This is a genomic window from Marinobacter aromaticivorans, assembly GCF_002806975.1.
Taxonomy (GTDB): Bacteria; Pseudomonadota; Gammaproteobacteria; order Pseudomonadales; family Oleiphilaceae; genus Marinobacter; species Marinobacter aromaticivorans.
On the sequence record NZ_NIHD01000019.1, the window covers coordinates 1 to 41,291 of the forward strand.

The 41,291-nt window shown below is 54.1% G+C and carries 37 protein-coding genes and 1 tRNA gene; 28 read left to right on the top strand and 10 right to left on the bottom strand.

Annotated features, from left to right (window positions below; genetic code table 11):
* The 5 genes from CDH48_RS17650 to CDH48_RS17670 all read left to right on the top strand — a co-directional run.
* Nucleotides 1-714, top strand: a 714-nt coding sequence (locus CDH48_RS17650) for a bacteriophage T4 gp5 trimerisation domain-containing protein (RefSeq protein WP_406564999.1), incomplete at its 5' end; no start/stop codon positions are given.
* On the top strand, nt 711-4,085 hold the full coding sequence (locus tag CDH48_RS17655; RefSeq protein WP_100690038.1) for a toxin VasX: 3,375 nt from the start codon (nt 711-713) through the stop codon (nt 4,083-4,085). The genes CDH48_RS17650 and CDH48_RS17655, both read left to right, overlap by 4 nt.
* Nucleotides 4,082-5,167: a hypothetical protein gene (locus CDH48_RS17660; RefSeq protein ID WP_100690039.1), complete on the top strand. Its 1,086-nt coding sequence runs from the start codon at nt 4,082-4,084 to the stop codon at nt 5,165-5,167. Before CDH48_RS17655 ends, CDH48_RS17660 begins: the two co-directional genes overlap by 4 nt.
* Nucleotides 5,168-5,435: 268 nt before the next feature.
* Nucleotides 5,436-5,849, top strand: a complete 414-nt coding sequence (locus tag CDH48_RS17665) for a TA system antitoxin ParD family protein (protein ID WP_100690040.1) — start codon at nt 5,436-5,438, stop codon at nt 5,847-5,849.
* A complete protein-coding gene (locus tag CDH48_RS17670) occupies nt 5,839-6,411 on the top strand; it encodes an AAA family ATPase (RefSeq protein ID WP_227521161.1) in 573 nt (190 codons plus the stop codon). The genes CDH48_RS17665 and CDH48_RS17670 overlap by 11 nt, the downstream gene beginning before the upstream one ends.
* Before the next feature lie 31 nt (nt 6,412-6,442).
* Here CDH48_RS17670 and CDH48_RS17675 read toward each other — a convergent pair whose 3' ends face one another.
* Nucleotides 6,443-7,339, bottom strand: a complete 897-nt coding sequence (locus CDH48_RS17675) for a DUF1853 family protein (protein WP_100690042.1) — start codon at nt 7,337-7,339, stop codon at nt 6,443-6,445.
* A gap of 111 nt (nt 7,340-7,450) precedes the next feature.
* Between CDH48_RS17675 and CDH48_RS17680 the strand changes: the two genes are divergently transcribed.
* The 3 genes from CDH48_RS17680 (at nt 7,451) to CDH48_RS17690 (ending at nt 9,823) form a co-directional block, all read left to right on the top strand.
* A complete protein-coding gene (locus CDH48_RS17680; protein ID WP_100690043.1) occupies nt 7,451-7,891 on the top strand; it encodes a VOC family protein in 441 nt (146 codons plus the stop codon).
* 179 nt (nt 7,892-8,070) lie between these two features.
* Nucleotides 8,071-9,477, top strand: coding sequence for a hypothetical protein (locus tag CDH48_RS19785; protein ID WP_100690044.1), 1,407 nt, complete (start codon nt 8,071-8,073; stop codon nt 9,475-9,477).
* Nucleotides 9,449-9,823, top strand: a complete 375-nt coding sequence (locus tag CDH48_RS17690) for a hypothetical protein (RefSeq protein WP_100690045.1) — start codon at nt 9,449-9,451, stop codon at nt 9,821-9,823. Before CDH48_RS19785 ends, CDH48_RS17690 begins: the two co-directional genes overlap by 29 nt.
* A gap of 83 nt (nt 9,824-9,906) precedes the next feature.
* On the opposite strand, the gene CDH48_RS19675 is transcribed toward CDH48_RS17690, so the two are convergent.
* A complete protein-coding gene (locus tag CDH48_RS19675; RefSeq protein WP_100690046.1) occupies nt 9,907-10,449 on the bottom strand; it encodes a cold-shock protein in 543 nt (180 codons plus the stop codon).
* Between the two features lie 237 nt (nt 10,450-10,686).
* On the opposite strand from CDH48_RS19675, the gene CDH48_RS17700 reads away from it, so the two are divergent.
* Nucleotides 10,687-10,905 (top strand): SlyX family protein, encoded by a 219-nt coding sequence (locus CDH48_RS17700; protein ID WP_100690070.1) that lies wholly within the window; start codon nt 10,687-10,689, stop codon nt 10,903-10,905.
* Nucleotides 10,906-10,935: 30 nt separating this feature from the next.
* Here CDH48_RS17700 and dapE read toward each other — a convergent pair whose 3' ends face one another.
* The 6 genes from dapE to map are packed head-to-tail and all read right to left on the bottom strand — an operon-like array spanning nt 10,936 to nt 17,005.
* Nucleotides 10,936-12,072: a succinyl-diaminopimelate desuccinylase gene (gene dapE / locus CDH48_RS17705; RefSeq protein WP_100690047.1), complete on the bottom strand. Its 1,137-nt coding sequence runs from the start codon at nt 12,070-12,072 to the stop codon at nt 10,936-10,938.
* Nucleotides 12,059-13,087: a 2,3,4,5-tetrahydropyridine-2,6-dicarboxylate N-succinyltransferase gene (gene dapD / locus CDH48_RS17710; protein WP_100690048.1), complete on the bottom strand. Its 1,029-nt coding sequence runs from the start codon at nt 13,085-13,087 to the stop codon at nt 12,059-12,061. Before dapD ends, dapE begins: the two co-directional genes overlap by 14 nt.
* Nucleotides 13,088-13,104: 17 nt before the next feature.
* On the bottom strand, nt 13,105-13,446 hold the full coding sequence (locus CDH48_RS17715) for an ArsC family reductase (protein WP_100690049.1): 342 nt from the start codon (nt 13,444-13,446) through the stop codon (nt 13,105-13,107).
* A 2-nt stretch (nt 13,447-13,448) separates the two neighbouring features.
* Nucleotides 13,449-13,592 (bottom strand): hypothetical protein, encoded by a 144-nt coding sequence (locus CDH48_RS19140; protein WP_157807861.1) that lies wholly within the window; start codon nt 13,590-13,592, stop codon nt 13,449-13,451.
* Nucleotides 13,589-16,234 (bottom strand): [protein-PII] uridylyltransferase, encoded by a 2,646-nt coding sequence (locus tag CDH48_RS17720; protein WP_100690050.1) that lies wholly within the window; start codon nt 16,232-16,234, stop codon nt 13,589-13,591. The genes CDH48_RS19140 and CDH48_RS17720 overlap by 4 nt, the downstream gene beginning before the upstream one ends.
* Complete coding sequence (map, locus tag CDH48_RS17725) at nt 16,235-17,005, bottom strand: type I methionyl aminopeptidase (RefSeq protein ID WP_100690051.1); 771 nt, start codon at nt 17,003-17,005, stop codon at nt 16,235-16,237.
* Between the two features lie 295 nt (nt 17,006-17,300).
* On the opposite strand from map, the gene rpsB reads away from it, so the two are divergent.
* From rpsB to CDH48_RS17805, 16 genes are all read left to right on the top strand, one after another.
* On the top strand, nt 17,301-18,044 hold the full coding sequence (gene rpsB, locus CDH48_RS17730) for a 30S ribosomal protein S2 (RefSeq protein WP_100690052.1): 744 nt from the start codon (nt 17,301-17,303) through the stop codon (nt 18,042-18,044).
* Nucleotides 18,045-18,135: 91 nt separating this feature from the next.
* Nucleotides 18,136-19,005: a translation elongation factor Ts gene (gene tsf, locus CDH48_RS17735; RefSeq protein ID WP_100690053.1), complete on the top strand. Its 870-nt coding sequence runs from the start codon at nt 18,136-18,138 to the stop codon at nt 19,003-19,005.
* A gap of 188 nt (nt 19,006-19,193) precedes the next feature.
* Complete coding sequence (gene pyrH / locus CDH48_RS17740; protein WP_100690054.1) at nt 19,194-19,922, top strand: UMP kinase; 729 nt, start codon at nt 19,194-19,196, stop codon at nt 19,920-19,922.
* 42 nt (nt 19,923-19,964) lie between these two features.
* Complete coding sequence (gene frr / locus CDH48_RS17745; protein ID WP_100690055.1) at nt 19,965-20,522, top strand: ribosome recycling factor; 558 nt, start codon at nt 19,965-19,967, stop codon at nt 20,520-20,522.
* A 70-nt stretch (nt 20,523-20,592) separates the two neighbouring features.
* Nucleotides 20,593-21,363, top strand: a complete 771-nt coding sequence (gene uppS, locus CDH48_RS17750; protein WP_100690056.1) for a polyprenyl diphosphate synthase — start codon at nt 20,593-20,595, stop codon at nt 21,361-21,363.
* A gap of 21 nt (nt 21,364-21,384) precedes the next feature.
* Entirely contained in the window at nt 21,385-22,224 is an 840-nt protein-coding gene (locus CDH48_RS17755) for a phosphatidate cytidylyltransferase (protein WP_100690057.1), read from the top strand.
* Between the two features lie 2 nt (nt 22,225-22,226).
* On the top strand, nt 22,227-23,411 hold the full coding sequence (ispC, locus tag CDH48_RS17760; RefSeq protein WP_100690058.1) for a 1-deoxy-D-xylulose-5-phosphate reductoisomerase: 1,185 nt from the start codon (nt 22,227-22,229) through the stop codon (nt 23,409-23,411).
* A gap of 47 nt (nt 23,412-23,458) precedes the next feature.
* On the top strand, nt 23,459-24,808 hold the full coding sequence (gene rseP, locus CDH48_RS17765; protein WP_100690059.1) for an RIP metalloprotease RseP: 1,350 nt from the start codon (nt 23,459-23,461) through the stop codon (nt 24,806-24,808).
* Between the two features lie 44 nt (nt 24,809-24,852).
* Complete coding sequence (bamA, locus tag CDH48_RS17770; protein WP_100690060.1) at nt 24,853-27,171, top strand: outer membrane protein assembly factor BamA; 2,319 nt, start codon at nt 24,853-24,855, stop codon at nt 27,169-27,171.
* 47 nt (nt 27,172-27,218) lie between these two features.
* Nucleotides 27,219-27,713, top strand: coding sequence for an OmpH family outer membrane protein (locus CDH48_RS17775; RefSeq protein ID WP_100690061.1), 495 nt, complete (start codon nt 27,219-27,221; stop codon nt 27,711-27,713).
* 47 nt (nt 27,714-27,760) lie between these two features.
* Nucleotides 27,761-28,786 carry a UDP-3-O-(3-hydroxymyristoyl)glucosamine N-acyltransferase gene (lpxD, locus tag CDH48_RS17780; RefSeq protein ID WP_100690062.1) on the top strand — a complete coding sequence of 342 codons (1,026 nt, stop codon included), beginning with the start codon at nt 27,761-27,763 and terminating at the stop codon, nt 28,784-28,786.
* 10 nt (nt 28,787-28,796) lie between these two features.
* Nucleotides 28,797-29,234 carry a 3-hydroxyacyl-ACP dehydratase FabZ gene (fabZ, locus tag CDH48_RS17785; RefSeq protein ID WP_100690071.1) on the top strand — a complete coding sequence of 146 codons (438 nt, stop codon included), beginning with the start codon at nt 28,797-28,799 and terminating at the stop codon, nt 29,232-29,234.
* The gene (lpxA, locus tag CDH48_RS17790) at nt 29,234-30,025 is read left to right on the top strand and encodes an acyl-ACP--UDP-N-acetylglucosamine O-acyltransferase (RefSeq protein ID WP_100690063.1); all 792 of its coding nucleotides are present in this window, start codon (nt 29,234-29,236) and stop codon (nt 30,023-30,025) included. The genes fabZ and lpxA overlap by 1 nt, the downstream gene beginning before the upstream one ends.
* A gap of 20 nt (nt 30,026-30,045) precedes the next feature.
* Nucleotides 30,046-31,227 carry a lipid-A-disaccharide synthase gene (gene lpxB / locus CDH48_RS17795; RefSeq protein ID WP_379923842.1) on the top strand — a complete coding sequence of 394 codons (1,182 nt, stop codon included), beginning with the start codon at nt 30,046-30,048 and terminating at the stop codon, nt 31,225-31,227.
* On the top strand, nt 31,228-31,917 hold the full coding sequence (rnhB, locus tag CDH48_RS17800) for a ribonuclease HII (RefSeq protein ID WP_100690065.1): 690 nt from the start codon (nt 31,228-31,230) through the stop codon (nt 31,915-31,917). It begins immediately after the preceding gene.
* Nucleotides 31,918-31,986: 69 nt separating this feature from the next.
* Nucleotides 31,987-32,063, top strand: a tRNA-Met gene (locus CDH48_RS17805).
* Nucleotides 32,064-32,141: 78 nt separating this feature from the next.
* Here CDH48_RS17805 and CDH48_RS17810 read toward each other — a convergent pair.
* Nucleotides 32,142-34,190: a TonB-dependent receptor family protein gene (locus CDH48_RS17810; protein WP_100690066.1), complete on the bottom strand. Its 2,049-nt coding sequence runs from the start codon at nt 34,188-34,190 to the stop codon at nt 32,142-32,144.
* Between the two features lie 14 nt (nt 34,191-34,204).
* Complete coding sequence (locus CDH48_RS17815) at nt 34,205-36,322, bottom strand: NosR/NirI family protein (protein WP_100690067.1); 2,118 nt, start codon at nt 36,320-36,322, stop codon at nt 34,205-34,207.
* Nucleotides 36,323-36,694: 372 nt separating this feature from the next.
* Here CDH48_RS17815 and CDH48_RS17820 point away from each other — a divergent pair, with 372 nt between their 5' ends.
* The 3 genes from CDH48_RS17820 to CDH48_RS17830 all read left to right on the top strand — a co-directional run bounded on the left by CDH48_RS17820 (nt 36,695) and on the right by CDH48_RS17830 (nt 41,190).
* A complete protein-coding gene (locus CDH48_RS17820) occupies nt 36,695-37,795 on the top strand; it encodes a porin (protein WP_100690068.1) in 1,101 nt (366 codons plus the stop codon).
* Between the two features lie 241 nt (nt 37,796-38,036).
* Nucleotides 38,037-39,200: a nitric oxide-sensing protein NosP gene (gene nosP / locus CDH48_RS17825; RefSeq protein ID WP_100690069.1), complete on the top strand. Its 1,164-nt coding sequence runs from the start codon at nt 38,037-38,039 to the stop codon at nt 39,198-39,200.
* Nucleotides 39,184-41,190 carry a NahK/ErcS family hybrid sensor histidine kinase/response regulator gene (locus CDH48_RS17830; protein ID WP_227521164.1) on the top strand — a complete coding sequence of 669 codons (2,007 nt, stop codon included), beginning with the start codon at nt 39,184-39,186 and terminating at the stop codon, nt 41,188-41,190. Before nosP ends, CDH48_RS17830 begins: the two co-directional genes overlap by 17 nt.
* Nucleotides 41,191-41,291: the final 101 nt, after the last annotated feature.

The following is a 41,291-nucleotide window of genomic DNA, read 5'->3' on the forward strand; positions in this document are numbered from 1 at the left end:
CGCACCACCCTGAAAACCCAGACTCACAAGGGGGAGGGCAGCAACGAATTGCGCTTTGAGGATGAAGCGGACAAAGAACAGATCTACGTCCACGCGCAAAAAGACCTGGATCTGCTCACCGAAAACAACCGCACCGAAGTCATCAAAAACGACAGCCACCTGAGCGTTGGGAACGACCGCTTCACTCACGTAAAAGGCAGCAGGCACCAGACCATCGACGGTGAAAAACGTCAAACCATCGGAGCCGACTGCAACCAGACCATTGCCGGCACCCTGCACCAGAAATCCGGCAGCGCCACCCTCTGTGAAGCCGGCAGCGAAGCTCACCACAAAGCCGGCGCCAAAGTGGTGCTGGATGCCGGTGCCGAAATCACCATCTCCGGCAGCGGCAGCTTTATCAAGCTGGATCCCAGTGGCGTAACGCTGAGTGGCCCGGCGATCAAGATTAATTCGGGTGGGGCGCCGGGGAGTGGGAGTGGCGTTAGTCCCCAAAGCTCGGAGTTGCCACAGAACCTGGATGGCGATACGCCTGTTTCGCCGCCTGCGGTTGCACTTGCGCAGGTGGGTACGCGTCAAAAGGCGTCTGCAGACCCACTTCATACAGAAGAACTTCCTGGTGGCGACCGAAAGCTCATTGTTGAAGTGATTGGAGGGAATAACTGCGGGGGAGCAGTTGACGTTATCAAAGATTCTTCAGAAGGGGGCAAAGCGTGACAGGTTCTGTAACTTTTACTGATGAATCCAGGGAACGTTCAGTTCGCCGCAAAGCGGAATACGATGATAGCAATCCCCATGACCTGGTGCTCACAATCAACAAGCGGGAAGGGGGGCAGATTACTATTCCGCTTCTGAAAAATGCCCGGTCGAATATTGAACGGGAAGACCATCAGGAGAACACCCTGTTAAGGATTAAACCCTTTGCAGAAATCGAAAGCGCACTTCCTGTCTCTACAGGTTATGGAGCCTCAGTCTATCAAGGTAAGGCTGTTGCGATGCTCCGGCCAGGCTACTTATATGTGTTTCGCCGAGGCAGGCTGTGGCGTGAGCTGGAGATCGGGCCAGATTCAAAAGTGAGCGATGTTGATCTCACGACCGCCCGGGATGAAATAGATAACCCGGATAGTAAATTACGGGTTGAGCGACCAGCGGAAGGTGAATGGTTCGACGATGTACTCGTGCCCGTATTCTTGCAGGGGCAAGCGGTTATGCACGACTTCCGCATGGCTTACAGTGAGGTGCAATGGGACTGGAGCTATATCCAGAAACTGGAGGCCGACGATAAGGCCAGGAATGCCCGCACAACAGGCATTGGTCATGCCTGGGCTGTAACTACCGCAGAGGGCATCAGCTTCAAGACCGGGTTTCCGGCTTCCAGGGTTGAGGATCTGCCAGAGATGCGGGCAAGGGATCTCGGCGTTGAGCTAATGCTGGAAAATCCACGAGATTTTACGCCAGCCTTCGAAACTCCATCTGATTCCGAACTCTGTGTAAAACTTGCCGCCCGTTTGCGTGGAGCCCAGGAAGAAGGTGAGCAACCCATAAAGCTTGATATCAGCTGTGATCCCGACAAAGACCGGCTGGCCGACCTGAGAGGGCAGAAAGGGTTAGCTTGTATTGCCTTGCCAGACCCGCTTTTCAAGCTGAGGCATTCGCTTGCTCAGTTGCACCTGGCTTTGCATTATCTTGATGCGATTGACGTGTCTCTTCAGAAAAACCCGATGGTTCATTCTGCAATGCTGATCCGGCAGGCGGTTTTTGATCCGCAAGCAGGTGGTAAAAAACCATCATTGGCAAAGTATGCAGAAGCCATAGACCGGCAGAAGTTAGATGAAGTGTTGCACACGTCTGAAAAGAATCATGCCATTCGCATCATTGAGCAGCACGCCGAAGACCTGATAGCCACGATCAAGATAGGGGAGCTTGATCCAATTTTTGAAGATTACCGGACATGCAGTGATCATGCGATCTGTGAAGCCTATTTGTTGGTGGCGGATAAACTCAATGTCTTGCAGCAGATCCCCGGCGTGCTTAAAGCTCAAGGTGCAAGCAGTGATGTCGAGGTCTTAACCGGATTAAAACAATGGATACTCAAGGGAAGTTTTCTAGCTGATTGGTCACCGCAACCTGATTCTGAGAGTTCAACTGATGAGAAGGGCGAGATGCCGTCTCCTTATGAACGCTTGCGAGCGCTTGCTGATGGGGGCGTCGAGATTGATGAGGCACTGCTAAACCGCCTGAATACGCAGTCATTAGTCTATCTGGAGAAGCAGCTGCAAGAGAAAACAGAAAGCGGTGATAGCGTTATTAAGGATATTTCCAATGCGGGAAAAGTTGGAGGGTTAGTATCCGGTGCTTTGTCAGAGTGGAGCTCCGCGATATTGGCAGTATGTAAGCGTCTGATGGAAGAGGGAAAGATTCAGCAGATCGAATTGCAGAGAGTTATGCAGGCTGTTTCATCGAACCTTGCTTTAACTGATCCCGAGCTGAAAAGTATTAAGGTGATGGACCGGGCTGGAGCTCTTATCAGCGGTTCAATTCTAGGTGTGAAAGGAAATGGGCTCGACCGGGGATTAAATGATTTTGACCACACAGAAGGCGTGCTCACACGAAAAAAAGACTATTTGTATGCAGACCTACTGGACAGTTCTGATGAGGTAATTGCATCGAGCAGCCCCACACGAGCCGCTGATTCTGTAGAAGAAGCTGTTAATAAGGTAGCCGGTGGAACCATGGTGTTCTTTGCGCCGGATGTGCACACTGAGGCTCAGAAGCTTGGGCTGCTGAAGGTGGATTTTGCCAAACGTATTGGGAAAGTTGTGGATGGACCAGCTGTGTCCCGGGGGCTGGTGATTTTGGCAGCGTTTAATATCTTTTTGGAGTCGCAATCTTTATGGAAGACATGGAAACAAAAAGATCAGGGTAGTCTGGCGCTAGCGATCACAAGGACATTCGCAAGTGCAGGTGCTGACCTGCTTGCGGCATCATTAAAATTCAGCGTGGTACTTGGCGAGAATGCAGCTCATAAATCAGGCGTTTATAGAGTAGCAACACGCCCGTTATTTGATATGAAGAACTTGGTACTCGTCGGTAGCCGATTAAAAGCATTGCAGGCTACCACATTGGTGCGCACGGTCGGGCTTGCAAGCTTTGTCGCGGGTGCCATTGGCGTTGGAATAAGCTATTGGGAAATGCGAATTAGCTTGTTAAACAAGGATTTCGATGCTGCAACTGGTCATTTGATTGCCGCCACTGGAGGATTGGTGTTTCTAGCATCCCCTCTCATGGCGACTCTGTTGGCTATACCGGGCTGGGGCTGGGCGGTATTGGGAATGTCGATGGTAGTTGGAGGTGGGCTCTTTGCAGATTCAGTAGCAGACGATTCATTTGAGCAGATGTTAAAGCGTGGTCCTTGGGGCGTCTACCCAGACAGTCTGCTAACTCAGCAAGACGACCGTGCTTATTATAATCAGTTGCTAACCCTGCTTTCACCGATAGAGGTGACGGCTAAAAAGTATGCAGATGTTGAGCCAGACCCAGCACTATCTCCTCGGAATTATTCCCCCCGGCCGGATGATTATGTGATAACTCTGCAACTCCCTCTCGTTAGTCGGTTGAATCTTTTCCATGGAACCGAGTGCAGAGCTGATCTACCTGCTAGGCCGTTAAATATGGTCGTTCAGGAAGTTGCTTATCAATCAATTAATGCAAGTGTTGTTGCTCCGGGATCGGTTGCGCCGGTTAGCAGTACTTTACTCCTCAAAGCTACACCGCTGACGAATGTCGTGGCTAGGCAATCCCTACCGAATCAGTCCGCTGTTCGGTTTCTGGTGAAACGCGAGCTCAGTGACAGTGAATATCGCAGCATACTCTATCAACAGTCGGTGGAGACGCGAGTACGAGTTGGGCTTCAGGTTACTTTGGATACCGAGCTTGGGCCGCTGGTATTTCCTGCGCCCGTTTATGGCGATTACGAACCATATAATATGGCCAGCCACAGTAGCCCACCACCTAAGGATCGGACAGCATTGGATCCTCATTCTCAGCCTAAATCCCCTTATTGGTTTTTCACAGAGGTAACCGCATGAGTAACGAACAAGCTGTGCCTGCGTATACGCACATGGCTTTCAGGGCCTCGGCTATACACCCATTACCGGCAAGTTCAACAAAGCGCACCCGTATTGGCGAAGAGCTACAGCCTGTTGGTACCTACGTGGGTGCCATCCCGTACCACGGAACCATTCAGGATGTTGAGGCACTTCAGGATCATGAAAAGACTGACCCGGAGTTCACAGACAAAGACTGGTGGTGGGATCACCATAAAATTCGGTTTTTGAATGGAAAGCTAGGCCTCAAATTCCTGTTATTAATTATTCCTCTCACTTGGGTGCTTTTTTTATGGTTCAGTGGGGTTGGGGTGATCTGTTGGGGGACAGTAAAAATACTTGATCAACCCGGAATTTCAGACTTTAGTGCCATAGTTGTGATGGTTGTTGGCTTTATTCTGACTTTATCCTGGTTTGCTTTCGCAATTTGGATCACGCCAGTCACCACCAACTGGCTAATGAGCACCGGACTCGGATTTTTTCTCAAACCTTTCGAAAAAAACATCCATAAAAAACTGGACGACACCCTCGAAGATGGTTGCAGTGAATTCAACCGCCTCACAGGCCAGGTTCGCATTGCCCTCGGCCGAAAGCGCTTTTTCGACGCGCCTTTTGTGGAGTTTGATGCCTATGTTGAGCGGGTTGTTCAGCAAGGCGGCATCTTCTATCGACTCATGTTGGTACACCGCTACACCCAGAAAACCTTCAACAAGACCGCCTTCAGCACCATTGAAGCAGAAAAGCACGAAGTTTTGGCCCTGTGGGATATGCTTCAGCGCTACATGGATGTGACCCAGCCCTTGCCGGATACACCGCGCCTGGAACCCTTTCGTCACCTAGATCCGGTTACTGCTGAACATGATAAGCAAACCGGTCGTAACCCCCGGTACTGGCGTGACCTTGATCTGGACTCCTGGAAAGACGGAGAAGGATGGCGGGAATTATATCAGCGGCAAAGCCAGTATCCGTGGGGCAGCCGGGTTTGCAAACTTACACCGCAACTGGGCAGGATTTCGATGGAAGCGTATCGCCAGAAGCGCCCTGATGGCTCTTGGCCAATTTGAGGCAAGGGTGTTTGGCGATTTGACGGCAGATGCCACAACCCTCGAATTATGTTTGTTGAGGGGATACTTTTCGAGCAGTGCTCAGGATAAGGCGGGCGAAACCTTCAGGCGCCAAGTCTGCAATCCCAATCTTGAAAAACATCGATGATCACCTGATCAGCAATGCGGGAACCATAGCCCGAACTTTCTGGCAATCTGCAACATTTGTTGCAAAACGCAACCCGGATGGTAACCTGTATCTATTAATGGTCAGACCACTGGAGGCCCCATGACTACAGCCATTCGTTTGGACGACAACCTGATTCGTCACGCGGCTGCCGAAGGGCAGGTTCATCGGCGTTCTACTCCCAAGCAGATTGAGTACTGGGCGGAGATAGGCCGCGCGGTTTCGGGAGAGGTGAGTGCGGAAGATCTGATTGCGATACTTCAGGGGATCCGGCGCGTTAGTGTGGAGCCTGTGATCGCGGAAACGGTTACCAGTGACGATTTGTGGACAGAAGTGGATCAGGCCCGCGACAGCGGCGAGTTGAGCCGCTCGATTGCCCGGGGGCGCACGGTGTATCAGGCTGCTGCGGATAAACCGGGTTATCTGGAAGCGGTTTATCCCGATGGTACGCGCGAGATCGGACAGTTCCGTAACGGGCGGTTCGAAACCTTGAGCGACCGTGACGATGCAGCCTGAGCTTTGGCTGCTGGTTGGTGGTAATGGTGCTGGCAAATCCACGTTTTACGAGCGCTTTCTTGCCCGGCGCAATATCCCTCTGGTCAATGCCGATAAGATTGCCCGCAGTCTCTGGCCGGATTCACCGGAAAAGCACAGTTATGAAGCGGCCCTGATTGCTGAGAAAGAACGGTTCCGCCTTCTGAAGGATGGCCAGAGCTTCTGTTTTGAAACTGTTTTTTCCCATCCTTCAAAAATAGACTTTGTGGGGGCCGCCAAGGCCGCGGGCTTTCGCATCCGGATGTTCTATTTTCATCTGGAAACTGCAGACCTCAACAAGGCTCGTGTTATGACTCGTGTTCAGGCTGGCGGTCACAATGTGCCTGAAAAAAAGATAGAGAGCCGGATTCCGAGAACTTTCGCGAACCTGCGTGAATGTATCGGGCTGGTGGATGAGCTGCATCTTGTTGATAACTCAAGCCTGGATCAACCCTTTGTTCGTGTCGCTGTTTGGGGAAACGGGGAATGGCAACGCTGCTGCGAGTCGTTACCGGAATGGGCCCGGGGGTTGCTGGATAGCTGAGGCCTTTGCCCGGGCCGCCAGGGCAGGGAGCTTATGGCCAGGTTTCCGGCACCACGAACACCCTGTCTACCTCTTCCCAAATTCCGGTTTGATGATCTTCCTGCAGCACGGCAAAAAGCTGTGGAACGCCCCGCTTTTCGACGCGCTCCAGAGCTTCCAGAGCCCGCTCGGCATCAGGTGGCTCCGCCTGAAACCAGTTGCCAATCCAGTGCGGTTTGTTGAGCAGAACCCAGTGCGACGTGTCTGATGTTTTGGTGTCGCACGCATACATCCAGTGCCCGCGCAGATGCGTGTCAGGAACATAATCGGGAGTCAGTACCTGTGGGGCATCCGGGTAGTAGAGATACCCTGGCATGAAGATCTGTGGCGTTAGCGGGGCTGTAATGCCAGCCTCGGAGAGCATGGAGATTGTTTCCGGCAGCCATGTACGCCGGCTTTGTTGTTCGAGCAGGCTGGTTGTTTTAAGGTCCAGCCGGTCGCGGGCATTAGGGCCATACCATAGGGTAATGCCGGTTTGCTCAGGCACACCAAGATAGAATTTGATGGCAATTTCGTGGTGTTCAATACGGTTGTCTGCGCGATTATGCACCACGAAATCCAGTTCGCCGATGGTGCGCCCATGCGACTGGATCTGCTGATTTTTCAGAAGAATGGGCCAGCCGAGCAAGTCTTCCAGTAAAACCTGATACAGTCTTTCAAAATAGAAGCCGAGCCTGGGTTGTGGCGGCTCACTCAACAGTGCCGGCGCGGTTTTATTGTCCTGATCCCAGGCTTCGAGGATATTGCGGTAGCTTGACGGCAGATGCCGTGCCGGTTCAAAGGTAATCGGTGCGCTCAGGAGCTGCGGTGCCTGGCATAACCAGGCAAGGTGTCGTACCGCTGGCGTACGATAGGTACTGAACAGATGAGGGGCGAAGTTTGCATCCATGCGCTCAGAATACCGTAAACTGTTATTTATTAAAGGTGAGGGCCTGCCATGAAGGGCTTTGGGGCCACAAGCTCTCCCTGAATGAGGCAACAGAAAATCACTGGAGGCTGTATGCAATATCTACATACGATGATCCGCGTAAGCAACCTTGATCAGACTCTGCATTTTTTCTGCGACCTGCTTGGTATGGTCGAAATTGATCGGAAAAGCAGCGACAAGGGGCGCTTTACACTGGTGTTTCTGGCAGCAGCAGAGGACGAATCCCGGGCCCGGGAAGCCAGGGCTCCGATGCTTGAGTTGACCTATAACTGGGACCCCGAAGAGTACACCGGCGGGCGCAACTTCGGTCATCTGGCTTACAGAGTTGATGATATCTATGCCCTGTGCGAGTCGCTGCAGGCAAATGGTGTCATCATTAATCGCCCGCCGCGGGATGGTCACATGGCATTTATCCGCACTCCGGACAACATATCCATCGAACTGTTGCAAAAGGGTGAGCCGTTGGCTCCCAAAGAACCCTGGCTCAGCATGGAGAATACGGGAAACTGGTGATTGATCATCGGGCTCATTAGGCACAGAGCAGCCTGCCTGCATTCCTCCGGGTGAGGACGACATAGTAAGATTTGAAGATGTCTGAAAACGGCCATAGAATCACCACGGTTCTGCAGAATACTTTATTGATATGACTTTAACGGCATCAGGATGATGCGAAAAAACAGGGAGATGTTTTTATGGAAGACTGGCAGGGATGCCTGACCCCACAATGTCAGACTGCGTTGCTTAGTGCCCGCGATCATGTAAATCGTCGTGGTGGTACCGTCATTACGGCTGAAGATTTCCTGCTTGCACTGCTGGACGCCAGCCCCTCAGCAAGCCAGTTTCTGCGCAGCTCTGGTGTGGATATGGACGAGCTGACCCGCACCATCCAGTGTGAGCAGCCCATTGTGACGGAAGTCGGCGGTGAAGGCCTGTTGTCTTCACAGCTCATGTACTGGTTTGCCACGGCCCGGGAGACGTTTGACGAGCCAGCCTGGCTGGATTGGCCCCAACTTCTGGCAGTGCTTGCAAGACACGCCGAGCGACTGCAGGAAAAAGCCTACGTTGCGGTGCTTGAACTGGTTTCGCAGTGGCCGGATTCCGCCGATCTGACTAATGAGACCGTGGGGACTGAAGAGCACGAAGCAGCTCCCATTGTTATTACCGATCCTGAATGGATAGAACTGGCGGAAGAGGTTGCCATAACACTGGCTGCAACGCGTGACGCGCTGGTTTGGGTTCGTGGCGAGCGTGGGGGTGGCAAGTCGGTATGGTTGCGTTCAATGCTGGGTTCGCTGGCGCAACCCTATGTTGAAATGGATCTGCGCCGCGAAACCGAGCTGATGGCCAGCGAGCTTGCCGTTATTCCTGTTGCCAGTGAAAAAAACTGGCCGGTTCTGGTATTGGATAACGTAACGCCAGCCGATTTGCTGGAACTGATGGATGGATCTTCCGGTCTTGCCTCCGAGCTGCTTCAGGGCTGGCAAGGTCCGGTTGTGCTTCTGGGGCCGGATACGCATGATGATCCGGGCAGCCAGCGCAAACTGGAGCATCGCCTTGGGCGAACGCTGGAGATAGCCGATATGCCGCTTTCCAGTGTGGTACAGCGCAAGGCCATTCTGGTTGCACATCAGGCCGGGATCGAGCGGCGCTGGAGTGTTCAGCTGCCGCAATCGGCTATCCAGTTTGCAGCATCCCGGCGCAGCCGGTGCGTTTGTACGCCCGGAGGAATGCTGCAATGGGTAGAGCGGGCCGCCGCCCGGCTGGATCTGTTCGCCCGGCGTGGGCCAGCAAGCTCTGTGGCGCTCTCCGGGCAAGCAGATACACTCCGGCGCCAGAGCCTGGTTGCCATGGCGAGGCAAGAGCCGCTGGATGAAATCGAGCAGTCCCTTGAAGAAATCGATCTGTTGCCCACCGCGGCTGAAGTGGACTGGCGCGAACGCAAAGCTGCAGGGGCACTGCGCCGGCTCTCTGCTGAGGATCTTCGGCAAGAACTTGAGCGCCGGGTTGCAGGCGGGCCCGGCCCGGTTCACTATGTGCTGCATTATGACCACCAGCATGGAGAATCTGCGAGTGCAGGATCTGGAAATCTACATTCGTGACCTCAAAGCAGGCGCCGTTTGCCGCTGGCTGGAAAGCCAGGTTGAGCAACTGACACTGGATGACAGCGATGTTTCCAGAGTTATGAAAGGCACGGCCGGATTCGGAGGGAGCCACTTGAACATCACTCTGTATCCACAGGCGTTCGGCAAGCGGTATACCTCACTGATTATCGAAGGTGAGCAGTTACCCTGGAACAGCGATCTGGAATGCGCACGCAGTGCGTGGCGCGAGCTGGATACTGAAATTCGTTGCAGCCCGGGAGAATGGAAAGAGGGCGAGCCTGTGGATAACGAGAAATGGTGGCGGCTGGATAGCCGGGGTGAGCAGCTCGTTGTCTGGAACTGACCTGTTTTGAAGTGAGTGGTCAGGAACAAAAAAAGGCAGCCCCTGATTGAGAGGGGGCTGCCTTTTTCACATCAGCTCAGGTTTCAATCGCTCAGGATAGACACATTATCTGCCTGCAGACCCTTATCGGCGTCAACCACGTTGAAACGAACCAGCTGCCCCTGGCGAAGAACCCGTCGGCCACTTCCGCGAATGGCCCGGAAATGAACGAAAACTTCGTCTCCGTTGTCGCGCACAATAAAACCGAATCCTTTTTTAACATTGAACCACTTTACGGTGCCTTCTTCGTCGCCCTCAGGGCTGTCGTCATCATAACTGACGTCATTATCGGTATACGTCTGGGTGGAACCCTGATTCCGTGACGATGAACTGCCTCTGTGTGAGGTGCTGGATGCAGACTGCTGCCTGGCTGCAACGGCGACGGCCAGAAAACCGGCAATACCGAAGACAATGAGGGTGATGATGTATGCGGCGATACCACGAGTGCTGCCCAGAGCTTCCACAAATTCACCTACGGCAATCAGGCGAAGCGGTTCAGGGGTAAATGACAGCAGCAGGGCAAGTACCAACGGTGCTGGAATTGCGATCAGGAGAGCAACAAGGATCGCTTTGGCTGGATTACGCATTGACTGAAAATTCTCCATTTTTACTAATGCTGACGATAAAAAAACCGGATATCGGGTAAAATCTCCTATCCGGCCGGTGAAAACCGCCTGATTTCCTGAAAACGGAAGCTTGGGCGGGCAAAAGCGGCATGATAGCAGATTATTTTGGTGGCTGACCAAGCAACTGGCCGGATGTCCGGGAACAGAATGCATTTGACGGGTTTTTTATCCATTTACGCAAAGGAGCTTCAGCACCCCATGAGTCAGAAAGATCTGCAAACCAGGCTGGACGAGTTGGAAACGCGGCTTGCCTTCCAGGATGATGTTATCAACACCCTGAGCGAGCAGGTGGCGAAACAGGAGATGGATATTCGCGAACTTTGGGATGCAAAACGCTTGTTGCACAGCCAGATCAAAGACGTTTCCCATTCCAGCATCAAGCGTGAGGAAGAAGAGTCTCCGCCGCCGCATTACTGATAGCGGGAGCGGCCAGTGATCAGGCGCCAGTCAGGCCAGAAGTTCCACCAGGATCTGTTCGTAGATGCGCGTCAGGATATCCAGATCGTCCGCTTTCACGCACTCGTTTGCCTTGTGAATGGTAGCGTTGATCGGGCCCAGTTCCACAACCTGCGCGCCGGTAGGCGCAATGAAACGGCCGTCGGAAGTACCCCCTGAAGTGGAGAGCTCGGTTTCACGCCCGGTCACGGTACGGATGGCGCTTTGGCTTGCAGATACCAGTGCGCCCTTGTCGGTAAGAAAAGGGCGTCCACTGAGGTGCCACTGCAGATCGTACTCGAGGTTGTGACGGTCAAGGATTGCCACTACCCGCTCTTCAAGGCTTTCCGCTGTATTCTCTGTACAGTACCGGAAGTTGAAATGAACCAGGCACTCGCCGGGAATGATGTTGCTTCCGGTACCGGATTCCACCTTTGTGATCTGAAAGGTTGTAGGAGGAAAGAAATCGTTGCCGTTATCCCAGAATTCGTTGGCCAGTGTATGCAGGGCAGGAGCCACCGCATGCACGGCATTCTGCGCCAGGTGAGGGTAGGCTACGTGGCCCTGAACACCGTGCACAGTAAGATATCCGTGTAACGATCCGCGCCGGCCGTTCTTGATCACGTCCCCGACTTCCCGGGTGCTTGAGGGTTCGCCTATCAGGCACCAGTCGAATTTCTCCGAACGGGCTTCCAGGGCTTCGATTACCTTCACCGTGCCATTCTGGGCGGAGCCTTCCTCATCACTGGTAATCAACAGGGCAATGGAGCCCCGGTGATCCGGATGAGCCGATACAAAGCGCTCGCATGCCGTGATGAAAGCGGCAAGGCTGCCCTTCATGTCGGCCGCGCCGCGGCCATGCAGGTAGCCATCCTTTATCACCGGATCAAATGGCCGGTGGGCCCAGTTTTTTTCCGGGCCGGGTGGAACTACATCGGTATGGCCGGCAAACGCCAGCACCGGCCCCTCTGAACCCCTGCGGGCCCAGAGGTTGTCGGTATCGCCAAAGCGCATGTGTTCGCCGGTAAAACCCAGAGGGGCGAGCCGGGACATCATCAGTCCCTGGCATCCAGCATCATCCGGCGTGACCGACTCACGACGAATGAGGGCCATGGCGAGCTCAAGCGTAGGTGAGTTAGTTGTTTGCATGGAGCTCTTCATTCAACTCGATGGCAGACTGGTTGGTTTTGCATTCAACCGCGCCAGTCTGGCTGTTGCGGCGGAACAGCAAATCCGGCTTGTTGGCAAGATCGCGGGCTTTTATGATTTCGACAAGTTTGTTGCTGTCATCCAGTAAGGCAACCTTGGTGCCGGCCGTGATATACAGGCCAGCTTCAACCTTGCAGCGATCACCCAGAGGGATACCAATACCTGCGTTGGCGCCAATCAGGCAGTTTTCGCCAACGGAAATAACCATGTTGCCACCACCGGAAAGCGTGCCCATGGTGGAGCAACCGCCACCCAGATCAGACCCTTTTCCGACCATCACGCCTGCCGAGATACGGCCTTCAATCATGCTGGTGCCCTCGGTGCCGGCATTGAAGTTGATGAAGCCTTCGTGCATTACCGTTGTGCCTTCGCCCACGTAAGCGCCGAGACGCACGCGCGCTGTGTCTGCAATGCGAACGCCATCGGGTACCACGTAATCGGTCATCTGCGGGAACTTGTCTACCGACTTTACTTCCAGGAGGCGGCCTTCCATGCGAGCCTTGAGTTGGCGTTCAGGGAGTTCATTCAGATCAATTGCGCCTTCGTTGGTCCAGGCCAGATTCGGCAGCAGGCCGAAGATGCCGTCAAGTTTGAGGTCGTGGGGTTTTGCTTGCCGATGGGAAATCAGGTGCAGCTTGAGGTAAACCTCCGGCGTGCTGGATGCTGTGTCGTCTGTTTCCAGCACGGTTACGACAACCGGGCGTTTGCTGTTGGCGGCTTTTTCTGCAAGAGAAGCCTGCTCGGTGGCGCCGGTCTGGCGCAGGGCGTTGGCAAAGTGTGTCAGCTGTTCTGCAGTTGTCTGGATAGCCTGATTGCCGCCTTTGTAGTCAAGGGCGGTTTCTACTACATCAATCAGCTCTGTTTCGGGTGTCATAATCGGCTGCTGGTAAAAAACCTCCAGCCATTCGCCCTGGTTGTTCTGGGTGCCGATACCGATACCGAATGCAAAGCTCATGTGGCGATTACTCCTGTTTATTTGAAACGTGTTTCCCAGTCAGCGGCGTTAAAACCCACATGAATCGAGTCGTTATACTCGACCACGGGCCGCCTGATGATGGAGGTGTTTTCCAGCATGATGTCATGGGCAGATTGGGCATTAATGGTATCACGAACCTCGTTGCTGAGTTTGCGCCAGGTAGTGCCACGGCGGTTCAGCAGGGTTTCCCAGCCTACGGACTGTTCCCATCGGGCCAGGCGGGCCTCGTCCAGCCCTTCCTTTTTGAAATCATGGAAGTCATAAGCGATACCGCGTTCATCCAGCCATTTCCGGGCCTTTTTGACGGTGTCACAGTTGCGGATGCCATACAGTTTCATGGTCAGTTTGCCTTAACAAATTCAACAATACGCCGTGCGGCTTCAACGCATTCTTCCAACGGCGCAACCAGTGCCATACGTACCCGGTTTTTGCCGGGATTATGGCCCTCCTTGGGCAGGGCCAGCCTGTCGAGATTCGGATTCATTGAATGTCATCCAGCATTTTGCAAAGGTCCTGCTGCAGGGCATGACATACGGAAGGATCACTTATAGGCTGACCGTGTTCGTCGGTCACAAAGAATACGTCCTCCACCCGCTCGCCAAGTGTAGCGATTTTGGCGTTGCTCAAACGTATACGGTGATCCAGAAACACCTGCCCAATTCTGGCCAGCAGGCCCGGACGATCGGGGGTGATCAGTTCAATCACGGTGCGTTCATTGACGGTGTCGTTGTAGAACAGCACTTCGGTGGGAAATGCAAAGTGCCTGAGTTGCCGCGGCGTGCGGCGATGAATGATGTCCGGGTAGTCTTCGGGGTTGTCCAGCTCTTCTATCAGCCGCTTGCGCACCCGTTCTTTTCGGGCCGGATCTACACCCAAAGGCTGGCCTTTTTCGTCCAGCACCACGTAGGAACTGATGGAGTAGGGACCCTCGTTCGAGCTGATGCGGGCATCAACAATGTTGAGATTCAGCTGTTCCAGCACCGCTGTTGTTGCAGCGAACAGAGTGGCACGGTCCTTCATGTAAATAATAATCTGGGAGTAGCCATCGGTCGGGCCGCCGTGGGTGTCGCGGATGAGCACCAGTGGCCCCGGCGTGTCGCCATGGTTGATGATAGCCGCCGTTTGCCAGGCTATATCAATAGTAGAGTCCTGCAGGAAGTAATCTTCATCCACTGTATCCCAGATAGCATCTATCTGTTCGTCCATGATGTTCTGGGCATGAAGAATTTCCCGTGCTTCAGACTGGGTGGCTCGCAGCCATTCCTGCCGGTCAACCGGAATTTCCGTGCCACGCCTTAAGGCCCGTTTGGCTTCGATGTACAACTGGCGCAACAGGGATGCCCGCCAGGTATTCCACAATTTGGGGTTGGTGGCGCTGATATCGCACACCGTGAGTATATACAGGTAGTCCAGGTGCGCCTGGCTGGGGACGGCCCGGGCAAAGGACTGGATGATGTCCGGGTCGGAAATGTCTTTGCGCTGTGCCGTCATCGACATCAACAGGTGGTTTTCCACCAGCCAGGACGCCAGCTGGGTGTCGCGCTCACCCAGATGATGGCGCTGGCAGAAGGACTCCACATCACGGGCGCCGAGTTCTGAATGGTCTCCGCCCCGGCCTTTGGCGACGTCGTGGTACAAGCCTGCAATATAAAGAATTTCCCGTTTCGGGATGCCGTGATTCAGCTTGGCGGCCAGAGGGTAGTCGTCCCGGGCTTCATCGCTGTTCAGCCTCACCATATTGCGGATAACGCGCATGGTATGGGCATCAACGGTGTAGATATGGAAAAGGTCGTGCTGCATCTGGCCGATAATCTGGCCGAACTCTGGCAGATAGCGGCCCAGCACGTTGTATTTTTTCATGGCGGAAAGGGTTTCATCCAGCGCGTGGGGTGTTCTTAACAGCTCCATGAACAGGGACGTAACCGCCAGATCGGAACGAAAAGCATCGTCAATCAGGTGCCTGTGTGCACGCAAAGACCGGATGGTGGTGGCCCGGATGCCTTTTATTTCCGGATGCTGGGCCATCAGCACAAATATTTCCATGATGGCGTAGGGTGAGTAGGCAAATACCTGGTTGTTTACCGCCTCTATATAGTGGTTGCGAATCTGGAAGCGCTTGTTGATCGGCTGGATATTGTCGTCTGTGCCGGTGCCCAGTATCGCTTCATCGTAAAACTGCAGGATGACGTCTGTAAGCTCTGCCAATGCCAGCACCGTACGATAATATGACTGCATCATCAGCTCGACATCCAGGCGCTTGCCTTCATCTTTATAGCCCAGCATCTGGGCGAGGGCCCGTTGATAGTCAAACAGCAGCCGGTTTTCATTGCGGTCTGCGATCAGCTGCAGCCCGTAACGCAAGCGCCACAGCAGGGTTTCGCCCTCAATCAGAACCTGGTGTTCCTCGTCGGTCAGGATGCTGAAGCGGGTCAGGTCGGCAATGCTCTGGAGGCCGAAATGACGTTTGGTAATCCATCCGATGGTCTGTATATCCCGCAACGCGCCGGGGGAGCTTTTTACATTGGGCTCCAGGTTATATTCGGTGTCGCTGTATTTTTTATGTCGGCGTTTCTGCTCGTCGCGTTTGGCAATGAAATAGTCACGATCCGTGATGATGTTGTCGGAATAGGCCTGTTCGCTGAGCTCTTTGCGCAGGTCATCCGGTCCGGCAATAGTCCGGGTTTCCAGCAGGTTGGTCAGTGTGGCAACATCGCCTCGTGCTGCTGCTTTGCTCTCTTCAATGCTGCGAACACTGTGGCCGATGTCGAGTTTGAGATCCCAAAGCAGCGTAACAAAGGCGCCCAGATCATCCTGCCAGTCCGGCTCTATACCGTTACGTGTGAGAATCAGCAGGTCGATATCCGAATGGGGGTGAAGTTCGCCGCGACCGTATCCGCCAACGGCAATCAACGCGATATCGGACGAGCCGGAAAAGGGGTAACGATCCCAGATCAGCCGCAGCACCGTATCTACCGTGTCTGCTCTGGAATGCACCAGTGCTCTTACGTCCGCGCCCTGGCGAAACGCGTCAGCGTCTGCATCATAGCGTTCCTTGAGCAGCTGCCTGGCTGCCATAACAGGGGACTTGTCCCGGCTGATCCTGGCCTCCAGATCATGATGCTCCACTTAGAACGACTCCTCCGAACGCCTGGTCAGCACTTCGTGCCCATCTGCAGTAACCAGAATGGTGTGCTCCCATTGCGCTGACAGCTTGTGGTCTTTGGTGACAACCGTCCATTGATCCGGCAGCAGCCTGGTGTGGTATTTGCCCTGATTGATCATGGGCTCGATGGTGAAGGTCATGCCTTCTTTCAGCTCCATGCCGGTGCCGGGTTTGCCATAGTGCATAACCTGTGGATCTTCATGGAATACCTTGCCTATACCGTGGCCACAATAATCCCGAACCACGGAATAGCGGTGTTTCTCAGCGTGCTGCTGGATTACATGGCCGATATCGCCCAGGCGTGCGCCCGGCTTTACCAGTTCAATCCCCTTGTAGAGGCATTCCTGAGTGATTTTGATGAGACGCTCGGTACCGGGTTTGGGTTTGCCGACGATCCACATTTTGCTGGTGTCGCCGTGGTACTCGTCTTTTATAACGGTAACGTCAATATTCACAATGTCGCCGTCTTTCAGAATCTTCTTCTCAGAGGGTATCCCGTGGCAGACAACATGGTTGACCGAAATGCACACGGACTTTGGAAAGCCTTTGTAGTTCAGGGGGGCAGGCGTCGCTTTTTGCTCGTTGACGATGTAATCGTGACAGATCCGGTTCAGTTCTTCAGTTGAGACGCCCGGTTTGATGTGCTCCCCGATCATCTCGAGAACTTCAGCTGCCAGGCGGCCTGCTACACGCATCTTTTCAATTTCTTCCGGGGTCTTGATCGAAACTTGCATTGGGCTTCCCATTGATTTGTGTCAAACGGGCATTTTAAGGGGCGCGCGCTCAGGGTACAAGGAAGCCGCTGCGTAAAATTAATGGCGTAAGGCCCGGGTTTTGTGGTATAAACGCGCCCGCTGGAAACGAATCCGGCAAATTCGCACACGTGTCAGCACGTTGCCCCAGGGTGCCTGCTCCTGCTATGGAGCTATAGTTGCAGAAGCTATAGCGACATATAGACATATAAGGGAGCCTGGTTGGGGTAATTGGACGCGTGGAGGACTAACCCGAAGCTAAATCAAGGTAATTATCATGGCTCAGGTAAATATGCGTGACCTGCTCAAGGCAGGTGCTCACTTCGGTCACCAGACCCGCTACTGGAACCCGAAAATGTCGAAGTACATCTTCGGCGCCCGTAACAAGATTCACATCATCAACCTTGAGCAGACTGTTCCTGCCATGAACGAAGCTCTGAACTTCGTTCAGCAACTGACAGAGAACAAGAACAAGATCCTGTTCGTGGGCACCAAGCGTGCAGCGGCCAAGATCATCAAGGAAGAAGCAGAGCGTGCTGGCCAGCCTTATGTTAATCATCGCTGGCTCGGCGGTATGCTGACCAACTACAAAACCATCCGCCAGTCCATTCGTCGCTACCGTGATCTGGATGCCCAGAGCAAAGACGGTACTTTCGACAAGTTGACCAAGAAAGAAGCTCTTGAGCGCACCCGTGAGATGGACAAGCTCGAGCGCTCCATCGGCGGCATCAAGGATATGGGTGGCCTGCCCGACGCAATGTTTGTTATCGACGTTGATCACGAGCGTATCGCCATCAAGGAAGCCAACAAGCTGGGTATTCCTGTTATCGGTGTTGTTGATACCAACAGCAACCCGGACGGCGTTGATTACGTGATCCCGGGTAACGACGATGCCATTCGCGCGATTCAGATCTACGTTAAAGCCGTTGCAGACACTTGCCTGGAAGCAACCCAGGGCGGTGCTGACGAGTTCGTAGAAGTCGCCGAAGAGTCTGCAGGAGCCGCACCGGCTGCCGAGTAATGCGCAGGCATTGCTTTTAAGATGTAAGGCATACCCGATGTGTTTCCGGGTATGCCTCCCACCGAATTCGGAAAAGTTAAGAGGACTGAACATGGCTGCAATTACCGCTGCAATGGTCAAAGAGCTGCGCGAGCGCACTGGCCTTGGCATGATGGAGTGCAAAAAAGCGCTGGTTGAAGCTGGCGGAAGTGTTGATGCTGCAATTGAAGAGCTGCGCAAGTCTTCCGGCCTGAAGGCTGCCAAGAAGGCTGGCCGTACCGCTGCTGAAGGCGTGTCTCTGATCAGGATTTCTGATGACAACACCGCCGCCTACATTCTGGAAGTAAACTCCGAGACAGACTTTGTTGCTCGCGATGACAACTTCCTGGATTTTGCTAATGACGTGCTGAACGTTGCTTTCGAAAAAGGCGAGACTGACGTTGCCAGGCTGATGGATGGCGAGCTCGAAGCCAAACGCGAAGCGCTGGTCCAGAAAATTGGTGAAAACATCACCGTTCGTCGTGTGGTTGAAGTGAAAGGCCCGGTTGTTGGTGGCTACGTTCACAGCAACAACAAGATTGCCTCGGTTGTTGCCTTGACAGCAGGTGACCCCGAGCTGGCTCGCGATATCGCAATGCACGCTGCGGCCGTTAATCCGCGTGTTGCCAAGCCGGAAGACATGCCTGCAGAAGAGCTTGAAAAAGAGAAAGAAGTCATCAAGGCCCAGCCGGATATGGAAGGCAAACCTGCCGAAATCGTTGAAAAGATGATGGGCGGCCGTATCAAGAAGTTCCTCAAGGAAAACAGTCTTGTTGAACAGCCTTTCGTGAAAAACCCGGATCAGACTGTCGGCGAACTGATCAAGTCTGCCGGTGCTGAGCTGGTAGGGTTCGTTCGTCTGGAGGTTGGCGAAGGTATTGAAAAAGAGGAAGTGGACTTTGCCGCCGAGGTTGCTGCTGCAGCCGGCACAGGCAAGGCCTGATCCCTTTTCAGGTGCTGTAGCGGCGAGCTGCAGCACTACTTGAGTCTGCCACGTTGGCCGGAGCTTTCCGGCTCTCGTGGCGGGCTTGTATCTGAGATGCCCCTTTTTTGCGATCGAGGGATATGTCAGATACAAGCCTGCAGTGCCTCTCACGCCGGGTAGCAGTCAACAGACAAAAGGGGATCCATATGTCGGTACCACCGAAAAACCAGCCAAGATACAATCGCGTCCTGCTCAAACTCAGTGGTGAGGCCCTCATGGGTGAGCATGAATTCGGCATTGATCCCAAAGTTCTTGATCGGATGGCGCTTGAGATTGGCGCACTGGTCGGTATCGGTGTTCAGGTGGGCCTGGTTATTGGCGGGGGCAATCTGTTCCGTGGCGCCGCACTCAGCGAGGCCGGCATGGACAGGGTTACCGGTGATCACATGGGCATGCTGGCAACGGTTATGAACGGCCTGGCCATGCGCGATGCGCTGGAACGCTCAAACATTCGCACCCGCGTGATGTCGGCTATCCCCATGAGTGGTATTGTGGAGCACTATGACCGCCGTCGCGCTGTGCGCGATCTGAAAGACGGCGATGTGGTTATATTCTGCGCCGGAACCGGCAATCCTTTCTTTACAACGGACTCGGCCGCTTGTCTGCGTGGTATCGAGATTGAGGCAGACGCGGTTCTGAAAGCAACCAAGGTGGATGGGGTCTATTCTGCCGATCCACATGTTGACCCAAATGCAGAGAAATACGACAACCTGACCTATGATCAGGTGCTGGATAAAAAACTTGGTGTGATGGACCTTACCGCCATTTGCCTGGCACGGGATCACGGTATGCCGCTGCGGGTTTTTGATATGAATCGTGCGGGCGCGTTGACCCGCATCGTAACCGGTGAGAAAGAAGGTACACTGATCGAATAACGGGTTGCCTGATAGCCCGACGAACGAATTGAGGATAATGACGTGATTAACGATATAAAAGCTGAAGCCGAAAAGAAAATGAAAAAGAGCCTGGAGGCCCTTGGCTCGGCGTTCAACAAAATCCGGACTGGTCGCGCCCACCCGTCTATTCTGGACAGTGTCATGGTTAACTATTATGGCCAGGAAACGCCGCTGAAGCAGGTTGCCAGTGTGAACGTGGAAGATAACCGTACACTGACGGTGTCGCCATGGGAAAAGAACCTGGTGCCGGTTATCGAGAAGGCCATCATGGCTTCGGATCTCGGCATTAACCCGGCGACCAGCGGCGATCTGATCCGTATCCCTATGCCGATGCTGACCGAGGAAACCCGCAGAGAAATGGTCAAGCAGGCGAAAGCGGACGCAGAAAACGCCCGTGTTTCCATACGAAACGCGCGCCGCGATGCCAATAGCATGATGAAGGAGCTGCAGAAAGAAAAGGATATTACTGAAGACGAAGAGCGCAGGGGTGAAGACGAAGTTCAGAAGCTGACCGACCGCTACATCGCTGAAGTAGAGAAGATGTTAAAGGCTAAAGAAGAAGACCTGATGGCGGTTTGATCACTTCAGCCCACTTGCAAGCGAAACACACAGCCAGCGGCGAAATTCGGCTGGCTGCACAGGGGATTTCATGACGGGACCAGTATCCGCAGAGATTCCGGTGTCGGCTGATAGCCGGCCCCGGCATGTGGCCATTATCATGGATGGTAACAACCGATGGGCCAAAGCACGCCGGTTGAAAGGAGTGGCGGGGCATAAGGCAGGTGTGGATGCGGTCAGATCTGTTGTTGAAACCTGTGCCCGGGAAGGCGTGGAAGTGCTCACGCTGTTTGCGTTCTCAAGCGAAAACTGGCGTCGTCCGAAGGATGAAGTATCAGCTCTGATGAAGCTGTTTCTTTTCGCTTTGGAACGGGAAGTCAGGAAACTGCACCGTAATAACATCTGCCTGCGGATCATAGGTGACCGGTCAGCGTTTAATACGACCCTGCAAGAGCGCATGGCGAAAGCGGAAGAGCTCACCCGCAACAATTCCCGGATGACGCTTGTCATTGCTGCAAACTATGGTGGCCACTGGGATATCGCGCAGGCTACCCGGCAGGTGGCGGATATGGTGAAGTGTGGCCAGCTTGAACCGTCTGATATTACGGATGACCTGATTCAGCAACGCCTGAGCACCGGCGATCTTCCCTTACCGGATCTCATGATTCGCACGGCGGGTGAGCAGAGGATCAGCAACTTCATGCTCTGGCAACTGGCTTATACCGAGTTGTATTTTTCCCCTGTTTTCTGGCCTGATTTCAAAGAGGACGAGATGCGGAAAGCGTTACAGGCCTACGCCGGGCGTCAGCGTCGATTTGGCCAGACAGATGACCAGATTGCGGCCAAGTTGTCACAACAATAACGAATTACAGCGACCTCTATTGTGCTAAAGACCCGAATTATCACCGCTCTCATACTGGCCCCCATCGCGATTGGCGGTATTTTCTTTCTGCCGCCCATGGGATTTGCCCTGTTCACGGCGGTGATTATCACGCTGGGTGCCTGGGAGTGGGCCAATATGTCCGGCCTGAAGCAGCAACCTGGGCGGATTGCTTATGCAGCAATCATTGCCATCATTCTCTATAGCCTCGTTAATGTTTATGCTGTTGCGGTGCTTTGGCTGGCTCTTCTCTGGTGGATTGTGTGCTTTATGCTGGTTCGCAGTTACCCGGCCGGTTCCGAACGCTGGGGCAGTGTGCCGGCGCGGGCCGTGATGGGGGTGCTGGTTCTGGTGCCGGCGTGGGTCGGGCTGAACCATATCCGTGCGAGCGGTTTTCAGTTCGGTGCGGTAGACAACAGCTTGCTGGCTATCCTGTATGTGTTTTTTGTGGTGTGGGTGGCAGACATAGGCGCCTACTTTGCCGGCCGGGCTTTCGGTAAGGCCAAACTTGCCCCCAGGGTGAGCCCGGGTAAATCCTGGGCAGGTGTGTATGGCGGCCTTGTGGCCGTGGGCGTTCTGGCATTGGTTGTCAGCTGGCTCGCCGCCGCAACTGCTGCAGAGACCTTCATCCTGGTCGGCGCAAGCCTTGTAACTGGCCTGGTATCGGTACTGGGGGATCTGCTGGAAAGCATGCTCAAGCGCTTCAGGGGCATAAAAGACAGCAGCAACCTGCTTCCCGGGCACGGAGGAATCATGGATCGTATCGATAGCCTGACAGCGGCCATACCGGTATTTGCGCTTATTATCACGCTGCTGGGCTGGCTCACAGCCGGGCACGTTTGAGCATGATGTCCCGCTCTCTTACGGTGCTTGGTGCCACCGGGTCCATCGGGCTCTCCACTCTTGATGTTGTGCGTCGCCATCCCGGGCGCTTTTCGGTCTATGCACTGACGGCGGGCACCCGTGCGGAGGAGCTGGCAACACTTTGCCGTGAGTTTCAGCCCAGAATTGCCGTCATGGCAGATGCTGCCGCGGCCGAGAGGCTCGCCGTTTTGTTGTCGGATTTCCCCGAGATCTCCGTGCTGAGCGGAGAAGCAGGGTTGTGTGAGGTGGCTTCAGCGCCGGAAGCCTGCACGGTTATGGCAGCTATTGTCGGTGCGGCGGGGCTTGCACCAACCCTGGCGGCAGTGCATGCAGGCAAGCGTGTGCTATTGGCCAACAAAGAAGCACTGGTTATGTCTGGCAAGCTGTTTATGGACGCGGTGGCTGCCTCGGGTGCAGAATTGTTGCCGATCGATTCTGAACACAACGCCATATTCCAGTGCCTGCCGGCAGAGAAAGTTCGTGATCCGGAGGCCGCCGGCATTACCCGTATTCTGCTGACAGCATCCGGAGGGCCTTTCCGGAACCACAGCCTGGAAGAACTGCGCTCGGTTACACCAACCCAGGCCTGCGCCCATCCAAACTGGTCCATGGGGCAGAAAATCTCGGTCGATTCAGCAACGCTCATGAATAAAGGGCTTGAGCTGATCGAGGCTTGCTGGTTATTCAACACCACACCCGATCGCATTGAAGTTCATGTGCATCCGGAAAGCATCATTCACTCCATGGTAGAGTATGCCGACGGTTCTGTACTGGCGCAGCTCGGCAGCCCGGATATGCGTACTCCCATCGCCAATGGTTTGGCCTGGCCGGAGCGCATTGATGCCGGAGTCGCGCCTCTGGATCTGTTCGCAGTAGGGCGGTTTCATTTCGAGCGCCCGGATTTACAGCGCTTTCCCTGCCTGAGGTTGGCGGCCGAGGCCTTTGCAGAAGGCGGTACAGCGCCAGCGGTACTCAATGCCGCCAATGAGGTGGCGGTAAGCGAATTCCTGAGGGGGGCTCTGGCGTTTACGGATATTCCGGTTGTTATTGAACGAACGCTCTCGGTAACACCCGTGGTGCCGGCAGACAGCTTTGATGTCATCTTCGCCAAGAACACAGAGGCAAGACAAAAGGCATGGGAACAGATCAGACTGCTAACTGTCTGATATAGTTTACAGAGTATCGCCAGGCTGGTGCTCAAATCAGGAATGCTATGCAGATTATTCAAACCATACTTGCGCTTGCGCTGACTCTGGGGATCCTCGTTACCCTTCATGAGTACGGCCATTTCTGGGTCGCGCGTCGATGCGGTGTCAAAGTACTGCGATTTTCAGTGGGTTTTGGCAAACCGCTGTTCTCGTGGTATGACCGCCATGGTACCGAGTTTGCGATAGCAGCCATCCCGCTGGGCGGCTATGTCAAAATGCTGGATGAGCGGGAGGGCCCGGTTCCCGAAGAGCTCAGAGACCAGGCGTTCACCTCGAAACCGCCCTCGCAACGCATTGCCATTGCAGCCGCGGGCCCTCTGGCCAACTTCCTTTTTGCTGTTCTGGCCTACTGGTTGCTCAGTGTGGTGGGTGTTACCCATGTTGCTCCGATTGTGGGTGATGTCGCGGAGGAGAGTGTTGCCAGCAACCTGGGCTTGCGTGAGGGCATGGAAATCCAGGCAGTGGACGGGCACCGTGTGAGTTCCTGGCGTGATGTGAATATGCGGATCCTGGAGCGCGCAGGTGAACAGGGCACGATTACGCTTGACGTTTCCAGCAGCGGAGCCCGGGGAACCCTGAGTGGCGAACTCGGTGGCTGGCACCTCAGTGATGAAACGCCGGATCCCCTGACCGAATTCGGCATTATACCCTGGCGGCCTGAGGTGCCCGCCGTGCTTGGCCAGATTGCAAGCGGCGGTCGTGCCGAGACATCCGGCCTTCAGGAAGGTGACCGAGTTGTTGCCGTGAACCAGAAACCGGTAAAAGACTGGTTTGAACTGGTTGAATTTATTCGCAATGCACCTGAGCAGACGCTGGCGCTTACCATTGAGCGTGCGGGTTCCGAGCAGACTGTACAGGTAACGCCGGCGGAAAAAACACTGGAAGATGGTGAAGTGATCGGATTTGTCGGTGCGGGCGTTAAGGCGGTCTCATGGCCAGACCATGTTATGCGGGACGTTCGTTATGGCCCATTTGCGGCGATCCCCGTTGCCCTGGAAGAAACCTGGGCAGACACCCGTCTCACCCTTGTAGCCATCAAAAAGATGGTTACAGGCCTGCTTTCACCCAGTAATCTGAGTGGCCCGATTACCATTGCCCGAGTGGCTGAGGCCAGTGTCAGTTCAGGGTTTGAAGATTTTATCCGTTTCCTGGCCTATCTCAGTGTCAGTCTGGGTATTCTCAATCTGTTACCGGTGCCGGTTCTGGATGGCGGTCATATTGTGTATTACACCATCGAGGCTATCCGTAAAAAACCGCTCTCAGAAGAGGCTCAGGCACTTGGATTACGAATTGGTATGGCAATGATCCTCACATTAATGGTGTTTGCTCTTTACAACGACCTGATGCGGTTGTGAGAATTGCGAGCTCCTTACGCGCATTAACCAGGCGAAATAATTGAATGAGACGTTCTCTTCTAGGTTTAGCCGTTGGCCTCGCTGTTGCCGCAGCCGGCATGAAGCCAGCATTTGCAGATGAATTTACGGTTGCAGATATTGAAGTGGAAGGCCTGCAGCGTGTTTCTGCCGGTACTGTGTTTTCCGCCTTTCCCGTCAGTATCGGCGAGCAGACGGACGAAGCCGGGCTGGCAGAGGCAATCAAATCCCTGTTCCGGACCGGATTGTTCACCGATATAGAAGCCAGTCGCGACGAAGGCATCCTCATCATTACCGTGCGTGAGCGCCCTTCGATTACCTCCATCGAAATTGAAGGTAACAAGAACATCGAAACCGACATGCTGATGGACGCTCTGGCGGGTGCAGGGCTTCAGGAAGGCCAGGTGTTTCGCCGGGCAACGCTGGAACGGCTTGAGTTGGAAATTTTGCGCTCTTACATCGCCCAGGGGCGCTACAACGCCAGGGTAAAAGCGACTGCAGAGGAGCTGCCGCGCAACCGGGTTGCCATTCGCCTGGATATAAACGAAGGCACGGTTGCCGCTATCCAGCACATCAATCTGGTAGGGAACAAAGATTTCAGTGATGAAGAGTTACGGGATCTGTTCGAGTTGCAAACCAGCAGCTGGTGGAACTCTCTCACCAACTCGGACAAGTACGGGAGAGAGCGCCTGAGTGGTGACCTTGAAACACTGCGCTCCTTTTATCTGGACCGTGGCTATCTGGATTTCAATGTGGAGTCCAGCCAGGTTTCCATCTCGCCGGATAAACGGCAGGTATTCATCGCCATAGCGCTGAACGAAGGGCCGCAGTACACCATCTCGGAAATCCGGTTGCGGGGTGATCTCATCATTGATGAGGAAGAGCTCAGGGAGCTGATCCCGGTAAGTGAGGGCGATGTGTTCTCCCGGGCCCGCATGACGGCCATTTCAGAAACACTGGCTTTCCGTCTCGGTAAAGAAGGTTATGCCTTTGCCAATGTGAATGCGGTACCGGAGCCCGGCGAAGGTAATACGGCGGCGGTAACGTTTTTTGTGGAACCGGGCAAGCGGGCCTATGTTCGACGCATTAATTTCGATGGCAACGTATCCACCCGGGACGATGTTCTGCGGCAGGAAATGACACAGATGGAAGGTGGCATTGCCTCTTCGGATCGCATCGAGTTTTCCAAAACCCGTCTTGAGCGGCTTGGCTTTTTCGAGACGGTTAATGTGGATACCGTGCCAGTGCCCGGAACCGACGATCTGGTAGACGTGAATTACTCCGTAAAAGAACAGCCAACCGGCAGCCTCTCGGCGTCTGTAGGCTTCTCACAGGACTCAGGCGTTATCCTTGGGGCCAATGTGTCTGAAAATAACTTTTTCGGCACAGGCAAGCGTGTTTCGTTTGGCGTAAACGTCAGTGACTCGGTCAAAAGCGCCAATATTTCCTATATGGATCCTTACTACACCGTGGATGGCGTAAGCCGTGGCTACAGTGTGTTTGCGCGTGAGACGGATTTTGAGGAAGAGGACATTACCTCCTACCTCCTGGACGAGTACGGTGGCCGCCTTACCTTTGGCTATCCAACCGATAATATAACGCGGCTGAATTTCGGCGTTGGTTACACACTCTCGAAGATCAAGGGAGGTGTGTTTACCTCCCAGGAAGTCACCGATTTTATCGACGAGGAAGGTGACTCATTCAACAACTACTTCCTGTTTGGAAGCTGGCGCCGCAGCACTCTGAACCGGGGTGTTTTGCCAACGGATGGCTACAGCCATTCGCTGTCGCTCGACGTGGCTGTGCCAGGCAGCGACCTGACCTTTTACAAGGCCACCCATAGAACGGATTTCTACTTCCCGATCACAGATAATAACCGCTGGGTTTTGCGCACAAGAACGGAAGTAGGGTATGGCGACGGCTACGGAGACCGGAGCTTAATGCCGTTTTACGAGCATTTTTATGCGGGCGGATACGGCTCGGTTCGCGGCTACCAGGCCAATTCGCTGGGCCGGCGTGCCACCAATGCGCCGAATGACTTTTCGGATCCCGATCCCTTCGGTGGTAACCTCCTCACCGAAGGTTCCCTGGAGCTGATTTTCCCGACGCCTTTTGCCGGTGACAGCCGTTCCATGCGGACCGCATTCTTTGTGGACGCAGGCCAGGTGTTTGACCCGGACAGGGGATTTCACCCGGACCCGAGTGAACTGCGCCTGTCAGCCGGTGTCGGGTTCCAATGGATAACGGCAGTGGGCCCGCTGGCATTCAGCCTTGCCAAGCCGTTGAACGACAAGCCTGGTGATGATACTCAGGTATTCCAGTTCTCGCTTGGCCAGACATTCTGATTCAGCATTATCATAAACAAGAACGGATGAAACTCAGGAGATCCATTATGTTCAGAACGCTACTGATGTTTGCTGCAGCCATGATGATTGCTTTGCCGGCAGCAGCAGAAACCCGCATTGGCGTTGTAGATTTGCGCCAGGCACTGTTTTCATCGAATGACGCCAAAGCATTCAGCGAAACCATGCAAAAAGACTTTGCGGGCGATGAACAGAAGGTTCGCGAGACCCAGGAGGCGGCACGTAAGCTCAAAGAGCGCCTGGAGAAAGACGGAGCAATGATGAATGAGAGTGAGCGGAACAAGCTTGCGGCCGAGTTCCAGGAAAAGGTCAAGGAGTTCAACTTCCTCAAGCAACGTCTCGATTCCACGGTTAACCAGCGCAAGCAGGCGTTTCTGGAAGAGGCGCGCCCGGAAGTGGACGCAGCGGTGAAGGAGCTTCTGGAGGAAAACGATCTGGATCTGATTCTGCCGAGCGAAGCTGTTGTTTATGTGAAGCCGGAAATGAACCTGACCTCCCAGCTTCTGGATAAGTTGAACCGTTAACCCCTGCCGGCAGGCCACAGGGCCACGGGCGTGTTGTGGAGCGCGTGATGACAGAAAAGTCTTACCGGCTTGGGGAAATCGCACAAGCGTTGGGAGCGGAGCTGCGCGGAAATCCGGACGCCCGGGTTTCCGGCCTTGCTACCTTGCAGGCGGCTGGCCCCGATCAGCTCAGCTTTCTGGCAAATCCCGCCTATGCAAAGTACCTGGCGGATACTCGCGCCGCAGCGGTCATTCTATCTCCTGAGGCCGCCGTGCAGCGTCCGACCAATGTCCTGTTACTTGATAATCCCTACCTGGGCTATGCTCGCGTCAGCCACTGGTTTGACCCGGCCCCGGTGGCACCGCCGGGTATTCACCCTTCCGCAGTCGTTGATCCCAGCGCAACCATTGCTACCAGTGCCAGTGTCGGGCCGAACGTGGTGATTGAAGCGGATGTGGTTATTGGCGAGCAGGTTGTGGTAGGGCCGGGCAGTGTGATTGGTGCGCGCACCAGTATTGGCCCGGGTTCCATCATCCGCCCCAGAGTGACTCTGGCTCACGATGTAGTCGTGGGGCAACGCTGCCATATACTCAGTGGTGCGGTAATAGGCTCAGACGGCTTCGGTTTCGCTAATGACAAGGGCCAGTGGCACAGGATTGCGCAGCTTGGCCGGGTTATTCTGGGTGACGATGTTGAAGTGGGGGCCAATACAACGATTGATCGTGGCGCGCTGGATGACACGGTCATTGGTAATGGCGTGAAACTCGATAACCTGATTCAGATTGCCCACAACGTCCATATTGGTGATCACAGCGCCATGGCCGCACTGGTCGGAATAGCGGGCAGTACAAAGATTGGCAGCCACTGCGTGTTCGGCGGAGCCTCCGGAGTGGCCGGCCATCTGGAAATCGCAAGCCAGGTGCATCTGACCGGTATGACTCTGGTAACCGGCGATATCCGGGAGCCGGGAGTCTACTCTTCCGGCACAAGTGCCGATACGAATCGGCAATGGCGTAAGAATGCCGTGCGTTTTCGCCAACTGGATGCTCTGGCACGACGGATAAAAGAACTGGAAAAGAAAACAGATGGCTGAGGCCGATAAAATGATGTACATCGATGAAATTCTGGAATATCTGCCGCACCGCTATCCGTTTTTGCTGGTGGACCGGGTTACCGAGATCGAGAAGTCCAAGTCGATTAAAGGCTATAAAAATATTTCGTTTAACGAGCCGTTTTTTGCTGGCCATTTTCCGGATAACCCGATCATGCCGGGCGTTCTGATTATCGAGGCCATGGCGCAGCTTTCCGGTATCCTCGGTTTCGTGACCGTTGGCCGGAAACCGTCAGATGGGCTGGTACAATACCTGGCCGGTTCCAGCAGGGCGCGTTTCAAGCGCCCGGTATTGCCCGGGGATCGTCTGTGTATGGAATCGGAGCTTATTTCAGGTAAACGTGGCATCTGGAAATTTGATTGTCGCGCCCTGGTCGATGATGAGGTTGTGTGTGTGGCAGAGATACTGACCGCTGAGAGAGAAGTTTAATGGCAACGAACGACTGGTCGGGTGTTCATCCCCAGGCGATTGTAGACCCGTCAGCCAGGCTTGCGGCAAACGTAACGGTTGGCCCCTGGAGCTACATAGGTCCGAACGTTGAGATTGGTGAAGGCACAGAAATCCTTTCCCATGTAGTTGTGAAAGGGCCAACAGTCATCGGTCGGAATAACCGGATTTTCCAGTTCTGCAGCGTCGGTGAAGAGTGCCAGGACAAAAAATACGCCGGAGAGCCAACCACACTGGTGATCGGTGATAACAATGTTATTCGCGAGAATTGTACGGTTCACCGGGGCACTGTGCAGGATAAAGGTGAAACCCGGATTGGCAGCAACAACCTGCTTATGGCCTACGTGCATGTGGCTCACGACTGCGTAATTGGCGACAATACTATCCTTGCCAACTGTGCCACGCTTGCCGGCCATGTAACCGTCGGCGACTACGCCATTCTGGGCGGTGGCACCATGGTGCACCAGTTCTGCCACATCGGGCCTCACAGTATGGCCGCGGGCGGCAGTATTGTGCTCAAGGATATTCCGGCTTACGTAATGGCCTCTGGTCAGTCGGCGGAGCCCCACGGAATGAATGTTGAGGGCCTCAAGCGCCGTGGTTTCGACAGAGAAGTATTGATGACCCTGCGCCGCGCCTACAAGATCATCTATCGCCAGGGCCTGACCACAGAGCAGGCCGTTGAAGCCCTGGAAGATGCTTACGCCGATACGCCGGAAGTACGTGTGCTTATCGAGTCCCTGCGCGGAGCGCATCGCGGCATTATCCGCTGAGCTGGCAGGAGCCGCATTTGATAGATCACGCCCTGGTTTCGATTGTCAGCGACCGGAAAGTAACCTTTGGCATCATTGCCGGTGAGGCATCGGGTGATATTCTCGGTGCCGGGCTCATCCGTTCACTGCGTAGCCGATATCCCGGAGCGAGGTTCGTCGGAATCGGCGGCGATGAAATGATTGCCGAGGGTTTCCACTCGCTGGTTCCCATGGAACGGCTCTCGGTGATGGGATTGGTGGAGGTTCTTGGCCGAATACGTGAGCTTTTCAGCATCCGGGCGCGCCTTCTGCGTTATTTCTTTGCCACGCCGCCGGACGTGGTGATCGGTATTGATTCCCCGGATTTTACCCTTGCCATTGAGAGACGCTGCCGTGAGGCGGGTATTCCCTCTGTTCACTACGTCAGCCCGTCGGTTTGGGCCTGGCGCCAGAAGCGGATCTTCAAAATTGCCAAATCCGTGGATCTGATGCTGACCCTCTTGCCGTTTGAAGTCCGGTTTTATGAGGAGCATCAGGTGCCCGTAGCCTTTGTGGGGCATCCTCTCGCTGATCGCATTCCCGTTGTTCCTCAAACGGGTAGGGCCCGTCAGGAACTTGGGCTCGATGACAGTGCGCCTTTACTGGCGATATTGCCGGGCAGCCGGGCCGGCGAAGTCGAACGGCTTGGCACCCTGTTTCTGGAAGCGGCGCGCTGGATACAGAACAAGCGACCGGATGTGCAGCTGGTTATTCCCTGTGTGAACCGTGAACGGGAGCAGCAGGTGCGCGATCTTATTGAAGCTCTCGAGGTAAAGCTGCAGGTCACTATTGTAAGAGGTCGCTCCCGCGAGGTAATGGCCGCCTCAGATGTTGTATTGCTGGCTTCCGGAACGGCCACCCTCGAGGCCATGCTGCTGAAAAAACCCATGGTGGTGGGGTATCGGCTGAGCAAAGTCAGCTATGCTCTTCTTTCACGACTAGTGAAAGTGCCTCACGTTTCACTGCCGAACCTGCTGGCCAGGCAACCTCTGGTGCCTGAACTCCTGCAAGACGATGCGACGCCGGAATCACTCGGTGCCGCCGTGCTGGAACGAATGGAAAACGAGCAAGAGCGCGACCGGCTGGTGCAGGCATTTACCGAGCTTCACCTTACATTGAAACAGGATGCTGACGAGAAAGCCGCCCAGGCAATCTCTGAACTTCTTCAGGAGCGAACCCACTGAATGGCCCGCGCACCCGTATTGCCCCCGTTTAAATGCGACTATCAGGGCCGGCTACTGGCCGGTGTAGATGAAGTAGGGCGTGGGCCGCTTATCGGTGCAGTGGTAACTGCAGCCGTCATTCTCAATCCAGACCGGCCCATTGCAGGGCTTGCTGACTCAAAAAAGCTCACGGAAAAAAAGCGCAATGCGCTCTACGATGAGATCATCGAGCACTCAACGGCGTGGTGCATAGGCCGCTGTGAGGCGCATGAGATTGATCAGATCAACATCTATCAGGCCACTATGATTGCCATGGAGCGAGCCGTCGCCGGCCTTGCTGTTGCTCCCGAATACGTGCTGGTGGACGGCAACAAGTGCCCGAAATGGCATTGGCCCTCCGAGCCGGTAGTAAAGGGGGACAACCGGGTAGAGGCAATCAGTGCCGCATCCATACTTGCGAAAGTAACCCGGGACCGGGAAATGGAAGCCCTGGAGCTGAAGTACCCGGGTTATGGCCTTGCACGGCACAAGGGATACCCCACACCTGTGCACATGGAAGCACTGCGCAGATTGGGTGTAACACCAGAGCACCGAAAATCCTTCCGACCGGTACAGAAAGCAATAGAGGCGGTGGGCTTCTTTGAACAGCCGGCAGAAAACGAGGACAAGAGCCTACCCTATCCAACGGATTTATTTGAAAATAGTTGTTGACAGTCAAGACCCCAGTCCTTAGTATACGCACACGTTGATCGGGGACACCCGAGAAAACAACCAGTTTGATGCGGGGTGGAGCAGTCTGGTAGCTCGTCGGGCTCATAACCCGAAGGTCGTTGGTTCGAATCCAGCCCCCGCTACCATTTTATAAAAGCCGGCAATAGCCGGCTTTTATTGTTTTTGCGGGAGCTTTTCGAGCAACCGTTTTTAACAGCCAGCATTCAGAAAACAAACTCAAGCCCAGCGTACCAGGTACGCCCGGAGGCCGGTTCAAAGTACCGGTTATTGCTGGCGTTAATGCGAATATTCGCGAAGTGATCCTTGTCGCCCAGATTACGAATGCCCGCAAAACCTTTCAAAAGAATGTTTCTGCCGGCATACAGTGTGTTTCCGCCCCGCAGGTTTACCAGCCAGTAACCGTCGACTTTTACTTCGTTGGCATCGTCGGCAACAATATCTCCGATATAGCGAACCTCCAGCGCGGCAAAAATGCCGCCCAAGCCTTGCCATGTCAGGCGGTTGGACCAAACCTGTTCTGGCAGGCCAGGTAACCGGTTGCCATCGTAACGGTCGCTTCCCGAGCGGTATGTATCAAACTCGTAACTGGCCAGGGTGAGTGCGGTTTCGGCGCGCCAGCTCGGTGAAAAGAGCCAGCCAGCCGCCGCCTCTATGCCTTTGCGCGTTGTGTCTCCGGCATTGCGATAGAAGGTCCGGTCATCGGGCCCCGGCAACTCGTAGGGGATCAGTTCATCGCGCACATCAACCCAGAACAGTGTGAGATCATAACTGATACCGGTGTTCAGTTCTCCTCGCAGCCCCAGTTCGTGATTGAGAGATTTCTGCGGCTCGGTCTCCGGGTTGAGACCGCCCACTCCGGACGGATTGGCAAATTCCGAGAAGGTCGGCGTCTCGAAGGCCGTACTGATGTTGGCGTATGCCTGGTGGTTGGGCAGATAGCGATAGCTTAAGCCTGCAGATCCGCTCCATTCCCTGAACGTTCGGCTCCCGTTTTGGTCACCATCCGTTGAAAAATCATCATCAACCCTGAGACGGATCCGGTCGAAACGACCACCAACCGACAGGAGCCATTGATCAGTAAGGCTCAGGTCGCCTTGTGCAAAGGCGCTCAAAGCCGTTGCCGTTTGCAATTCGTCTGCGGTCAGCCCCTGTAAATCGCCGCCGAAGCTCATTTCACGGCGGATACGGTCATCCCGTTGCTCACGGGCTTCCAGCCCAGTGACATAGCGAAAGGGAACCCCTGAGAGCTCAAGCGATTGCCGGTAATCGACCCTTGCTCCGAAATAGTCCCGATCGTAATCAATGCGGCTGTCACCAGGGTAGGGCAACTGCTGTTCAAAGTTCCTGCGAAGGTAAAATGTTTTGGCCCGTAACTCCCCCGGCCCTGCGGAGAGATCCTGGTATTGGAGTCCAAGCACCTGTTGATCGACGGTTTGCCCTGTGTCGTAATCTTCAGTAAACCGCCCGGCTTGCGATCGGTCTGCTTCCACCTGCTCAGCGGTAAGCGCACCCGGATCTTCGGAACGAGGATTCTGCAGCAGGTTTACGATGGTCGTCAGGGAACGGTCGTTCCCCAGCTCCCGGCGCAGTTTGGTATTGAGCAGGTATTTTTCGACCTTGGCATTGTCGCGATAGCCTTCGTAGTTGAGCGCAGAAGCGCTTACACTGTGTGACCAGGGTCCGTTTTGCTGGTTGTTTTTTACTGAGAGTTTGCCAAAGTTATCGCTTCCGCCGGTGATGCGAACCGATGTTTCATCGGGTTTTCGGCGCCCGTCTGAGGTGGTCACGCTGATAACGCCGCCCGCGGCATTGCCGTATAGAACCGAGGCTGGTCCCCGGATTACTTCGATGCGCTCAGCGCTGTCCAGGTCGATAGCGTCCAACTGGGCCTGACCATCCGGCAATGTGTAAGGGATGCCATCAACGATAACCGTAATGCCGCGCACGCCGAAAGGCGCCCGCGCTCCAAATCCCCGTATGGCTACGCGCTCACCCTGGGCATAGTTTTCCTGGTTTTGCAGAAAAATGCCGGGGACCTGGCTCAGAGTCTCATCCAGTTTTAATCGCTGCTGGCCATTCTGAATAGCCTCCTGCTGAACGACCGACATGGCAGCCGGCGTTTCATACAGAGCACGCTCCATCACTGGTGCGGTCACCACTATGTCGGCGGCAGACTGCCCATGAGTTGTCAGTGTGAATGAGAGCGTTGTCAGCCCGCTCAAAAGGAGAAATACAGATTTGTAGTTCGTCATGGCGTTTTCTCCTGTCAGGAAAGGCTTGCATCCGTGGCCAGGATATTGGCCGGGCGCGAGCGTTTTTTATTCTGCAAGCGCTTGTCTACGCACTGTTGCTCGTCGTTGAGTATGACCACGCACTCCAGACATTGGATGCATTCATCATAATCAATCCGCCCGTCTTTACGGATGGCGTTAATACCGCAGGCATTTTTGCAATGCTGGCAGGGGTTGCCGCATAGCTCCACGCGATCCAGCCAGCTGAACAGGCGTAACCGGCCCAGAATAGCCAATCCGGCACCCAGCGGACACAGGTAGCGGCAATAGAACTTATGAATAAACAAGCCAATAGCCAGCAAACCGAGGGCATAAATCACGAAAGGCCAATAACGCACAAAATAAAGGGTAATGCTGGTTTTAAACGGTTCTACCTCCACCAGTTTTTCCGCCAGCGCCAATGAATAAAAGGCGGTACCCAGCAAGCCGATAAGAATCGGATATTTGATCAGGATAAGGCGGCGATGCCAGCGCTCCGGTACCTTAATCTGGCGCAGGCCAAGCTTTTTGCCTAGCCAGGCAGTCATCTCCTGAAGTGCACCAAACGGACAAAGCCATCCACAAAACAATCCGCGCCCCCAAATAAACAGGCTGATAAATGTGTATAACCATAAAATGAAAATAATAGGATCGAGCAGGAACACATTGAGTGAGAAACCATCCCAGATCGCCAGTAATAGCGTGTATATGTTAACCACGGATAACTGGCCCTGGGCGTAGAATCCGATAAAGAACAGTGTGAAAAACAGAAAACCCCAGCGAAACCGGTGGACCAGCTTCGGATGTCTGCTCAACGTTCTCTGGTAGGCAAAAAAAACGCTCAATATAGCCAATGCAGTTACTACAAGCGCAATCTGCCACCACCGCTGTTTCCACAAACCAATCCATACAGGTTCGCGCTGATCCTGAATTGACGTTGTCGGCTCCACCTTTTCAAACAAGTCCGGGTTGAACTGAGCAGGCACGTCCATAATGGCGAGGTCCTGCACCAAGTGGTTACGTGACAGTTCAATGTGAAATTTTAGCGTGGCATCTGCACCGGGGTTGTAACCGGCACTTCCGCCAATGCGGAAAAAGTTGTGGGCGGTCAGGTCCGGCATACCCGTTGCCTGCAATTCCAGCCCCTGGCCTGACAGGTTCAAATCCCGCATTTCCAAAGCCAACCCTCCCTGACTCAGGCTCAGACGTTGCGAGATGCTGCCGGGTATAAAGCTCTCTGGTACGTGGGGAAACATTCCTTTTGACATCACAAGCATTACCTGTGTGTCGCTACCGAGGCTCTCCATCAGCATTTGGTAGCCGTCATCACCTAACAGATTGCGACCCACCATTGGCGCATTGACGTAGCCAAAGAAAAGCTCGGTGAACAGGCCATTGTCGGGATCATCAAAATCCTGGGGGTAATCTGCCAGTGACCGGCCAAGCTCAGATTCGGCAGCTTCGCGGCTTAGCTGCCACTGGCCAATGTAGCCGCGGTTGAGTAGCTGTTGCCATGTGAGAGGCTCAAAGAAGTCAGGTTTTGCTCTTGTTGGTGGCGCCTGCGCGAAGCCTGCAATATTGTTGCGTGCCACCTCCAGGGCAGATGAAAGAATCGTGTCGTTAATGATCAGAACGGAGACGGTGGCTTTGCTGACGCCGTCAAAATACACGGTGTTTCCGTCCGCTGTCCGTCCTGCGCTCCCGGTATTGGAGGTGTTAATTATGATCTGTTCTCGCAGTGACCGTCCTTCGTACTGGTCAACAAAGTCGAGCAGCGGCTTTTCGCCTATGCCGTGCAAAAACACCGGTTCGTGGTGGTTAAGTACTTTCACGCCGGTAAAACGGCCACGGGTGTCCATGCCGACCAGCATACTGATCGGCTTGCCGGCAAATCCCTGAAGTGGGCTCAGATCAACGGATTCATAGGCATAGCCCAGTAATTCCTGGAGCTGATACACAGGGTAAACAGGGAACCCCTCTAGTTTCTCACTGATAACCGTCGCCGATGGAAACAATTCCTGAATCAGTGATTTTTTTTGTTCAGAAAGTTCAGCTTGAGCTGCGGGACTGCAAACAAAAAAATACAGAAAAAGCAGCACGATGCGCCCGACCATGAGTTACTCCCGGTTTTTTTCGGGTAATGACAACCATGCTATTGGGTTTGTGTTTTGGCTCAATACGACCTCAGAGTCAGGCGTCTGCTACTTTATGGTTGCTTTTGCCAATGTAATGCGTGAAAGCGCTGATTTTGTTGAATGATTTGCGCTGCCTGACACGCTTCCGGTTTGTAACCCAGGATCGGGTTCCTTGATGTCGTAGTACAAAAGTGCTGTTCCTGCTCCCTCCCAAATAATCATAAAACCGATCCCCTCGACCGATATCTCAGGTTTCTTTGTTCGCCGATCATAAAGTTCAGGCAACAGCTGTCGCTTGAGACATCTGGTAAGGGTCGCCTGATTCTGAATATCCAAAATACTGGGGGAGTTATGAACAACAAAAAAATCAGAAGGTCAGCACTGTTCACCGCAATGTTCGCTGCAATGGGTACCAGTGCCGGGGTAAATGCGGCGGTCGAATTGTATAACCAGGACGGCACAACGTTTTCCGTTGACGGCTATTTCAACGCATTTTATGTGAACCGCGATGATGATGTGAGTGACACCCGCGACTCCCGCATCAAGATGGGTTTTTTGCCCAACACCATAGGATTTAATTTCAGCAAGGAAATGGGCGATCTGACGCTGGGTGGCCGTTCGTCATTCTGGACGTCAATCAATGACAGTCTGGATTCGCCTACGGATACCTCTATTGATGTGCGCCAGTTTTACGCCACCGTAGACGGTAGCTTTGGCCAAGTGTTAATCGGTAAGGACTTTGGTCTTTACGCACGCTCCAATATATTCCTCGATGAAATCCTGATGGGTTTTGGGTCTCCGGGGACGCCCGGTGGAGTGTCCTTTGGCAACATCCGTACGGGCTACCCGTACCCGACTCCGTCAGCCCAGATAACCTATCGTGCGCCGGAAATGTCCGGCTTCAATATTGCTGTCGGTGTTCTTGATCCGGCGGATACCGTTACCGGGGCAAATGATGAGAATTCTGCTCCGCGGTTCGAGTCGGAGGTAACCTACAGCACTGATGTGAACGGATTAGCGTTGACCGGTTGGGTCAACGGCCGTTATCAGTCAGCCGAAAATGGTGGCACTACGATTGACAGCAGCGGCGTTGGCTATGGTGTTAAAGCATCGTTGGCGGGCCTGACCCTGGCAGCATCCGGTTTTACCTCAAAAGGTGATAATCCGGTGCTGATTACCAACAGTGCACTCACGGAAGATGACGCTGATGGTTTTCTTGTTCAGGGGGCCTACACTTTTGGACCCAACCGCATAGTGTTGTCTTATGGCGAAACTGACGCTGAAATCCTGGATCTTGAAACCGAAAATACGACCCTCGGTTTTTTTCATGATGTGAATAGTAATTTCAAACTGGTTGCCGAATACAACATGTTTGAGAGCCAAAACCGTACCACCAATGCGACCAGTGCCGATAGCAATACCATCGCACTTGGAGCCATTGTCACGTTCTAGGCCTGGTTGACTGCGGGTGGTTGAGCCGGTGCTCTATCACCCGCTGCCTCGTCTAGAACTAAAGTGCTGGTTTTTTGGTAAGTGTACTCAAGCTGCTGATGGAATCTGATAATGGAGTATTGCTATCAATGGCTTACGATCGTTTCAGCGCGCCAGTAAAAAGCACTGAAGTCCCATTGGCGAAACTGTCGGATTCCTTAAAATTGTGGGGTCGTTATCTTTTTGCGGAACTAATCTCCCCATGCCGTCAGTAACTGCTGTTTCCGCTGTCCGTATTGCCAGCACCAGTGTTCACGAGCCGGTTCTGGCTGCCGATGACCTTGCCAGCCAGCTTAACCATCAGCATCTCGGATATGTACTGTTCTTCTGTTCCGCAGAGTATGACCTTGCCGGATTGGGGCGGGCTCTTGAGCAGGCATTTCCGGATGTACGCCTCTCAGGTTGTACCTCTGCAGGCGAAATCACTACTCGCGGCTACGATCGTGGGAGTATTGCGGCTATTGGTTTTGATAGCCGATTTTTCTCGATTGACTGTGCCCTTATTCGTGAGATGGACCGGTTCTCACTGCAGGATGCGCAAAGCCTCATTGACGGCCTGTTGACGAACTGCCGCAATGCACGGCTTGCTCCTATCAAAGGGAACACCTTTGCAATTACTCTGCTGGACGGGCTTTCCAGCCGTGAAGAGCTGGTACTTGCAACCTTGAATGCCGCACTTGGCAGTATTCCACAGTTCGGTGGGTCAGCGGGTGACGATGAGCGCCTGGCAAATACTCATGTCTTTTATGGGGGGCGTTTCTATGCTGGTGCGGCCACGGTTCTTCTGGTGAATACACCACTGGAATTCCGTGTGTTTTCCTGCCACCACATGACCGCGGGCCATGAAAAACTGGTTGTGACAAATGCTTGCTCCGACAGTCGAACGGTTTATGAGTTAAACGCAGAGCCCGCCGCTGAATCCTACGCTCGAGCCGTGGGCGTTGCTACAAATGAATTGGATCGCACGGTTTTTGCCCTTAGACCATTGGGTGTGAAAGTCGGTGGTCATTATTTCGTGCGGTCGATACAGTGCGTCAATCCAGATAAAAGCCTGACTTTTTATTGTGCCGTAGAGACCGGCATTGTAATGACGACCATGACACCCGAATCATTGCTGGACAGTGTGCGAGAGCAACTTGAAATCTCCGAAGATATTGTCGGGCCGCCGTTGGTTACCATTGGCTGCGATTGTTTTCTGCGCCGTCTGGAGGCTGAACTGACCGGTGAGGCAGAGGCACTGTCGGAGTTTCTGAGTAAGCACAGGGTGGTTGGTTTTAACACCTATGGGGAGCAGTTTAACGGTATACACATTAACCAGACATTTACGGGGGTGGTTATTGGCCAGCCTGATGCCGGTTCACTTTAACGAACAGCACCCAGACACCTCTTTGCTGCAGCGTATTGCAACGCTTGAGGCTGACAACGAGCGCCTGCGTAAAATTTGTGATGCGCTCATTGAGCGGGTGGAGTCCGGAACGGCCCACAAGCCGGATCCTTATGCTGCTTTTGAACACTCGGTGGTACTGGCTGAGCAGGTGCGCGAGCGCACAGAAGCATTGAGCCAGGCGATGGATGAACTTCGCAGTAGCAACAAAGCGCTTAACAGAGCCCGTGAAGAGGCAGAAACGACTCGCCAGCGCCTTAGCGATGCCATTGAGAGTATTGCCGATGGGTTCGTGCTCTTTGATCACCGCCATCAACTGGTCCAAAGCAACAGCCGCTTTCGCAGCTACTGGCGTCATACCGGCATTGATATGCCCCCTCCAGGTACCAGTATCAAAGTTGTTTGGCAGTTGGCGCTGGCGTCCGGATTAATTGTGGAAGAACATCGTGAGCCCGATTCCGATGGTGTGATACTCCTGCTTTCAAACAATCGCTGGGTACAGATGACAGAACGACCCACACGTGAGGGCGGGCTGGTAGTGCTGTATTCGGATATCACTGATATTAAAAACAGCGAAATGGCACGCCGAATCAAAGCGCTTGAAGAAAGCGAGCGCTGGATTCGTGTGGTCACCGACCATGTGCCGGCGCTGATTGCCTATGTCGGTGCTGATTTGACCATCCAGTTCTGTAATCAGGTTTATGAAGCCTGGTACGGTCGCAACGGTGAATCACCTTTAGGCAAGCGCCTTGACCATGTGCATTCGGAAGATCTTTATCGGCGGTTGTTGCCGCAGATGCTGGAGGTGTTGGCCGGTTACAATGTGAACTTTGAATTTGAAGAAACCGGTGAGCAGGGGCAAGTACGCTACATGCTTCGTTCCTATGTGCCCAACTTTGATGAGCAAGACGATGTGATCGGCTTTTTTGTGTTGATTCAGGATATTACTGAACATCGCAAAACCGCCCTGGCGCTTGAGCAGGCCTATGATGATCTTGAATGTCGCATCAAGGAGCGCACTTCGGCATTGACCGAGGCTAACAGCCAGTTGCGTCAGGAAATCCGCGAGCGCGCATCGGCAGAAGCACGCTTGCAGGAAGCAAAACTGGACGCAGAGCGCGCAAACCTGTCGAAAACCAAATTTCTGGCTGCCGTCAGTCACGATTTGTTGCAGCCTCTGAACGCCGCCCGGCTGTTCACCAGTGCCTTGCTGGAGCAATCGTTTGGCCCCAAAGCCGAGGGATTAGTACGCTCTGTGAGCACGTCTCTGGATGATGTGGAGAGTTTGCTGGGCACACTGGTGGATATTTCGAAACTCGATGCCGGTGTGATTAAACCGGATATCACAGCATTTGATCTGCGCGACCTGCTCAACAACATCGCTCGTGAGTGTCAGCAAATGGCTGTCGCAGAGGATCTTACCCTGGACTTTGTGCCATCCTCGGCGATTGTGGAATCTGATTCACAGCTGTTGGCCCGTATTCTGCGGAATTTTCTGACCAACGCCATCCGCTACACCGGCAGTGGCCGCATTTTGCTGGGATGTCGGCGACAGGCTGAGCATGTTGTATTGCAGGTGTGGGACACCGGGCCGGGTATTCCGCAGGATAAGTTAAGCGAAATATTCCAGGAATTTAAACGTATTCGTCCTGAAGGATCGCGTCCAGACAAGAGCCTGGGCCTTGGTCTTGCTATCGTAGACAAGATCGCACGCATGCTGGGCCATGAGATCACGGTGTCGTCGGTTGAAGGCAAGGGTTCGGTATTTGGTGTACGGGTGCCCTTGGGTAAATTGCCGCCGCGGCGATCGGCAGCAGTAAAAAAACACAATTCTGCTGAAAGTCATGGCCTGGGCGGGGCAATAGTCTGGGTGATCGATAATGATCACGCAATTTGTGAAGGCATGAAAACATTGTTGGAAGGCTGGGACTGCAGAGTGACAGGTGCCACCTCGCCCCCTCTGGCAGGATAGTTGGCACTACTTAATTTTTAACCAGTTGGGCGGTTCAGGTGTTGATAGTGCCTCGTTATTCCGATGAACGTAAAGTCGCAGTGCTGGCAAAGTTATCGCCG

Coding starts and splice junctions, on each gene's coding strand:
- lpxA (WP_100690063.1), top strand. CDS start 29,234: ATGGCAACGAACGACTGGTCGGGTGTTCATCCCCAGGCGATTGTAGAC.
- CDH48_RS17680 (WP_100690043.1), top strand. CDS start 7,451: ATGCAATATCTACATACGATGATCCGCGTAAGCAACCTTGATCAGACT.
- CDH48_RS17675 (WP_100690042.1), bottom strand. CDS start 7,339: ATGGATGCAAACTTCGCCCCTCATCTGTTCAGTACCTATCGTACGCCA.
- ispC (WP_100690058.1), top strand. CDS start 22,227: ATGATGTCCCGCTCTCTTACGGTGCTTGGTGCCACCGGGTCCATCGGG.
- fabZ (WP_100690071.1), top strand. CDS start 28,797: ATGATGTACATCGATGAAATTCTGGAATATCTGCCGCACCGCTATCCG.
- rseP (WP_100690059.1), top strand. CDS start 23,459: ATGCAGATTATTCAAACCATACTTGCGCTTGCGCTGACTCTGGGGATC.
- CDH48_RS17660 (WP_100690039.1), top strand. CDS start 4,082: ATGAGTAACGAACAAGCTGTGCCTGCGTATACGCACATGGCTTTCAGG.
- CDH48_RS19785 (WP_100690044.1), top strand. CDS start 8,071: ATGGAAGACTGGCAGGGATGCCTGACCCCACAATGTCAGACTGCGTTG.
- CDH48_RS17670 (WP_227521161.1), top strand. CDS start 5,839: ATGCAGCCTGAGCTTTGGCTGCTGGTTGGTGGTAATGGTGCTGGCAAA.
- dapE (WP_100690047.1), bottom strand. CDS start 12,072: ATGCAAACAACTAACTCACCTACGCTTGAGCTCGCCATGGCCCTCATT.
- CDH48_RS17700 (WP_100690070.1), top strand. CDS start 10,687: ATGAGTCAGAAAGATCTGCAAACCAGGCTGGACGAGTTGGAAACGCGG.
- map (WP_100690051.1), bottom strand. CDS start 17,005: ATGCAAGTTTCGATCAAGACCCCGGAAGAAATTGAAAAGATGCGTGTA.
- CDH48_RS17815 (WP_100690067.1), bottom strand. CDS start 36,322: ATGGTCGGGCGCATCGTGCTGCTTTTTCTGTATTTTTTTGTTTGCAGT.
- tsf (WP_100690053.1), top strand. CDS start 18,136: ATGGCTGCAATTACCGCTGCAATGGTCAAAGAGCTGCGCGAGCGCACT.
- rnhB (WP_100690065.1), top strand. CDS start 31,228: ATGGCCCGCGCACCCGTATTGCCCCCGTTTAAATGCGACTATCAGGGC.
- CDH48_RS17665 (WP_100690040.1), top strand. CDS start 5,436: ATGACTACAGCCATTCGTTTGGACGACAACCTGATTCGTCACGCGGCT.
- rpsB (WP_100690052.1), top strand. CDS start 17,301: ATGGCTCAGGTAAATATGCGTGACCTGCTCAAGGCAGGTGCTCACTTC.
- CDH48_RS17820 (WP_100690068.1), top strand. CDS start 36,695: ATGAACAACAAAAAAATCAGAAGGTCAGCACTGTTCACCGCAATGTTC.
- CDH48_RS17830 (WP_227521164.1), top strand. CDS start 39,184: ATGCCGGTTCACTTTAACGAACAGCACCCAGACACCTCTTTGCTGCAG.
- uppS (WP_100690056.1), top strand. CDS start 20,593: ATGACGGGACCAGTATCCGCAGAGATTCCGGTGTCGGCTGATAGCCGG.
- pyrH (WP_100690054.1), top strand. CDS start 19,194: ATGTCGGTACCACCGAAAAACCAGCCAAGATACAATCGCGTCCTGCTC.
- CDH48_RS17775 (WP_100690061.1), top strand. CDS start 27,219: ATGTTCAGAACGCTACTGATGTTTGCTGCAGCCATGATGATTGCTTTG.
- CDH48_RS17810 (WP_100690066.1), bottom strand. CDS start 34,190: ATGACGAACTACAAATCTGTATTTCTCCTTTTGAGCGGGCTGACAACG.
- CDH48_RS19140 (WP_157807861.1), bottom strand. CDS start 13,592: ATGAATCCGAATCTCGACAGGCTGGCCCTGCCCAAGGAGGGCCATAAT.
- lpxD (WP_100690062.1), top strand. CDS start 27,761: ATGACAGAAAAGTCTTACCGGCTTGGGGAAATCGCACAAGCGTTGGGA.
- bamA (WP_100690060.1), top strand. CDS start 24,853: ATGAGACGTTCTCTTCTAGGTTTAGCCGTTGGCCTCGCTGTTGCCGCA.
- nosP (WP_100690069.1), top strand. CDS start 38,037: ATGCCGTCAGTAACTGCTGTTTCCGCTGTCCGTATTGCCAGCACCAGT.
- dapD (WP_100690048.1), bottom strand. CDS start 13,087: ATGAGCTTTGCATTCGGTATCGGTATCGGCACCCAGAACAACCAGGGC.
- CDH48_RS19675 (WP_100690046.1), bottom strand. CDS start 10,449: ATGCGTAATCCAGCCAAAGCGATCCTTGTTGCTCTCCTGATCGCAATT.
- CDH48_RS17715 (WP_100690049.1), bottom strand. CDS start 13,446: ATGAAACTGTATGGCATCCGCAACTGTGACACCGTCAAAAAGGCCCGG.